The sequence below is a fragment of the Crenalkalicoccus roseus genome, from assembly GCF_004761865.1.
GTDB lineage: Bacteria > Pseudomonadota > Alphaproteobacteria > Acetobacterales > Acetobacteraceae > Crenalkalicoccus > Crenalkalicoccus roseus.
On the sequence record NZ_SJDM01000026.1, the window covers coordinates 1 to 41,927 of the forward strand.

Below are 41,927 nucleotides of genomic sequence, written 5' to 3' on the forward strand. Positions count from 1 at the left end.
GCGCGGCGCAGGTCGGGGCTGGCGAGCGGCGCCCCGGCCAGCCACCAGGCGGCGGCGAGCAGCGCCAGCACCGCCCCCGCGCCCGCCACCCGGCCGCGCCCCCCGCCCGGCAGCGCCAGCAGCAGCCCCGCCCCGGCGGCGGCCAGGGCGAGCAGGGGCAGGCGCTCCGGCAATTGCCGGGGGGAGGCGGTGATCAGGCCGAGCGTCAGCACCCAGCCCGCCGCGAGCCCTACCCCGGCGCCGAGCGCCGCGAGGTCCGGCCGCCGCAGCGCCCGCCCCGCGCCGGCCCAGAGCAGCGCCGCCGCCAGCGCCAGCAGGGCGCCGCGCCACGCCCAGAGCGAATCGAGATCCATGGCGCGATGCTGCCGCAAGCCGTTCGCCGGCGCACCGGCGGCCTGTATCCTGGCGCGCCGGAACGGCCGGGGGAGCGGGGGCATGGACGCGCGGGGGCTGCGGACGGTCAGGGTCTGGGACGGCTGGGTGCGGCTGGTCCACTGGGCGATCGTGGTCCTGCTCGGCCTCTCCTACGCCAGCGCCCAGGCGGGGAACCTGCGGCTGCACTTCCTCTCGGGCTATGCGGTGCTGGCGCTGCTGCTGTTCCGCATCGCCTGGGGCTTCGTCGGGTCGGAGACCGCCCGCTTCCGCTGCTTCCTGCGCTCGCCCCTGGCGGCGCTGCGCCACCTCGCCGCCTTCCCGCGCCGCGGGCCGGACCGCGAGGTGGGCCACAACGCCGCCGGGGGGTGGATGGTGCTGGTGCTGCTCGGCCTGCTGCTGGCCCAGGCCGTCACCGGCCTGTTCGCCGACACCGGCTACGGCGATTTCGGGCCGCTCGCCAAGAGCGTCTCCGCCGCGGCCAGCGACCGCCTGACCGGGCTGCACCACCGGATCTTCTACTACGGTATCCTGCCCGCGGCGGCGCTGCACATCCTGGCGGTCGCCGCCTATGCCTTGGTCAAGCGCCACGACCTGGTGCGGCCGATGATCACCGGACGCAAGCGCCTGCCGGCGGGGGTGGCGCCGCCGCGCATGGGCTCGCCCTGGCTGGCCGCGGCGCTGCTGGGCGCCGCCGCGCTCTCCGTCTACGGGCTCAGTCGGCTGGGCTGAACCCGGCGCGGCCGCCCGCTTCGCCCGGCGTCAGCGGCCCCGGAAGGGACGGTGGCAGCCGCCGCAGAATTGCGGCCCGGTCGCGGCGTAGGCGGAAGCGAAGGCGCCGCCGTCGCCCGCGGCGGCGGCGTCGCGCAGCACCGCGAGCTGGCCCATCATCCGGGCATGCGCCTCCTCGAAACCGGCGCGGTTGGTCCAGACCGCCGGCAGGGCGCGGGTGTCGCCGCGGTCGGAGCCGGGGGGGAAGCGGTCCGGCAGGTCGCGGAAGAAGACGATCATCTCCTCGATCCGCGGCAGCAGGGGGCGGGGGTCGCCGCGCGCATCCGCCACCGGCTTCATCGCCTCCATATGGGCGCCCATGCGCTTCAGGCCCTCGCGCCGCTCCGCGATCACCTCGCTCTGCGCGAGCGCCGCGCCGGCCATGGCGAGCAGGCCGAGCGCCGCCATCCAGAGACAATTTTTCATGCCGCTCCGCCCCCTTTTCGGCTCACCTTGCGATCATGGCACGACCCACCCGTTGCCTGGCAAGCGCGCCACCGCCATGCCCTTCCGCGCGTTAGGCCAAACCCCTTCCGGAGCAGTCCATGCCGAACCACATCCGTTCCGTCGCCGTCTTCTGCGGCACCCGCCCCGGCAACGACCCCGCGCACCGGGCGGCGGCGCAGGCGCTCGGCCGGGGGATCGCGGAGGCGGGGCTGACCCTCGTCTATGGCGGGGGCGGCATCGGGCTGATGGGCGCGGTGGCGGAGGCCGCGCTCGGCGCCGGCGGCCGGGTGCGGGGCGTGATCCCGGAATTCCTCACCCGGATCGAGCGTCCCTATGCCGAGCTGACCGAACTCGAGATCACCACCAGCATGCACACGCGCAAAACGCGCATGTTCGAGCTGGCGGACGCCTTCATCACCCTCTCGGGCGGCCTCGGCACCATGGACGAGACGGTGGAGATCCTCACCTGGCGCCAGCTCGGCCTGCACGACAAGCCGGTGATCCTCCTCGACATCGCCGGCTGGGCGAAGCCGGTGGTGGCGCTGATCGAGGCGCTGATCGCCCAGGGCTTCGTGGACCCGGTGCACCGCCGGCTCTACCAGGTGGCGCCGGACGTGCCGACCGCGCTCGAGCTGCTGCGCACCGCGCCGAGCCCCGAGCCCGCCGCCCCGCCGGAGCGGCTGTAGGCGCCCGGACCCGGCTTGCCGCGCCGGCGGTGCGCACCCTACCCTGCGCCGGCGCCGGGGCGGCCGGGAAGGGCCCGGCGGCGCGCGGCGGCGCAGGCAAGGAGCGCAGAGGGCCATGCACCCCTTCACCATCCCGCCGTCCATCGCCGCCCGGGTCGCCGCGCGCTGCGGCACGCCGCACCCCTTCGCGCGGCTCGATGCGGCGCGCACCGCCCTCGTCGTCATCGACATGCAGAACGGCTTCCTGCGCGAGGACCTCTCCCACGCCTGGTGCCCGATGGCGGTACGCATCGTCCCCGCCGTCAACCGTCTGGCTGCGGCGGTGCGGGTGGCGGGAGGCGCGGTGTTCTGGATCCAGAACACCTTCGACCCCGCCCGCGCCGAGGAGTGGTCGGTGATGCAGGAGATGGCCACCCCCGAGGCCCGCGCCCGCCGCGCCGCGGCGATGAGCGAGGGCACGGAGGGCCACCGCCTCTGGCCCGGCCTCGATCTCCGGCCGGAGGACGAGGTGGTGCGCAAGCACCGCTACAGCGCCTTCATCCAGGGCTCCTCCGACCTGCCGGAGCGGCTGCGCGCGCGCGGCCTCGACACGGTGCTGATCGCCGGCACCGTCACCAGCGTCTGCTGCGAGAGCAGCGCGCGCGACGCGATGATGCTGAACTTCAGGGTGGTCATGGTCAGCGACGCCTGCGCCGCCATGACCGACGAGGAGCACGCCGCCTCGCTGATCGCCTTCCACCTGCAGTTCGGCGACGTGCTGACGGTGGCGGAGTGCATCGCCGGCCTCGGCGGCGGCGCGGCGCGGGCGGCGGCGGAATGAGCGGCGCCGCGCGGCCCCGCATCGCCTTCATCGGCACCGGCGGCACCATCGCCTCGGTCGGGCGCGGGCCGCTCGACCTCCAGGACTACGGCGCGACCGGCCTGGTGCTGGAGGCGGACGCGCTGCTCGCCCGCTTCCCCGAGGTGCAGGAGGTGGCCGAGGTGGTGCCGGTGCGCTTCCGCGCCGTGCCCTCCACCCGGATCGGCTGGCCGGAATGGCGCGGCCTCGCCGCGCTCTGCGCCCGGCTGGCGGCGGAGACGCCGGCGCCTTCCGGCATCGTCATCGGCCACGGCACCGCGACGCTGGAGGAGACGGCCTATTTCCTCTCCCTCACCCTGAAGGTGGCGGTGCCGGTGGTGCTGGTCGGGGCGCAGCGCCCGGCCTCGGCCCTGTCCACCGACGCCGGGATGAACCTGGTCAACGCCGTGCGCGTGGCGGCGAGCGCGGAGGCGCGCGGCCTCGGCGTGCTCGTCGTGCTGAACGACGAGATCCACGCCGCGCGGGAGGTGACCAAGACCTCCACCGGAAGGCTGCAGACCTTCCGCAGCCCGGATCTCGGCTGCCTCGGCCACGCCGATGGCGACCGCATCGCCCTCTACCGCCGCCCGCTGCGCCGCACCGCGCCGGACACCGAGTTCGACCTCGGCGGGCTGGAGGCGCTGCCGCGGGTGGACATCGCCTACAGCCACGCCGGGTCGGACGGCACGGCGGTGCGCGCCTTCCTCGCCGCCGGGGCGCGCGGCATCGTCTCGGCCGGCTTCGCGCCGGGCTACGTCACGCCGGAGGAGGCGGAGGCGCTCGGGGAGGCGGTGCGGGCGGGCGTGGTGGTGGTGCAGGCGAGCCGCGCCGGCTCCGGCCGCGTCTTCCCGGCCACGCGCACGCTGGAGGCGGGGTTCCTGCCGGCCGACAACCTCAACCCGCAGAAGGCGCGGATCCTGCTCTCCCTGGCGCTCACCCGCAGCCGGGACCCCCGGGAGATCGCGCGGATCTTCGCGGAATACTGATGCGCCCCCGGCCGAGGAACCGCCGCCGCGGCCTGGTGTTCGGACCGTATCGCTCAACGGCAGGTGATGCGGCGTGGCGCGGTCCGGACTGATCGCCATCGGGGTGGCCGTGGCGGTCGCGGCGGCGGCCGCCCTGCTCTGGCTGCGCGCCGAGGAGGGCGCGGGGGAGGAGGCGCGGCAGCGCCCGCCGGCGCGGGTGGTGCTGGCCGAGGCCGAGGCGGCGCGGCTGGTGCGCACGGTGGACGCCATCGGCACCCTGGTCGCCACCGATTCCGTGATGCTGACGGCGCGCATCCCCGGGCGCATCGCCGAGATCCTGTTCGAGCAGGGGCAGCGCGTGGAGGCGGGGCAGGTGCTGATCCGCCTCGAACCCGAGGAGGCCTGGGCCGAGCTGCTCGCCGCCGAGGCCGAGGCGGCGGAGATCCGCCAGCAGCTCGCCCGCGCCGAGCGCCTGGCCGGGGAAGGGTTCGGGCCGCGGGCGGAGATGGAGGACCTGCGCCATCGGCTGGAGGCGGCGCGCGCCCGCATCGCCCTGGCCCGGCTGCGCTACAACGAGACGGCGATCCTCGCCCCCTTCGCCGGGCGGGTCGGGCTGCACCGGGTCAGCCCCGGCGCGCTGGTGCAGCCGGGGACGGAGCTGGTGGCGCTCGATGCCGTCGACCCGATCGCGCTGCGCTTCGCCGTGCCGGAGCAGCAGGCGCCGCGGATCGGCGAGGGGGCCACGGTCTGGGCCCGCTCCCCCGCCCTGCCGGGGGGGGAGGTGAAGGCGCGCCTCTCCGCCATCGACACGCGGGTGGACCCGCGGCTGCGCACGGTGATGATGGAGGCGCGCCTGCCGAACCCCGAGGGCAGGCTGCGCCCGGGGATGCTGCTCAACGTCCGCATCGCCGCCGAGGTGGTGGAGGACGCCGTGGTGGTGCCGCCCATGGCGGTGCTGATGACCGGTCCGGTGCACTTCGTCTTCCGCGTCCCGCCCGGCGCGGAGCGGGCCGAGCGGGTGGAGGTGCGCATCGGCGAGCGCCGGCCGGAGCGCGTGGAGGTGCTGGCCGGCCTCGCCCCCGGCGACCGCGTGGTGGTGGAGGGCCACCAGGCGCTGTCGGACGGCGACCCGGTGGTCGAGCTGCGCCGCGACCCGGACGGGCGTGACGCCATGGCCCGCGCCGGCTCATGAACGCCGGCCTCTTCCGGCTGCCGGTGGTGCGGCCGGTGCTCGCCGCCGCGCTCAACCTGCTGCTGATCGCGATCGGCCTCGGCGCCGCCCTGACGCTGCCGGTGCGCGAATACCCGGCGGTGGATCCCCCGGTCGTCACCGTGCGCACCTTCTACCTCGGCGCCTCGGCCGAGGTGGTGGAGCGCGAGGTGACGCGGGTGATCGAGGACAACCTCTCGGGCATCTCGGGCATCCGCGTCATCCGCTCCAACAGCCGCGACGAGGCCTCCTTCATCACCGTTGAGTTCCGCGCCGGCGTGGACATCGACGCTGCCGCGGCCGACCTGCGCGACCGGGTGGCCGGCGCGCGCCGCAACCTGCCCGCCGGCATCGAGGAGCCGGTGGTGGAGAAGCAGGAGGCGGACGACCTGCCGGTGATCTTCCTCACCCTGACCTCGGAACGGCTGGGCACGGCGGAGCTGACCGATCTCGCCGAGCGGCTGATGGTGGACCAGCTCGGCACCGTCACCGGGGTCGCCGGCGTGCAGGTGGCGGGCGGGTCGCGCTACGCCATGCGCATCTGGCTCGACCGCCGGGCGATGGCGGCGCGCGGCATCACCGCCGGTGAGGTGGCGGCGCGGCTGCGCGCCGAGAACCTGGAACTGCCCGCCGGCCGGCTGGAGACGCGCGATCAGGAGATCGCGCTGCGCGCCACCACCCGCTTCGCCTCGCCGGACGAGTTCGCCGCCCTGGTGCTGCGCGAGGAGGGGGAGGCCGGGCGGGTCCTGCTCGGGGACGTCGCCACGGTGGAGATCGGCGCCGAGGACTACCGCCGCGGCTTCCGCCTCGACGGGCGGGAGGCGATCGCGCTCGGCATCATCCGCCAGTCGGAGGCGAACGCGCTCGAGCTCTCGGCCGGCATCCGGCGGGAGGTCGAGCAGCTCCGCCGCCGCCTGCCGCCCGACGTGCGCGTCGAGATCGGCTTCGACGAGGCGGTGTTCATCCGCGAGACGCTGTGGAACGTGGCGACCACCCTCGCCCAGACGCTCGCCATCGTGGTGGTGGTGATCTTCCTCTTCCTCGGCTCGGCGCGGGCGACGCTGGTGCCGGCGGCGGTGATCCCGGCCTCGGTCATCCCCGCCGTCGCGGTCGCCGCCGCGCTCGGCTTCTCGATCAACGTGCTGACGGTGCTGGCGGCGATCCTGGCGATCGGCCTGGTCGTGGACGACGCGGTGGTGATCCTCGAGAACATCCGCCGCCGCCAGCAGCAGGAGGGGGAGCCGCTGCTGGTCGCGGCGGTGCGCGGGACGCGGCAGGTGGGCTTCGCGGTGCTCGCCACCTCGGCGACGCTGCTCGCGGTGATCCTGCCGCTGGCCTTCCTGGAGGGGAATGTCGGTCGGCTGTTCCGCGAATTCGCGGTGCTGCTCGGGGCGATGGTGGCCTTCTCCACCCTTGCGGCGCTGACCCTCGGGCCGATGCTCTGCTCGCGCCTGTTCCGCGGCGCGGGGGAGGGGGAGGGGCGGGTCGCCCGCGCCACGCGCGCGGCGCAGGAATGGCTCGGCGCGCGCTACCGCGCGGCGCTGCGCCCGCTCCTCGCCCGCCCCTGGGCGGCGCTGCTCGGCGGGGCGCTGTTCGCCGGGCTCGGCGCGCTCGCCTTCCTCGCCGTGCCGGACGAGCTGGCCCCGGACGAGGACCGCGGCGCCATCCGGGTGGTGTTCGAGGCCCCCGACGGCGCCGCCTTCCCCTACACGCTGGAGCAGGCGCGGCGGATCGAGGAGGCGCTGGCGCCGCTGCTCGGCGAGGGACGGCCGGCCACCCAGGTGCTCACCATCGTCGGCCTCGGCAACCCGCCGCAGCCGAGCCGGGGGCTGATGATCCTGCGCCTGCGCCCCTGGGGCGAGCGCGAGGAAAGCCAGGCCGAGGCGATCGAGGCGGCGCGCCGGCTGCTCGCCGAGGTGCCCGGGGTGCGCGCCTTCGCCGCCGCGCCGCGCCAGCTCGGCCAGCGGCGCGGCGGGCGGGCGCTGCAATTCGTCGTCGCCGGCACCGACCGAGCGCAGGTGCGCGAATGGGCGGCGGCGGTGCACGAGCGGGCGCGGGACATCCCGGGCCTCGTCGCCCTCGACACCACCGACCGCCAGACGCGGCCGCAGATCGAGATCCGCCTCGACCGCGCCCGCGCCGCCGCCCTCGGCGTGGAGGCGGCGGCGGTGGGCGAGGCGCTGAGCATCCTGTTCGGCGGCCAGGAGGTCACCCGCTACACCGAGCGTGGCGAGGAGTACGAGGTGATCCTGCAGGCACGGCCCGAGGACCGCCAGTCGCCCGCCGACCTGCGCGACGTCTTCGTGCGCGCCCGCGGCGGCGACCTCGTGCCGCTGTCGAGCGTCGTCACGCTGACCGAGGCGGGCGCGGCGCGCCAGCTCCTGCGCGTGGACCGGCTGGCGGCGGTGGAGATCTCGGCCAACCTGATCCCCGGCGTCGCCACCATCGGCCAGGCGGTGGCGGCGATGGAGGCGGCGGCGCGGGAGGTGCTGCCGCCCGAGGCGCGCATCCGCTACCTCGGCCAGGCGCTCGACTACGTGGAGACGGGGGCGGCGATCTACGCCATCCTGCTGATGGTGCTGCTGCTCACCTACCTGGTGCTCGCCGGGCAGTTCGAGAGCTTCGTCCACCCCGCCATCGTCATGACCGCGGCGCCGCTCGCCATCGCCGGCGGGCTGGTGAGCGCCTGGCTGTTCGGGCTGACCGTCAACATCTACAGCCAGATCGGCATGGTGCTGCTGCTCGGGCTGGTGGCGAAGAACGGCATCCTGCTGGTGGAGTTCGCCAACCAGCTCCGCGACGATGGGCGCGAGCCGCCCGAGGCCGCGGAGGAGGCGGCGGCGCTGCGGCTGCGGCCGATCCTGATGACCACCTTCTCCACCGTGCTCGGGGCGCTGCCGCTCGCGCTCGCCACCGGGGCGGGCGGGGAGGCGCGCAGCACCATCGGCCTGATCATCGCCGGCGGCGTGCTGCTCGGCACGCTGCTGACGCTGTTCGTGGTGCCCGCGCTCTACGTGCTGCTGGCCCGCCACACCACGGCGCCGGGCGCGATCGCGCGCGAGCTGGAGCGGCTGGAGGCGGCGCGGCGCGCGCCCGCGGCGCGCCCGGCGGAGTAGGCGCGGGGTTGCCGGCGGCCGGAATATTCCGCTTCATGTGTCGGCGTTCTTGACAGGCACGCGCTCGCGAGCGGGCGCGGCGCTTGGCGGTCGCGGAAAACCGCACCTTTCCAGACATGGCATGAAACCTGCTTCCGGCCCTGCGCAGCCTGCAACAACTACGCTCACGAAAGGAGGAGAATTTGACGCTGCTCAGGACAGCCACCGCGTTCGCGGGCGCGCTGCTGCTCGCCGGGGCGCTGAACGCCGCCGCGGCGGCGACGGTGAGCTTCACCCAGCTCAGCGGCTTCGCCGGCGGCGGGCTCTCGCCGCAGACCGTGGTCTTCCGCGCCGACCTCTCCAGCCTCGCCGGGGACGCGATCACCTCCGTCACCATCACCGACGCCAACGTCATCGCCGGCTCCACCGGGCGCTTCAGCGGCTTCGACGTGGACGCGGTGGTGCTCTCCACCGTGCTCATCACCAGCGGCACGCAGGTGGGCAGCCTGACCCCCGCCGCCACCTTCGATTTCGCGGGCGCCGTCCTCGTCCCCGGCACCCGCACCCCGCCGGAGGAGGCGGGCCTGCCGCTGTTCGGCCACAACCCCGATGGCAGCCTGAACAACGCCATCGCCACGCTCGGCGTGTTCGACGGCGTGGCCACCAACGTCATCCCGGGCGCCTTCGGCTTCGTCAGCCTCGGCTTCGGCGGCAGCCTGACCCTGAACCTGACCGCGCCCCTGCCGCTCGACGGCACCCCCCTCTACCTCTACATCGGCGAGGTCGGCGGCGGGGAGCAGGCGATCGGCAGCGTCACCGTCACCGCCACGGCGGTGCCCGAGCCGATGTCGCTCGCGCTGTTCGGCGCGGCGCTCGCCGGGCTTGGCCTCGTCCGCGCGCGGCGGCGGGCCTGATCCGGGGGCCGGGGCGGGCGCCCGCCCCGGCCGCCCCCGTCCGCGATCCCGCCCTATCGCGCCGCGCCTTCGGCCGGCTCGCCGCCGGCGCCGGCGCGGCTGCGCTCGATCTGCCGCCAGCGGGCCACGTTGCGGTTGTGCTCCTCGAGTGTGCGGGCGAAGGCGTGCCCGCCCGTGCCGTCGGCGACGAAGTAGAGGTCGTCCGTCCGCGCCGGCCGCGCCACCGCGCGCAACGCCTCCCGCCCTGGCGCGGCGATCGGCCCCGGCGGCAGGCCGCGGATGCGGTAGGTGTTGAAGGGATGGTCGCGGGCCAGGTCGGCGCGGCTGATCGGCCGGTCCATCGCCGCCTGCCCGTCGGTCGCGGCGTAGATCACCGTCGGGTCGGACTGCAGCGGCATGCCGCGGCGCAGGCGGTTGAGGAACACCGCGGCGACGCGGGGGCGCTCCTCCGCGAGCCCGGTCTCGCGCTCCACGATCGAGGCGAGGATCACCATCTCCCGCGGCGAGGCAAGCGGCAGCCCCTCCTCCCGCGCCGCCCAGGCCTCGGCCAGCGCCTGCGCCATCGCCTGCTCGGCGCGGCGGACCAGGGCGGCGCGGCTGTCGCCCCACTGCCAGGCATAGGTCTCGGGCAGCAGCGCCCCCTCGGCGATCGGCGGCACCTCGCCGGTCAGCCCCTCGGTGCGCTCGAGCAGCGCGGCGATCTGGCGCGCCGTCAGCCCCTCGGGGATGGTGAGCAGGCGCTGCACCGGCCGCGCCTCGCGCAGGATGCGCAGCACCTCGGCGAGCGGGGCATGGGCGGGGAAAGCGAATTCGGCGGCACGCAGCGGCCCCTCCCGCTGCGTGAGCCGGGCGGCGAGGGCGAAGGCGCGCGGATCGGCGATCACCCCGGCCTCGTGCAGCGCCGCGGCGACGTCGCCCACGCCGCCGCGCGGCACGACGACGGCGCGCGCCTCGGCCAGCGGTCCCGGCCGGGTGTAGAGGCGCCAGCCCTGGAAGGCGGCGGCGCCGGCGGCGAGGGCGAGCAGCAGCAGCGCCCCGGCGAGCCAGCGCAGAAGGCGCCGGCGCGGCCTGGCCGCCCGCGCCGCGCCGTCGCTGTCCGCCCCCCCGCTCAGGGCGCGGCGCGGAAGACGATGCTGGCGTTGGTGCCGCCGAAGCCGAAGCTGTTCGACAGCGCCACCCGGATCCTCCGCTCCTGCGCCACCTTGGCCACGCGGTCGATCGGGCTCTCGCGCGAGGGCTTCTCCAGGTTCAGGGTCGGCGGCGCCACCCCGTCGCGGATCGCCAGGATGGAGAAGATGCCCTCCACCGCGCCGGCGGCGCCGAGCAGGTGGCCGATCGCGCTCTTGGTCGAGGACATGGCGAGGCCCTTCGCCGCGTCGCCCCAGAGCCGCTCCACCGCGCCGAGTTCCAGGTCGTCGCCGAGCGGGGTCGAGGTGCCGTGCGCGTTCACGTACTGCACCTCCTCCGGCGCGACGCGCGCGCTGCGCAGCGCCGCGCGCATGGAGCGGTAGGCGCCGTCGCCGTCCTCCGAGGGGGCGGTGATGTGGTGCGCGTCCCCGGACATGCCGTAGCCGATGACCTCGGCGTAGATCTTCGCCCCGCGGCGCCTCGCGTGCTCCAGCTCCTCGAGCACCAGGATGCCGGCGCCCTCGCCCATGACGAAGCCGTCCCGCCCCTCGTCCCAGGGGCGGGAGGCGAGCTGGGGCCGGTCGTTGTAGCCGGTGGACAGCGCCCGCGCGGCGCAGAAGCCGGCCATGCCGATCTCGCTGATCGCCGCCTCCGCCCCGCCGGCCACCATCACCTCGGCATCGCCCGAGGCGATCAGCCGCGCCGCGTCGCCGAGGGCGTGCACGCCGGTGGCGCAGGCGGTGACGACCGAGTGGTTCGGCCCCTTGAAGCCGTACCTGATGGAGACGTGGCCGGAGGCGAGGTTGATCAGCGCGCTCGGGATGAAGAAGGGCGAGAGGCGGCGGGCCTTGCCGGCGGCGACGGTCAGCGACGCCTCGTAGATGGTCTGCAGCCCGCCGATGCCCGAGCCGATCATCACGCCGGTGGCGCAGCGGCCCTCCTCGTCCTCCGGCTGCCAGCCGGAATCCGCCACCGCCTCCTGCGCCGCGACCAGGGCGAGATGGATGAAGCGGTCCATCTTCTTCTGGTCCTTGACCGGCACCCACTCGTTCAGGTCGAGCTTGCCCTCCTCCCTCGACCCGGCGGGCACTTGGCCCGCGATCTTCGCCGGCAGGTCCTTCACGTCGAAGGACTGGATGGCGGAGATGCCGCTCTCGCCCGCGACCAGGCGGCGCCAGACATGCTCCACGCCGATCCCGAGCGGGCAGGCGATCCCCATGCCGGTGACGACGACGCGCCGCGGCGCGGCCCCTTGCGCGAACACCCTCAGCCTCCCCGTCCGACCCGGCGCGCCGTCAGGCGGCCTTCTGCTTCTCGATGTAGTCGATGGCGTCCTGCACGGTGGTGATCTTCTCCGCCGCGTCGTCCGGGATCTCCACGCCGAAGGCCTCCTCGAAGGCCATCACCAGCTCCACCGTGTCCAGGCTGTCGGCGCCGAGGTCGTCGATGAAGGACGCCTCCGGGGTCACCTTCGCCTCGTCCACGCCGAGGTGTTCGACGACGATCTTCTTCACCTTCTCGGCGGTCTCGCTCATGGCCTGGCTCTCTCCTGAATTCCGGCGCATGCGGGCGGCCCCGGCCGGGGCCACGGGGCCGGGGCGGGGGGATTAGCACGCTTGTCGGGCCGGGCCTACCCCAAGGGGCGCCCGGCCGCAAGGCGGCGCGAGCGGCCGCGAGGGGCCTTGCCAGGCCGCCCGCCGCCCACGATCCTTCGCCGCAACGAGGATCGGGGAGACCACACCCATGCCCAGCCGCCGCCACCTGCTGCTCGGGGGCGCCGCCGCCACCCTCGCGCCGCGTCTCGCCGCCCCGGCGCTGGCGCAGGGCGCCGCCGCGCGCACCCTGCGCTTCATCCCCCATTCCAACCTCGGGACGATAGACCCGATCGGCACCACCGGCTACGTGGTCCGCAACCACGGCTACCTGGTCTACGACACGCTCTTCGCCACCGACGCCGAGTTCCGCATCCGCCCGCAGATGGTGGAGGCCTGGGAGGGCGCGGGCACCGACACCACCTGGACCTTCCGCCTGCGCGAGGGCCTGCGCTTCCACGACGGCGAGCCGGTGCGGGCGCAGGACTGCGTGCCCTCGCTCCGCCGCTGGGGCGCGCGCGACGCCTTCGGCCAGACGCTGATGGAGGCGGTGGGCGACATCGAGGTGGTGGACGACCGCACCTTCCGCATCCGCCTGACGCGCCCCTTCCCGCTGCTGCTCGAGGCGATCGGCAAGCTCTCCTCCCAGGTGCCGTTCATCATGCCGGAGCGGTTCGCCCGGCTCGATCCGAACCAGGCGGTGCCGGAGGCGATCGGCTCCGGCCCCTACCGCTTCCGCCGCGAGGAGTGGGTGCCCGGCAGCCTCGCCGTCTATGAGCGCTTCGACGGCTACGTGCCGCGGCAGGAGCCGCCCTCCTGGGCCGCGGGCGGCAAGGTGGCGCGGATGGAGCGCGTCGAGTGGCGCATCCTGCCCGACCCCTCGACCGCCGCCGCGGCGCTGCAGACCGGTGAGGTGGACTGGTACGAGCAGCCGGCCTTCGACCTGCTGCCGCTGCTGCAGCGCAGCCGGGAGATCCGCATCGAGCAGATCGATCCGGTGGGCAGCATCCTGATGCTGCGCTTCAACCACCTGCACCCGCCCTTCGACAATCCGGGCGTGCGCCGCGCCGTGCAGATGGCGGTGAACCAGGCCGACTACCTGCAGGCCGTGGTCGGCAACCCCCGCCACTTCCGGGAGTGCAAGTCCTTCTTCACCTGCGGCACGCCGCTCGCCTCCGACGCCGGGGCCGAGGCGATGGGGGCGGATCTCGAGCGGGCGCGGCGGATGCTGCGCGAGGCCGGCTACGGCAACGAGCCGGTGGTGATCATCTCGCCCACCGACATCCCGGCCAACCACCAGCAGGGCGTGGTAACGCAGGACCTGCTGCAGCGCCTCGGCATGCGCGTCGAGTTCGTGGCCACCGACTGGGGCACGGTGCTGGCCCGCCGCGCCAGCCGCAACCCGCCCGGCCAGGGCGGGTGGAGCATCTTCCACACCTGGTGGGTGGGGCCGGACCTCGCCAACCCGGCGCTGCACGCGCCGCTGCGCGCCCATGGCGCCAACGCCTGGCCGGGCTGGCCGACCGACGAGCGGCTGGAGGCGCTGCGCACGGAGTTCCTCAACGCCCCCTCGCCGGAGGCGCAGAAGGAGGTGGCGCGGCGCATCCAGCTCCGCGCCTTCGAGGTGGTGCCCTACGTCACCATCGGCCAGATGTGGCAGCCCACCGCCTTCCGCCGCAACGTGCAGGACATCATCGGCGGGCCGATCCCGTTCTTCTGGAACGTGCGCAAGGCGTGAGGCGACCGGGGGGCGGCATCAGCCGTCCCCCGCCGCCGCGCGCGGCGGCAGGCAGTGCGCGGCGAGCGCGGCGAAGGCGCGGGCGCGGTGGCTGATGGCGTGCTTCAGCGCCGGGTCCATCTCGCCGAAGGTCTGCGCATGACCCTCCGGCACGAACATCGGGTCGTAGCCGAAGCCCCGCTCCCCGCGCGGCGGGTGGACCCAGCTGCCGTGCACCTCGCCCTCGAACCCCTCCCAATGCCCGTCCGGCCAGGCGAGGACGAGAGCACAGGTGAACCAGGCGCGGCGGTCCGCGGCGGCGCCGGCGCGGCGCGCCACCTCCGCCATCGCCATGGCATAGTCGCGCGTCCCGTCCGGGCGTGTCGCCCAGTCGGCGGTGCGCACGCCGGGCGCGCCGCCGAGGACGGCGACGGAGAAGCCGGAATCGTCGGCGATCGCCGGCAGCCCCGCGGCGCGGGCGGCGGCCAGCGCCTTGATGCGGGCGTTGCCGAGGAAGCTCTCCTCGGTCTCCGCCGGCTCGGGCAGGCCGAGCGCGCCGGCGGAGACCACCTCCAGCCCGTGCGGGGCGAGAAGCGCCGCCACCTCCCGCACCTTGCCCGCGTTGTGGCTGGCGAGCACCACCCGGCCGGGGGCGAGGCGCCGGTGCGCCGCCATCAGCCGATGCCCACGGCGTCGCGCTGGAGGCGGAACAGCGCCTCCGTCCCCTGGCGGGCGAGGCGGAGCAGGCCGAGGAGGTCGGCCTCGGCGAAGGGCGTGCCCTCGGCGGTGGCCTGCACCTCGACCAGGCGGCCCTGGCCGGTGAGGACGAAATTGGCGTCGGCCTGCGCCTTGCTGTCCTCCTCGTAGTCGAGGTCGAGCACCGGCGAGCCGTTCCACAGGCCGCAGGAGACCGCCGCCACCTGGTCGCGCAGCGGCATGGTGGCGAGGATGTTCATGCGCAGGCAGTGGCGGAAGGCGAGGTGCAGCGCCACCCAGGCACCGGTGATGGCGGCGCAGCGCGTGCCCCCATCGGCGGTGATCACGTCGCAGTCCAGCGTGACCGTCATCTCGCCCATGGCGGCGCGGTCCACCACGGCGCGCAAGCTGCGGCCGATCAGGCGCTGGATCTCCTGCGTGCGGCCGGACTGGCGGCCGCGCGCCGCCTCGCGCTCGCCACGGGTGTGGGTGGCGCGCGGCAGCATGCCGTATTCGGCGGTGACCCAGCCCTGGCCGGAGTTGCGCAGGAAGGCGGGCACCCGGCCCTCGACCGAGGCGGTGCAGAGCACCTCGGTATGGCCCATGCGGATGAGGCAGGAGCCTTCGGCATGGCGGGCGATGCCGGGCTCGAGGGTGACGGGGCGCAGCGCCTCGGGGGCGCGGCCGGAGGGGCGGGGGCTCATGGCGCGCGCCCTATCACGCCGGACGGGCGGTGTTGAGGGGCCGGGGACCGGCAAGCTCGAACCGCCCCGGGGGGGCGCGGAGAGCAGAGTCATGCTGGTTCCAGCCGGCTCCGATCCGATCTACAGCGTGATCGGTTTTGGCGGATCACGCTTCCGCCCTTCGTGGGGCGGCCGAGTCACCGCGCCGGCGCTCCCGCCTCCGCGGATCAGGCGCTAGCGCTCCGCCGGCGGATGCATCGCCCGCGTGGCGGCGACACCAACAACCTGCATGACCGCGAGATCCACCGCGATTCGCCGGCCGGGAGCAGGCTCCCGTGCATCGGGACTGCGCATCTCCCTCAGCCTGCGGGCCGCCTCTTCGAGCATGCGCCGCGTGGCGTCCACCAGATCACGCACCGGGATCGGGCGCCCTGGGACGCGGTGCGCCGCTTCACCGGGCACGCCCTCCCGCAGCAGGACGCCTCCCAGGGCCTCCCGCACGTCGAGCGCTGCCCTCATGCCCCGCTGCTCGGGTTCGTCGAAGGCTGCGAGGCGGTCGGGCGTGGCATGCTGCAGCAGATGACGGTACCGCTCGGCAGCGGCTTCGAAGGCGTCGGCGGCGTCACGAACCCTGCCCGATGCGTCTCCGTCCGATCGTGCCGGAGATTCGTAGATCAGCAGGAGGTCCAGGCCCTTTGCGATCGCACGGGTAAAGGCCGCTCCCGCCTGCCGCGTCGCAACCGCCGCCTCCTCGGTCAGGGGAACGATGTTGGTGAAGATGGGCATGTCCGTTTCCTCCCCGCCTTGCACACGACATGACCGCAGCCCGGCGCCGCGCCTCACCCCTGATCCCGTTCGAGCAGCGATGCCAGATAGGTGCGGAACCTCGGGTCGAAATTGCTGGCCGGTGGGAAGTCGCGCGGCGGCGCTTCTCCGCTCGCTCCCAGCCATGCCGCGAACCACGCCCTTCGCGCGTGCAGGATCTGCTTCAGATCCTGTTCGAAGGGGTACCAGGCCTGCCGGTCCATCAGCCCCAGATCGTGAAAGGGGAAGATGGAGGAGTAGAAGCCGATCACGCGGGCCGTGTTCTTCTCCGTCCACCCCTCGCGGAGCAGGGTCGTCGCGCGCTCCTCGGCCTCCTTCTGGATCTGGAACAGCCAGGTGGCACGGTTCAGCCTCTGGGTCCGCACGAAGGCCAGGGCCGCGACCACCACCCCCGCCGCGCCGGCAAGCTGCGCCAAGGCCCCGATCTCGTCCTTGTTCCGGCCGAGCCATTGCCAGCACTGGCCAAGGAGGCTTGCCGGAGGGGCGGGAAGTCTCCTTTCCCAACCGGGATCCGCGTCCCACCCAGGAAGAGGTGGCACCAGCGCGAGCAGCAGCACGGCCAAGGCGGCCAGGAACAGCGTGGCGTAAAGCCCCGGAAAGCGACGCTCATAGCCGCCTGCGTGATCTTCGCCCACGGCACCTGCCCTTCGGCCGCCGCGAAACGATGACAGAGGCCCCCAATGCCGGCAATGCGCCTGCCACCGCAAGGAGGGGTTCATTCGCTCCGTTGACGTTCGCACCCCCCCTCCCTACCCTATTCTCAAGGAATTCCAGGGGGTTGGTGCCGATGACGACGCATGCGCCGCGGAAGCCCCCGCCGGGGATGGCGGCGGCGAGCGCCGCGGGGCTCGACGGCCGCAGCGCGGCGGTGCTGCGCGAGCTGGTGGAACTCTACGTCCAGACCGGGGAGCCGGTGGGCAGCCGCACCCTCTCGCGCCGCCTGCCGCTCGGCCTCTCCCCCGCCTCGATCCGCAATGTGATGGCGGATCTGGAGGAGGCGGGGATGCTCTACGCCCCCCACACCTCGGCCGGACGGCTGCCGACCGAGCGGGGGTTGCGCCTGTTCGTGGACGGGCTGCTGGAGTTCGGCGACCTCGGGGAGGAGGAGCGGGCGGAGATCGCCGCGCGCTGCGCCGCCTCCGGCCGCTCGCTGCAGGAGACGCTGGCGGAGGCGGGGCAGATGCTCTCCGGCCTCGCCGGCGCCGCCGGGCTGGTGGTGGCGCCGAAGAGCGAGGCGCCGGTCCGCCACATCGAGTTCGTCGCCCTCGGCCCGGGGCGGGCGCTGGTGGTGCTGGTCACCGCCGACGGGCAGGTGGAGAACCGGGTGATCGAGGTGCCGCCCGGCCTGCCGCCCTCGGCGCTGATGCAGGCGGCGAACTACCTCAACGCCCGCCTCTCCGGCCGCACGCTCGAGGAGACGCGGGCGCTGGTGGCGGAGGAGATCGCGGCCAACCGCACCGCCCTGGATGCGCTGACCAGCCAGGTGGTGCAGTCGGGCCTCGCCACCTGGAGCGGCGGGCCGGGCGGCAGCCTGATCGTGCGCGGCCAGGCGCGGCTGCTCGCGAATCTTGACCAGCTCGCGCGGGTGCAGGAGATCCAGGCGCTGTTCGAGCGGCTGGAGGCGCAGGAGACGGTGCTGCGCCTGCTCGAACTCGCGCAGCGCGGCGAGGGGGTGCAGATCTTCATCGGCGCGGAGAGCGGGCTGTTCGACAGCGCCGGCCTGTCCATGGTGGTGGCGCCCTTCCGCAACGCGCGCGAGCGGATCGTCGGCGCGATCGGGGTGATCGGGCCGACGCGCATCAACTACGGCCGCGTCATCCCGGTGGTGGACTACACGGCGCGGGTGATCGGGCGGCTGCTGGGCTGAGCGGATCGCGGGGGCCGGAACCGGCCGGGAGCATGAGACCGCCTCGGCCTGGAGGGACGGAGCCCCTGCCGCCGCTCACCACCAGCGCCGGTCCTCCGCCATCACCACGCCGACCGGGCGCAGCCGCGGCGGGCGGGAGCGCCAGGGCCAGATCGAGCTGCGGGCGGGCTGCCCTTCCGGGTAGTAGTAGGCGGGCAGCTCGCCGCGCCGCTTCTCCGCCGCCCGCCGCCCGTCCGGATAGACATAGGTGGTGCGCGCGGTCAGCCGGCCGACGAGGTAGCCGAGCACGGCGGCGGAGGCCACCGCGACCAGGGGGTGTTCGCGCACCACATCCAGCGCCTCGTCCAGGCGCTGGCCGTACTCCTCGGCGGTGGCGGCGGCGGCATCGAGGCCGGGCGTCGCGGGCTGGTGGGACAGTTCCTCGATCTCCTGGCGGAGATGGGTGATCTCGGCCTTCGCGTCCTTGGCCATGCTGCGAGCGTCTCCCTGCAGGCTGCCGGCCGCCTCCTCCATCCGGCCCTCGGCGTAGAGGCGGGCATCGCCCGTGCGCGCGCCGGCCACCATCTTCGCCCGGCCGGCCGCCTGGCGTGTGGTCGGGATGCGCTCTCCTGCCATGGCCTCTCCCCTCGGCTGCCGGTGCGGCCCGCGGCGGCGCCGCGCGGATGCAGCGCCGGAACGCCCCGGCGCGGGGCGGGTTGCGCGAGCGATCCGAGCCGGGCGGGGGCGGGGCGCTCCGCGGCCCGCCTACTCCGCCGCCATGCCCGGCCGCCAGGCGCCGCGCCCGGCGCGCGGCAGGCCGAGATGGTCGCGCAGGGTGGGGCCGGTGTAGTCCTTGCGGAAGATGCCGCGGCGCTGCAGCTCCGGCACCACGTGGCGCACGAAGTCGGCGTAGCTGCCGGGCACCACGGTGGCGGCGACGACGAAGCCGTCGCAGGCCGGCGCGGCGAACCACTCCTCCATCCGGTCGGCGATCTCCTTCGGCCCGCCCACCATGTCCATGCGCGGCCGGCCGCGGCCGGAGGCGGTGATGAAGTCGCGCACGGTGGGATTCGTCTTGCCGCTGCGCCGGATCACCTGGTCGCGGATGGTCTGCAGGCCCTGGATGCCGGCCAGCTCCGCGTCGGTGAAGGGCTCGTCCATGCCCTTCGAGGCGAAGTCGAAGTTCAGCGCCTCGGACAGCAGCGAGAGGGCGTCGATCTCGAGCGGCAGCCTCTCGATCAGCGCCGCCTTGTCCTCGGCCTCGGCCTTCGTCGCGGCGCAGATCGGGTTGCACAGCGTCGCCACCTTCACCTGGCCGGGGTCGCGCCCGGCGGCGGCGACCATCTCCTTGAAGGCGGCGTAGTCGCGCTTCCCGCCCTCGATGTCGTGGTAGGCGACGAAGACCAGCTCCGCCCAGCGCGCCGAGAAGCGCTTGCCGCGGCCGGAGGCGCCGGCCTGGATCAGCACCGGCCGCCCCTGGGCCGAGCGCGGCACGGTGAAGGGCCCGCGGCTCTTCAGGAAGCGGCCCTGGTGGTCGAGGCGGTGCACCTTCCGCCCGTCGCCGAAGCGCCCCGTGGCCTTGTCCACGATCAGCGCGTCGTCCTCCCAGGAATCCCAGTGGCCGAGCACGACCTCGACGAACTCGTCGGCGCGGTCGTAGCGCGTGTCGTGCTCCATCATCTCGTCGCGGCCCATGTTCGCCGCCTCGCCGTCGTTCAGCGAGGTGACGATGTTCCACGCCGCGCGCCCGCCGCTCATGTGGTCGAGGGTCTGGAAGGCGCGGGCGACGTGGAAGGGCTCGTAGTAGGTGGTGGAGGCGGTGGCGCCGAGGCCGAGGCGGGTGGTCGCCGCCGCCATCATGGTCAGCACCACCAGCGGGTCGAGCTTCACGCAGCGGATGCCGTGCTCGATCGTGTGCACGTGGTCCGAGCCGTAGCGGTCCGGCATGGAGAGGCGGTCGTCGAAGAAGCCAAGGTCGAACTTCCCCGCCTCCAGGATGCGGCCGATCTCCTGGTAGTAGTCGGCCGANGGAAGGCGCGGGCGACGTGGAAGGGCTCGTAGTAGGTGGTGGAGGCGGTGGCGCCGAGGCCGAGGCGGGTGGTCGCCGCCGCCATCATGGTCAGCACCACCAGCGGGTCGAGCTTCACGCAGCGGATGCCGTGCTCGATCGTGTGCACGTGGTCCGAGCCGTAGCGGTCCGGCATGGAGAGGCGGTCGTCGAAGAAGCCAAGGTCGAACTTCCCCGCCTCCAGGATGCGGCCGATCTCCTGGTAGTAGTCGGCCGAGAGGAAGTCCGTGCGGCTGTCCGGATGGCGCCAGGAGCTGGCGAAATTGGTGCAGTTCTGCGCCTGCAGGAAGCCGATGAGGGCCATCTGCCGCATGGCGTTCCCCCCCTGGTACGTGAGAGTGCGGAAGGGATGTTCCCGCCGCCGCGGGGCGGGGTCAATCCGCCCGGCGCGGCGCGGCGGGGACCGCCGCCTCGCGCCGCGCCCCGCCCGCGAGCCTGGCGCGCAGCGCGATGGCAAGGGCGGCGGCGAGCGAGAGGATGACGAGCTCGCCCCCATCCTCGATGAAGCCGAACAGGCGGTCGAGCCGCCGCGAGCCGCTGAGCGCCGCGTGCAGCAGGTCCACCCCGATGCCGAAGCCGCCGAGCCCGAGGAGCAGCAGCAGGAAGGCGAGGCCGAGGCGGCGGTGGCGGAGGCCGCTGCGACGAAAGGCGAGGGCGAACAGCGCGAGCGCGGCAAGCCCCGCCGCGGCGAATACCGCCACCTCCCCGAGCGCCTGCGCCGCCCCCTCGAAGACCGCCTCGCCCGCCCCGAGATGGGCCGCGGCGCGGTGGCCGACGCTCTCGTGGATCTGCAGCGCGTTGTCCATCAGCACGAAGGTGAAGATCGCGGCGAGGGCGACGTAGAGCGGCTGGCGCGTCGCCGCCCAGCAGCCGCCGAGGGCGAGGACGCAGCAGGCGGTCTTCACGTATTCGTACCGCTCGCCGTAGCCCTCATCGTTCTCGATGCTGAAGCGCGGATCGGCCACCCAGACGGAGAGGCCTTGGTACTCGGCCAGCACATGCGCCGCATGTATCAGCAGGACGCCGAGGTCGAGGGCAAGGAAGAGGGCGAGCGCCGCCAGCATCGGGCGGGAGGACAGCACCGGCCGCAGCTCCATCACCATTCCGGCCGCCATCCCCATGCCATGCCCCTGTCACGATTCGGTAGTATGGTTGTCACAACATCGGACGGCGCGGTGCCGGCGCAACCCTGAGGGATCGCGCCCTCGCGAAAAAGAAGCCGTCTCCATGAAGGAGACGGCCGAGTGCTGTTCCACAGGGTCGGAGCCAGGGCGCCGGGATGGCAACCTTGGCGTGCATATCTTAAACAATGACACGCATTGCGCGAATCACGCGAAGGCGAGGACAGGCCCTCAGGCCATGCGGGCATCGCGCATGGCGTCATAGGCCTCGCGCACCGGGGCGGCGCCGTAGGCCCTCTCCAGCCGCCGCACGGTGAAATGCGCCTCCGCGACGGCGCGGAAATGCTCGAGGAAGGCGAGGTTGACCGCCGCCCCGGTGGCCGCGCCGACCAGCGGCGCCATCTGCGCCGAGACCTTCACCGCCACCGGCACGCCGAAGCGCGCCGCGACGGCCGAGAGGAAGCCCGGCAGCATCATGCCGAAGCCGCGCCCGACCGCGGCCTGCAGCGCGTCGGCCAGCGCCAGGCGGAGCGCGAAATAGCCCGATTCGGCCGCGTCATCCGCCGGGTCGCGCCCGCCGAGGGCGAAGACCTTCAGGCATTCCGCCTGCACCGCGGGATCCGAGAGGTCCTCGCCGTGCTCGGCGGCGACGGCACCGATCTGGCGCAGCAGCAGCGCGGTGGAGACCGGCAGCTCCACCAGCGTGCCGGCCACCCCGAAGGCGCCGCCCGCGACGCCGGAGGCGGCGATCAGCCCGCGATGCGCCCATTGCTGCGGCAGCCGGCCGAACGGCCGGTCGGGGCGGGAGCGCATCGCCGCGCGCAGCGCCGCCTCCAGCGCCCGGCGCACCGCCTCGTCGAGGCCGCGCTGCACGGGGCCGGGCAGGCTGCGCTTCAGCGCCTCGACCGAGCTGCCGACCATGGCGGCGAGGCGGATGGGGAGCGAGCTGCCCTCGAGCACGGCGACCGCCCGGGCGAGTTCGTCCCGGGCGCCGGGGGGCAGGCCAGCGGGGGTGGGAAGGGGAGTGTCGGTCATGCGCGGCGAACGCGCAACGGCGCCCTGCCGTTCAGCGCCGCCGCGCCGTGTCGCGGAGCCGGGCGGCAAGGCCGGCGCCGGGCCGGGTGCCCGTTGCCGCCCACGAAGGAGGATGCGCGTGGTCCCCGCGGCGAGACGGGGCAGGTGGTGACGCCCTCATCGGCGAAGGGGCTCGCCGGCCGGGCGAGCGCGCCCTCCGGTGGCGCAGGCCCTCCGCGTGCAGGCCCCGCGCCCGCCGCCCTCACAGGATGTAGCGGCTGAGGTCGGCGCTGGCGGCGAGCGGCGCCACCTTCTCCCGCACATAGGCGGCGTCCACCGCCACCGTCTCCCCGGCACGGTCGGAAGCGGTGAAGCTGATCTCCTCGAGCAGCCGCTCCATCACCGTGGCGAGGCGGCGGGCGCCGATGTTCTCCACCCGGGCGTTGATGTCGGCGGCGAGGTCGGCGATCGCGTCCACCGCGTCCTCCCCGATCTCGAGCCGCACGCCCTCGGTGCCGAGCAGGGCCACGTACTGCTTGATCAGGCTGTGCTCCGGCTCGGTCAGGATGCGGCGGAAGTCGTCGCGCGTCAGCGCCGCGAGCTCGACGCGGATCGGCAGCCGCCCCTGCAGCTCCGGCAGCAGGTCCGAGGGCTTGGAGAGGTGGAAGGCGCCGGAGGCGATGAACAGGATGTGGTCGGTCTTCACCGGCCCGTGCTTGGTGGTGACGGTGGTGCCCTCGATCAGCGGCAGCAGGTCGCGCTGCACACCCTCGCGGCTGACATCGCCGCCGCGGAAGGTGCCGCCCTCCGCCGTGCCGCGCGCGATCTTGTCGATCTCGTCGAGGAAGACGATGCCGTTGTTCTCGGCGTTCGCCACTGCGTCGCGCGTGAGCTGCTCCTGGTCGAGCAGCTTGTCCGCCTCGTCGCGCACCAGCGCCTCGCGCGCCGCGGCCACGGTCATGCGCCGCGGTCGGGTGCGGCCGCCGAACATCTTCGAAAGCATCTCCTGCATGTTCTGCATCTGGATGCCCTGGGCGCCCGGCAGGTCGATCATGCCGATCGGCAGGCCGCCGCCCTGGTCGGCCACCTGCACCTCGACCTCCTTCTCCTCCAGCATGCCTTCGCGCAGCATGCGGCGGAACTTCAGGCGCGTCTCGCCCGAGGCGCCCTCGCCGACCAGGGCGGTGACCAGCCGCTCCTCCGCGGCGAGCTCGGCCTTGGCCTGCACCCCGCGCCGCGCCTGCTCGCGCGTCTGGGTGATCGAGACCTCGACCAGGTCGCGCACGATGCTCTCCACGTCGCGGCCGACATAGCCGACCTCGGTGAACTTGGTCGCCTCCACCTTCAGGAAGGGGGCGTTGGCAAGGCGGGCGAGGCGGCGCGCGATCTCGGTCTTGCCGCATCCGGTCGGGCCGATCATCAGGATGTTCTTCGGCACCACCTCCTCGCGCAGCCCCTCCGGGAGCTGCTGGCGGCGCCAGCGGTTGCGCAGCGCGATCGCGACCGCGCGCTTGGCGTCCGCCTGGCCGACGATGTAGCGGTCGAGCTCGGAGACGATCTCGCGCGGGGAGAGGTTCACGGTCTCGGTGGCCATGGGCTACTTCCTGCTCTCCAGCGTCTCGAGCACGATGCGGTCGTTGGTGTAGACGCAGATCCCGGCGGCGATGCGCATGGCGCGGCGGCAGACCTCCTCCGCCGAGAGACCCTCCACCTCGGCCAGCGCGCGCGCCGCGGCCAGCGCGTAATTGCCGCCCGAGCCGATGCCGATGATCTGGTCCTCCGGCTCCAGCACGTCGCCCTGGCCGGTGAGGAGGAAGGAGCGCTCGGCGTCGGCCACCGCCATCAGCGCCTCGAGGCGGCGCAGGTAGCGGTCGCTGCGCCAATCCTTGGCGAGCTCGACGCAGGCACGCTCGAGCTGGTCGGGGAAGCGCTCGAGCTTGGCCTCCAGCCGTTCGAGCAGGGTGAAGGCGTCGGCGGTGGCGCCGGCGAAGCCGGCGAGCACGCGCCCCTGGGCGATGCGGCGCACCTTGCGGGCGTTGCCCTTCACCACCGTCTGGCCGAGCGAGACCTGGCCGTCGCCCGCCATGGCGACGAGGCCGCCCCGGCGGACGGAGAGGATGGTGGTGCCGTGCCAGGCGGCGGGGTCGTTCTGCGGAGGGGACATGGCGCCGAAGATGGGGAATGCCGCCGCGGCTGGCGAGGGGGGTGGCGGCGCCGTTCACCCTGCGGAAAGCTCCGCCGTGCTCCCCTGCCGCCCTCCGTGTGACCTCACCCTCAGCACCAGGGGCAGCGATGACCGCATCCGATCAGGCCGCAACCGCAGGCGGCGGACGTCTCCGCCGGCTCAACCCCGCCCATTGGCGCATCGGCGCTAAGCTCGCGGCCGCCTTCCTCTCCCTCCTCCTCCTCGCCGCCGGCATCGGCGGCGTTCTCTGGACCAAGCTCGGCAGCATCGAGGAGACCGAAGCCTGGAACAGCCATACCCGCAAGGTGTTGGCGGAGGCCGATGCCACTCTCAAGGCGCTGCTCGACCAGGAGACCGGGCTGCGCGGCTACCTGCTCTCCGAGGGGGACCGCGCCTTCCTCGGCCCGTTCCGGGAGGGCGCGGCGGCCTATGGGCGGCACCTCGCCGAGCTGCGGCGGCTGACCGCCGACAACCCCGCCCAGCAGGCCCGCGTCGCGGAGCTCGACCGGCTGGCGCGCGCCTGGCGGCAGGAGCATGCCGAGCGGGCCATCGGCCTGATGGCCGAGGCCGCGACCCGCCCGCAGGCCCGCGCCCTCGAGCTTTCGGGCGGCGGCCGGGCGGCGATGGACGGCATCCGCCGCCTCCTCGCCGACATCGAGCGGGCGGAGCAGGAACTGCTCGCCGCCCGCGCCGCCGCCCTCGAGGGCGCCTTTCGGCTGAGCCGCGCCGCCGTCCTCGGCGGCGGGGCGGCGCTGCTCCTGCTGGCGCTGGCGCTGGCGCTGCTGCTGGCGCGTAACATCATCGCGCCCGTGGCCACCATCACCACGCTGATGGAGCGTCTGGCGCGCGGCGAGGCGACCGGGGAGGTCCCCGGCACCGGGCGGGGGGACGAGCTCGGCCGCATGGCGCGGGCGGCGCAGGTGTTCCGCGACGCCATGGCCGAGCGCGAGCGGCTGCGCGCCGGGCAGGAGGCCGAGCGGGCGGCGGCGGAGGCGGCCAGGGTCGCGGCGCTGAACGAGATGGCGGCGCGGGTGGAACGCACCGCGCGCGAGGCGGTGGCGCAGATCGGCGCGCGCATGGCCGGCGTCACCGGCGAGGCGCGGGAGGTGGCGGGCGCCGCGCAGCGCGTGGCGCAGAGCGCGGAGGCGGTGGCCGCGGCCTCGCGCCAGGCGCTCGGCAACTCCGAGACGGTGGCCGCCGCGACCGAGCAGCTTTCCTCCAGCATCCGCGAGATCTCCTCGCGCGTGACCGAGAGCGCGACGATCACCCGCCGCGCGGTGGAGAGCAGCGCGGCGAGCCAGCAGGCGATCGGCGGCCTCGCCGCCGCGGTGGAGCGGATCGGCCAGGTGGCGAAGCTGATCGCCGACATCGCCGGGCGGACCAACCTGCTCGCGCTCAACGCCACCATCGAGGCGGCGCGCGCCGGGGAGGCGGGCAAGGGCTTCGCCGTGGTGGCCTCCGAGGTCAAGCAGCTCGCCTCCCAGACCGCGAAGGCGACCGAGGAGATCGGCGCCCAGATCGCCGAGGTCAGCGCCGCCACCGGCGGCGCGGTGGCGGTGGTGCGCGAGATCGCCGCCGCCATCCAGGACATCGACCGCACCAGCACGGCGATCGCGGCGGCGGTGGAGGAGCAGGCCGCGGCGACGCAGGAGATCGTCCGCTCCATCACCCAGACCGCCGAGGCGAGCCGCGACGTCGCCACGCGCATCGGCGAGGTCTCGGCCGAGACCGACCGCATCGGCGGCCGCGCCGGGGCGGTGCTCTCCGGCGCGGCGGAGGCGACGCAGGCGCTGGAGGCGCTGGGCCGCCGCCTGAGCCAGGGCGCCGCTGGCGCGGCCGAGGACGGGGCGGGCGCCGCGGCGGCCCCGCCCGCCCGGCAGGCGGCCTGAGGCGGCGGCCGGCATGCGCCGGCGGCGCGGCTCCGTCCCGCCGGCGCGCGGGTGTTCCCAGCCGGGGCGGTGGCGGGCTAGAGACCATGCCCATGACCACCGCCCCACGCCGGGCCATGATCGCCCGCACCACGGCCGAGACCGAGATCCGCGCCGAGCTCTCCCTCGACGGCACCGGCCGGGCCGAGGTGGAGACCGGCATCGGCTTCCTCGACCACATGCTGACCGCGCTGGCGCGCCACGCGCTGCTCGACCTGCGGCTGCAGGCGAAGGGCGATCTGCACGTGGACTTCCACCACACCACCGAGGATGTCGGCATCGTGCTCGGCCAGGCAATCCGCCAGGCGCTCGGGGAGAAGCGCGGCATCCGCCGCTACGGCCACGCCCTGGTGCCGATGGACGAGGCGCTGGCCGAGGCGGCGGTGGACATCTCGGGCCGCCCCTTCCTCGCCTGGTCGGTGCCCTTCGCGCGCGACAAGGTGGGGGCGATGGACACCGAGCTGTTCGAGGAGTTCTTCCGCGCGTTCGCTTACAATGCCGGCATCACGCTGCACCTCACCTTGAAGGCCGGCGGCAACGCGCACCATGTCGCGGAAGCCTGCTTCAAGGCGCTGGCCCGGGCGCTGCGCATGGCGGTGGAGGCCGACCCGCGCGCGCCGGACCAGGTGCCCTCGACCAAGGGCGTTCTGGAGGCCTGATGCGCATCTGGACCGTGCACATCCCGCAGGAGGCCACGGGCCGCCCGCGGGTGGGATCGGTGCCGGCCGTCGGCGCGGCGCCGCCTGCCCCCGACCATCCGCCGACGGTGCCGGAGGGCGCGGAGCAGGCGGCGCCGCCCGCCCCCGACCGCCTGCCGGAGCCGCCGGCCGCGCCGGCACGGCCGGTGGTGCTGGTGCCCGAAGGCTTCTCCTGGCCGGCCTTCCTGTTCAACGTGCTGTGGCTGCTCTGGCACCGCCTCTGGCTGGCGGCGCTCGGCTACCTCGCGCTCGCGGTGGCGATCGGGGCGCTGCTGCCGGCCGGGGCGGACTTCGCCGCCGGGCTGGCGCTGCAATTCCTGCTCGGCGCCCACGCCCACGACCTGCGGCGCCGCGCCCTGGCGCGGCGCGGCTACGCGGAAGCGCATGTGGTCGCGGCGCCGGACCGCGACTCGGCGCTGGCGCGGCTGCTGCAGCTTCGCCCCGAGCTCGCGGGGCCGCTGGCGCGGACGGTGCTGGCATGAGCGCGGCGGGGGGCGGGCTGCGGGTGGCGGTGGTGGACCCCGGCTCGGGCAACCTCGCCTCGGTCACTCGCGCGCTCGACCGCGCGGCGGGCATGGCGGGGGTGGCGATCCGCGCCGCCATCACCCGCGACCCGGAGGAGGTGCTGCGCGCCGAGCGCGTCATCCTGCCCGGCCAGGGCGCCTTCGCCGCCTGCATGCGCGGCCTGCGCGCCCTGCCCGGCATGGTGGCGGCGCTGGAGGAGCGGGTGCACGGGCAGGGCGTGCCGCTGCTCGGCATCTGCGTCGGCATGCAGGTGCTGGCCGGGCGCGGACTGGAGCACGGGGCAACGCCCGGCCTCGGCTGGATCGCGGGCGAGATCGCGCCGATGGCGCCCCGCGGCCCCGACGGCGCGCCCCTGCCGCTGCCGCAGATGGGGTGGAACACCCTCGACTTCGCGCCGGGCGGCCATGCGCTGCTCGCGGGGCTCGCGCCCGGCTGCCACGCCTATTTCGTGCACTCCTTCGCGCTCGCCGGCGGCGCGGCGGAGGAGGTCGTCGCCACCACCGACTATGGCGGGCCGGTGCCCGCCCTGGTGGCGCGCGGCAACGTCGCCGGCACGCAGTTCCATGTCGAGAAGAGCCAGGTCGTGGGTCTGACCATCCTCGCCAACTTCCTGAGGTGGACGCCGTGAGCGGCGCCGCCACCCGGACCGCGCGCCACCAGCTCTCGGTCGAGCGCGTGGAGAGCCTCTCCGACCACGACATGGCGGAGCTGTGCGAGGCGACCGACGCCGCCATCATCGAGGGCGGCGGCTTCGGCTGGGTGGAGCCGCAGGGCCGCACCGCGCTCGAGCGCCATTTCCGCGGCGTGCTGCTGGTGCCCGAGCGCGAGCTGTTCGTCGCCCGCCTCGACGGCATGGTGGTGGGGAGCTGCCAGCTCGTCCGTCCGCCGCGCAACAACGAGGCGCAGGCCTTCGCCGCGCAGCTCACCCACGCCTACATCGCCCCCTACGCGCGCGGCCACGGCCTGGCGCGGCTGATGGTGCAGCGGGTGGAGGAGCGCGCCGCCTCGCTCGGCCACCGGGTGCTGAACCTCGACGTGCGCGAGACGCAGAAGACCGCGATCGCGCTGTTCGAATCGCTCGGCTACACGCGCTGGGGCACGCATCCGCTCTACGCGCGGGTGCGCGGGCAGACCGTGGCCGGGCATTTCTACTGCAAGCTGCTCGAGCCCGGGCGCGGCCGCAGCACCCTCGCCCTGCTCGGCGAGCGGGCGGAGGAGGGCTGAGATGGCGGAGCAGGCGCGGCGCCCCCGGCTCACCCTCTACCCGGCGATAGACCTCAAGGGCGGGCAGGTGGTGCGGCTGAAGCGCGGCGACATGGCGGAGGCCACCGTCTATTCCGCCGCGCCGGAGCGCCAGGCGCGGCGCTTCGCCGCCGCCGGCTTCCCCTGGATCCACGTGGTGGACCTCGACGGCGCCTTCGCCGGGCGCCCGGCCAATGCGGCGGCGGTGGAGGCGATCCTCGCCGCCGTGCCGGGCGTGCCGGTGCAGCTCGGCGGCGGCATCCGCAGCATGGGCACGGTCGAGGCCTGGATCTCCCGCGGCGTCGCGCGCGTCATCCTCGGCTCGGCGGCGGTGAAGGACCCGGACTTCGCCCGCGCCGCCTGCCGCGCCTTCCCCGGGCGGGTGGCGCTCGGCATGGACGCGCGCAAGGGGCTGGTGGCGACCGAAGGCTGGGCGGAGACCACCACCCTTTCCGCCCTCGACCTCGCGCGGCGCTTCGAGGATGCGGGCGCGGCCGCGATCATCTACACCGACATAGACCGCGACGGGATGCTCGGCGGCGTGAACCTGGAGGCGACGCTGGCGCTGGCCCGCGCCGTGGCCGTGCCGGTGATCGCCTCGGGCGGCGTCGCCTCCCTCGACGACCTCGCCGCGCTGGCCGCGGTGGCGGAGGAGGGGATCGAGGGCGTCATCATCGGCCGCGCCCTCTATGACGGGCGGATCGACCCGGCGCGGGCGCTGGCGGTGGCGGAGGGCTGAGGGGTGGCCGCGCGCATTCCGTTACGCGCCGCCGCTTGACCCGCGCGCGCTCCGGCCGCAAGCGATGTCGCCGCGGCCTGGCGCGGCCTAGACAACCTCTTGACTTGGTGGTGATCCGTGCTGGCGCTGCGCGTCATACCCTGCCTGGACGTGAAGGACGGGCGCGTCGTCAAGGGCGTGAACTTCGTCGCGCTGCGCGACGCCGGGGACCCGGTGGAGCAGGCGCGCACCTACGACCGGGAGGGGGCGGACGAGATCGCCTTCCTCGACATCGCCGCCTCCCACGAGAACCGGGACACCATGCTGGACGTGGTGGCCCGCACCGCGGCTGAGGTGTTCATCCCGCTCACCGTCGGGGGCGGGGTGCGCTCGGTGGAGGACATCCGCCGCCTGCTGCTGGCCGGGGCCGACAAGGCCTCGATCAACAGCGCCGCGGTGGCCGAGCCCGCGCTGGTCTCCCGCGCCGCCGAGGCCTTCGGCAGCCAGTGCATCGTCGTCGCCGTGGACGCGCGCGCGACCGGGCCCGGACGGTGGGAGGTCTTCACCCATGGCGGGCGACGCCCGACCGGGCTCGACGCCGTGGCCTGGGCGCGGCGCATGGCCGAGGCGGGGGCGGGGGAGATCCTGCTCACCTCCATGGACCGGGACGGCACCGGGGCCGGCTTCGACCTCGACCTGCTGCGCGCGGTGCGCGCCGCCGTGGGCGTGCCGATCATCGCCTCGGGCGGCGTCGGCAGCGTGGCGCATTTCGTCGAGGGCGCGCGGGCCGGGGCGAGCGGGCTGCTCGCCGCCAGCGTGTTCCACTACGGCACCTTCCGCATCGCCGAGGCCAAGGCGGCGCTCGCCGCCGCCGGGCTGCCGGTGCGCCCGGTGCCCGGCGTGGCGGAGGCGGCCTGAGCATGGGCAAGGACACCAAGGCGAAGGCCAAGCCCAAGGCCAAGAAGAAGAAGAACGGCAGGCCCTCGGCGGTGCCGCCGCTGCCGGCCGACGCCCCGCCGGTGAAGGCGCGGGTGCCGCGGCGGGTGCGCGAGGCGGAGAGCCGCCACCTCGCCCCCCTCTCGGTGCCCGTGGAGGGCGCCGATGCCGGGGTGCTCGACCGGCTGTGGCAGGTGGTGGAGGCGCGCCGCCTCGCCGGCGACGTGGAGCACTCGCACTCCGCCCGGCTGCTGGCGCGCGGCACCGCCAAGGTGGCGCAGAAGCTCGGCGAGGAGGCGGTGGAGTGCGTCATCGAGGCGGCGCAGGGCCACCGCGACGCCACGGTGATGGAATCGGCCGATCTGCTCTACCACCTGGTCGTGGTCTGGGTGGATGCCGGCATCCGGCCGGAGGAGGTCTGGGCGGAGCTGAAGCGGCGCGAGGGCATCAGCGGCATCGCCGAGAAGGCGGCGCGGCCGAAGGGCATCGCCCGCGCGGCGGGGACGACCAAGCTCGCCTGAGGGGGCGCCCCGGCAGGGCCTCGTGGCGCCGCCTCCGAGGGGCGGCTTTCCTCCGCCGCGCGGCGTGGCATTCTGCCGCCCCCTCCGACCATCCAGGATGTTCCCGCATGTCCGTCTCCGGCCTGCCGCCCTACGACGACCAGAACGTCTTCGCCCGCATCCTGCGCGGCGAGATCCCCTGCCGGAAGGTGCACGAGGACCCGCACGCGCTGGCCTTCCACGACATCAACCCGCAGGCGCCGGTGCATGTGCTGGTGATCCCGAAGGGGCGCTGGGTCAGCGCCGCCGATTTCCACGCCAACGCGCCGGAGGCGGAGGTCGCGGGCTTCTGGCGCGCGGTGGGGCTGGTGGCGCGCCAGCTCGGCCTGGAGCAGGGCGGCTACCGGATCCTGTCGAACATGGGGCCGGATGCGGGGCAGGAGGTGCCGCATTTCCACGTGCACATCTTCGGCGGCCGCCGCCTCGGGCGCATGATCCCGCCGCCCGCGGCGTGAGGGCCTTTTGCCCCGAAGCCTTTCCGAGCGTCCGCGACCCGTTCTACTGCAGCAGCAGGCGGATGATCTGGATGACGGCGGACAGCACCAGCAGCAGGAGCACGATGCGCCCGAGGGTGCCGTGCGAGGGCAGCCGCACCGTCGCCTCAGCGCCGCCTTGGCCGCTGGTGGCGGGCCATGAGGGAGCGGAGCAGCGGCTTCAGCGCCGTCGCCTCCGCCTCCGGGTGCCGGGCCAGCACCTCCATCTCGTGCTGCTTGGCGGCCCGGACCAGCTCCATTGCCAGCCCCTCCCCCTGCGGGGTCAGCGCCACCCGCACCACGCGCCGGTCCCGCCGGTCCGGGGCGCGGCGCACCAGCCCGTCGCGCGCCATGCGGTCGAGCAGCTTGGTCATGGTCGGCTGCTGCAGCAGGCAGGTCTCGGCGAGGCCGGTGACGGTCTCCCCCTGCGGGCTGCCGACCAGGCTTGCCAGCACCCGCCAGACCGGCACGCTGATGCCGCGGCGGCGGACCTGTTCGTGGAACTCGCTCGAGATCACGTGGGAGGCGCGCGCCAGGAGGTAGAGCAGGTAGTCGTCGACAAAGCGCGCAGCCTCGCTGGAGGATGGGGCGGGGGGCGGGCTGTGCAGCATGGTCGGGGGGCCGTTCGTTGCCGAGATTTCCGCAACGATAACAACCTTTTCGCGACGCCCCCGCAAGAAAATATACGGACGGTAAAAATGAACGAATTTTCATACTCGTCCCGGCCGCTCACCCGCCACCATGGGAGACACCCGTGCTGACCGACCGGCTGGAGGCGCCCTGGCTCTCGGCATTCGAGACGGTTCTCGGTCTTTGCGGCGCCGGCGCCGGCCTGCCGGTCTGCCTGCTGGCGGAGAGCCAGTCGCGCCCGCTGAACCTCGAGCTGGCGGAACTCGCCGCGCTGCGCCTCGGCGCCCGGCCCTTCCGCTGCGTGGTGCCGACCCCGCCGCAGACGGCGCCCGTGCCGGTGCGCTCCACCGGCGCCTCGCGGGCGCTGCGGGGCCATCCCGGCGCGCTGGCGGCGCTCAAGGCCTCGCCGCTGGTCGTGGACCTGACGGTGGAGGGGCTGCTGCACGCGCCGGAGCTGAAGGAGATCCTCGCCGCCGGCAGCCGCGTGCTGATGGTGAGCAACGAGCATCCGGAGGCGCTGGAGCGCCTGGTGCCGCGTCCGGATGACGAGGCGCGGGTGAAGGCCGCAGTGCGGCGGGCGCGGGCGGCAAGGCGCATGCGCGTCACCTCCGCCGCCGGCACCGACCTCGACATTGCGCTCGAGGGCGCGGCGGTGGCGGGGGTGTGGGGCTGGACCGACCGCCCGGGCACGGTGGCGCACTGGCCGGGCGGCATCGTCGTCTGCTTCCCGCGCGCGGGCGGCGTGAACGGCACGCTGGTGCTGGATGCGGGCGACGTGAACCTCACCTTCAAGCGCTACCTGGAAAGCCCGGTGCGGCTGACGCTCCGCGACGACCACATCGAGGCGATCGAGGGCGCGGGCACGGAGGCGGAGCTGATGCGCCGCTACCTCGCCGCCTGGGGGGACTGCGCCGCCTACGCCGTCTCGCATGTCGGCTGGGGGCTGAACGAGCGGGCGCGCTACGAGGCGCTGGCGATGTACGACCGGCGCGACACCAACGGCACCGAACTCCGCGCCTTCGCCGGCAATTTCCTGTTCTCCACCGGCGCCAACGAATTCGCCGGCCGCTTCACCGAGGGGCATTTCGACATCCCCGTGCGCAACTGCACCATCGCGCTGGATGGCGAACCGGTGGTGATCGAAGGGAGGCTCGCCGCATGACCACCGTCGTCCTGCTGCACGGCATCGGCGGCGCCGCCTGGGGGCCGACCCTGCCGGCCCTCGCCCCCGCCCCGGTGCTCGACTGGGCGCTGCCCGGCTACGGCGGCACCCCCCTCGGGGAGGAGACGAGCTTCGCCGCCTGGGCGCGGGCGCTGCGCGACCGGCTCGACGCCGAGGGCGTGGCGCGCGCCGACATCCTCGGCCATTCCATCGGGGGGATGCTGGCGCAGGAATTCGCGCTCGCCTTCCCCGAGCGGGTGCGCGCCCTGGTGCTCTACGCCACCACCCCGGCCTTCGGCGGGCGCGACCCCGCCTTCGCCGAGCAGTTCCTGGCCGAGCGCCTGGCGCCGCTCGACCAGGGGAAGGACATGGCCGGCCTCGCGCGGGAGACGATGCCCGCCATGCTCGGCCCCGAGGCGCCGCCGGGCGCGGTGGAGGCGGCGGTCGCGGCCATGGCGGCGGTGCCGGAGGCGGCCTACCGCGCCACGGTGCGCTGCCTCACCACCTTCAACCGCCGCGACGCGATCGGCCGCATCGCCGCGCCGACGCTGCTGCTGGCCGGGGAGTGCGACCCGCTCGCGCCCCCGCGCACCATGGAGCGGATGCGCGACGCCATCCGCGGCGCGCGCCTCGTGGTGCTGCCGGGCGCCGGGCACCTCGCGCACCTGGAACAGCCGCAGGCGTTCAACGCCGCGGTGTCGGACTTCCTCCGCTCGGTGCGGGAAGGCTGAGCCGTGCAGCCGGACGCGCCGATCTTCGACCCCGAGGCCTTCCGCCTGACGGCGCAGGAGGCCGCGCTTGCCGCCCGCGCGCGCGAGTTCGGCCAGGCGGTGCTGGCCCCGCGCGCCGCGCGCTGGGACCGCGAGGCCAGCTTCCCGACCGAGAACTACCGCGACATGCACGCCAACGGGCTGCTCGGCATCTGCATCCCGGAGGAGGAGGGCGGGCTCGGCGCCGGCTACCGCGCCTACTGCCTCGCCGCCGCCGAGATGGGGCGCTACTGCGGCGCCACCGCGCTCACCTGGAACATGCATGTGTGCAGCACGCTCTGGACCGGCGCGCTGACCGAGGACCTGGAGATGGACGCCGCGACACGCGCGGCGCACCGGCGGCGGCGGCGCCTCCACTACGGCCGCATCCTGCGCGACGGCGCGGTCTATGCGCAGCCCTTCAGCGAGGGCGGCGCCGCGGCGGCGGGCACGGCGGCCTTCGGCACCACGGCGCGGCGCGTGCCCGGCGGCTACGTGGTGAACGGGAAGAAGATCTTCGCCAGCCTCGCCGGGCACGCCGACTTCTACGGCGTCCTCTGCACCGAGACCCGCGAAGGGGAGGAGCGCCTGTCGCGCCGCGACACGCTCTACCTCGCCATTCCCCGCGACGCGCCGGGCGTGGCGGTGGAGGGGGAGTGGGACCCCTTGGGGATGCGCGGCACCGTCTCGCGCAACCTGGTGTTCCGCGACGTCTTCGTGGAGGAGGACGCGGCGCTGATGCCGCCCGGGCTCTACTTCCAGGCGGCGGGGCGCTGGCCGCACATGTTCCTGACGCTCTCCCCCACCTACATGGGCCTCGCGCAGGCGGCCTACGACTTCACCGTGCGCTACCTGCGCGGGGAGTGGCCGGGCACGCCGCCCGTCAAGCGGCGCATGTACCCGACCAAGCAGATCGCGGTCGCCGAGATGCGCATCATGCTCGAGCAGACCAGGACGCTGTGGTTCCAAGCCATCACCGAGGCGGGGCCCGACCCCACCAAGGAGCAGGTGCTGCGCGCCTGGGCCGCCCAGCACACGGTGATGGAGAACGCCGCAGCCCTCGCCGCCAAGGCGGTGCGCACCTGCGGCGGCCAGGCGATGCTGAAGTCGCTGCCGCTCGAGCGCATCTATCGCGACGCGCGCTGCGGCTCGCTGATGCTGCCCTGGACGGCGGAGCTCTGCCTCGACCGCATCGGCCGCGAGGCCCTGTACGAGAAGGGCGAGACCGACTGATGCGGGGCGCGCGGCCGTGATCTGGCGCTGGATCGAGGGCCATGCCCGCCACGCGCCCGGGGCGCCGGCGCTGCGCTTCGAGGGGCGGCGCATCGCCTATGCCGAGCTGGCGCGCGAGGCGGGGCGGGCGGCGGCGGCGCTGGCGGCGCGCGGCATCGGGCATGGCGACCGCGTCGGCTTCCTCGGCGCCAACCACCCCTCGCAGCTCGTGCTGCTCGCCGCCTGCGCGCGGCTCGGCGCGGTGCAGGTGCCGCTGAACTGGCGCCTCGCCCCGCCCGAGCTCGCCTTCATGCTGCGGGACTGCGCCGCCGCGGCCCTGTTCGCGACGCGTGAGATGGCCGCACTCGCCCGCGAGGCGGCGCCGCCCGGCTGCGCGGTGCTGGAGGCCGAGGCGGCCTGGCCCGAGGCGCCCGCGCCCGCCCCGCGGGGCGGGGAGGCGGATCCGCTGCTGCTCGTCTACACCTCCGGCACCACGGGGCGGCCGAAGGGCGCGGTGCTCGACCAGCGGGCGCTGCTGTTCAACGCGCTGAACGCGCTGCACCTGTTCGGGCTGACGGCGGCGGACCGGGTGCTGACGGTGCTGCCGATGTTCCATGTCGGCGGGCTCAACATCCAGACCACGCCGGCGCTGCTGGCCGGCGCCGAGGTGGTGCTGCACCCGCGCTTCGAGGCCGGCGCCTTCCTCGCCGCCTGCGCGGCGGAGCGGCCGACGCTGTCGCTGCTGGTGCCGGCGGTGATGGCGGCGCTGGTCGCGCATCCCGGCTGGGCGGAGGCGGACCTTTCCTCGCTGCGCGCGGTCGGCGCCGGCTCCTCGGAGGTGCCGCTGCCGCTGATCGAGGCCTTCCACGCGCGGGGGGTGCCGGTGCAGCAGGTCTATGGCGCGACCGAGACCGGCCCCATCGCCATCGGCCAGACGCGGGAGGAGGCACTGGCCGCGCCCGGCTCCATCGGCCGCGCCGCGCTGCACGGGGAGGCGCGCCTCCTCGGCCCCGACGGGGCGGAGCCGCCGCCCGGCGCGGAGGGGGAGATCGCGCTGCGCGGCCCGCACCTCGCGCGCCGCTACTGGGGCGGGCCGGAGGCGCTGGACGCGGAAGGCTGGTTCCGCAGCGGCGATGTCGGCCGCATGGACGCCGAGGGGCGGTTCTGGTTCACCGACCGGCTGAAGCACGTGATCATCTCCGGCGGCGAGAACATCTACCCCGCCGAGGTGGAGCGGGTGCTGCGCGAGGCGCCGGGCGTTGCCGAATGCGCCGTCTGCGGCCGCCCCGACCCGCGCTGGGGGGAGGTGCCGGTGGCCGTGATCGTCCCCGGCCCCGGCTTCGACGCGGCGGCGGCGCTGCGCCACTGCGAGGGGCGGATCGCCCGCTTCAAGCACCCGCGCGCGGTGGTGACGGTGGAGGCGCTGCCGCGCACCGCGCTCGGCAAGGTGCGGCTGGAGGCGCTCAGGGCGCTGGCGGCGGGGGCTCGGAGCGGATCCCGTTCAGGCGGGCCTGCCTGAACGGGTGAGGAGGCTCCCGCACCGGAAGGCCGGGGCCCTCGCCGCGGGCCGGGCGAAAGGGGAATGCCCGAGGGCGCGCCGCCCCGCGCCCCGCCGGCGCTCAGCGCGGGGGCACCTCCGGCGCCAGCGCCGCCGGGTCGAGCGCCCAGGCCGTCCCGCCCTCCGCCGGGGGCGTGCAGCGGATCGGCAGGGCGTTCGGGGTGCGCACGTTCGGCTCGTGCCCGAAGGCGCGGCGCAGCGCGCGGAACAGCGCGCCATGCGCCACCACCAGCACCGGGCCCGGCCGTGCGGTGCAGCGGTTGATCGCGGCCACCCCGCGGGCGAGCAGGGCGGCGAAGGTCTCCCCGCCCGGGGGCGTGAAGGCGCCGCGGATCCAGTCGTCGTACCAGTCGCCCATCGGCTGGCCTTCCTGCTCGCCGAAGGCGACCTCGCGCAGATCCTCCTCGATCGCCACCGGCAGGCCGAGCGTCTCGGCGACGATCTCGGCCGTCACCCGCGCGCGGGAGAGGGGCGAGGCGACGATGGTGGCGATGCCGGCGCCGCGCAGGGTGCGCGCCGCACGCTCCGCCTGCGCGAAGCCCACCTGGTTCAGCGGGATGTCCACATTGCCCTGGGAGAGGCCCTGTGCGTTCCAGTCGGTCTCGCCATGGCGGAGGAACCAGAAGGGGATGGGGCGCAGGCGGGGCGCCGCCGCGGCGATGCTGTCCATCGTCAGGCCGGCAGCCCTTCCCGCTGCAGCGCCCGCTGCACCGCCGGCCGCGCCAGCATGGCCTTGAGGTGCGCGTCGAGGTGCGGCGGCAGGCTCATGCCGGAGCGGCGCGTCGCCCAGTACTCCACGAAGAACAGCGCCGCGTCGGCCACCGAGTAGCCGGAGGGCAGCACCCAGGTGCCGTCGTGCGTCCAGCCCTTCTCCAGCGTGTCGAAGTAGCGGGCGGCGAGCTGCTTGCCCTGCTCGACCACCTTCGGGTGGTCCTCCTCCCGCGGCGTGAAGTTGGCGGTGCGGAACTGGCGGGTGAAGCCCTGCGGGTGGATGGTGCCGCAGACATAGTCCATCATCTCGAGGCAGCGGATCTCGCCCTCGAGGTCGGTCGGGATCAGCCTCGCCTCCGGGTTGGTCTTGGCCAGCCAGGTGGCGATCACCGGCCATTCCGTCAGCACCGAGCCGTCGTCGCGCTGCAGGGCCGGCACCTTCGACTTCGGGTTGATGGCCACGTAGTCCGGCTTGTACTGGGCGCCTTCCTTCAGCGGCACCAGCGCCAGCTCGTAGGGCTTGCCGATCTCCTCCATCACCACATGGATGCCGAGGGAACAGGCGCCGGGCGAGTAGTAGAGCTTCACGGGTCGGTCTCCCCTCCAGGTCGGGTCCGCCGCAGCGTGCAGGGGCCGCCCCGGCGCCGCAAGGGGGCGCGGCTCAGTTGAAGAGGGAGGAGACCGAGCTCTCCTCCGAGATCCGCCGCACCGCCTCGGCCAGCAGCGGGGCGATGGTGACCTGGCGGATGTTCTTGGAGACGCGCACCGCCTCGGTGGCGAGGATGCTGTCCGTCACCGTCATCATCTCGATCGGCGAGGCGCCGACGCGGGCCACCGCCCCCCCCGAGAACACGCCGTGGGTGACGTAGACCGAGACGCCGTTGGCGCCGTTCCTGATCAGCGCGTCGGCGGCGTTGCACAGCGTGCCGCCGGAATCGACGATGTCGTCCACGAGGATGCAGTGGCGCCCCTCGACCTCGCCGATCACGTTCATCACCTCGGAGACGCCGGCGCGGGGCCGGCGCTTGTCGATGATGGCGAGGTCGGTGTGCAGCCGCGCCGCCAGGGCGCGGGCGCGCACCACGCCGCCGACATCGGGGCTCACCACCATCAGGTCGCGGCCCGAGTAGCGCTCCTGGATGTCGCGGGAGAAGAGGGGGGCGGCGAACAGGTTGTCCACGGGGATGTCGAAGAAGCCCTGGATCTGCGCCGCGTGCAGATCCATGGTGAGCACGCGGTTGGCGCCCGCGGCGGTGATCAGGTTGGCCACCAGCTTGGCCGAGATCGGCGTGCGGGGGCCGGACTTCCGGTCCTGCCGCGCGTAGCCGAAATAGGGGATCACCGCCGTCACCCGCCGCGCCGAGCCGCGGCGCAGCGCGTCGAGCGTGATCAGGAGCTCCATCAGGTTGTCGTTCGCCGGGTAGCTCGTGGACTGCACCACGAACACGTCCTCGCCGCGGACGTTCTCGTGGATCTCCACGAACACCTCCATGTCGGCGAAGCGGCGGATGGAGGCGCTGGTCAGCGGCAGCCCGAGCGAGGCGGCCATCGCCTCGGCGAGGGGACGGTTGCTGTTGCAGGCGACGATCTTCATCCAGGTCGGGCCCTTTGCGCGCTGGCCGCGGCGGGGGTCAGGCGTCCCGCGCAGCAGGCGGCGGGCGGGGCGCGCATCGGGGCAGGCGCCTGACGGGCGCGGGCATATCAGGACGCCACCCCCCTGGCAATCGGCGCCGCCCCGCCCCGGCCGTTAACCCGGTGGCAAGGCGGGGGCGGCAGTTTCTGCCGCACCGGCACGGGGCCGGGGGAGGCGGGACACGCAGCCATGCTTGCTGCCAGGGCGGAAGGCTCCTTGGGCGGGGTGGTGGCCGGGCTGAGGGCGCTCGGGCCGCGCCGGCTCGCCGCGCTCGGCGGGGTCGGCCTCGCGGTGCTCGGCCTGCTCGCCCTGCTCGCGCTGCGTGCCGGCCAGGTGCCGATGGCCCCCCTCTACGGGGAACTCGAGGCGCGCGACGCCGCGGCGGTGGTGGCCGCGCTCGAGCGCGCGCGGGTGCCCCACCGCCTGGCCGCGGGCGGGTCCCAGGTGCTGGTCCCGGCCGAGGAGGTGCCGCGGCTGCGCCTGATGCTGGCGCGGGAGGGGCTGCCGGCCGGCGGCGGCGTCGGCTGGGAGATCTTCGACCGTGGCGAGTCCCTGACCACCACCCCCTTCCAGCAGGACGTGAACCGCCTGCGCGCGCTCGAGGGGGAGCTCGCGCGCACCATCCGCGGCCTTGCCGGCGTGCGCTCCGCCCGCGTCCACCTGGTGCTGCCGCGGCGCGAGGCCTTCTCGCGCGAGCGCGGCGAGGCGCAGGCCTCCGTCGTGCTCTCCATGCAGGGCGGCCAGAGGCTGGACCGCGAGGGGGTGCAGGCGGTGCTGCACCTGGTCGCCACCGCCGTTCCCGGCCTGAAGCCGCAGAACGTCTCCATCGTGGACAGCCGGGGCGAGCTGCTGGCGCGCGGCGGCCAGGCCCTCTCCGGCCCCGCCGCCGCGCAGACGCAGGAGGAGCTGCGCCGCGCCCAGGAGATCCGCGTCGCCCGGGCGGTCGAGGAGCTGCTCGAGCGCACCCTCGGCCCCGGCCGGGTGCGCGCCGAGGCGACGGTCGAGATGGATTTCGACCGCGTCCAGACCACCGAGGAGCGCTTCGATCCCGACAACCAGGTGCCGCGCAGCCAGCAGAGCGTCACCGAGAGCAGCCGCAACACCGAGCCGCAGCCGACCAGCGTCGCCACCAACATCCCCGGCGCCGAGCCCCAGCCCGTCGGCGGCAGCCAGGAGAGCCGGCAGGAGGAGACGACGAATTTCGAGATCGGCCGCTCCACCCGCAGCACGCTGCGCGAGCACCCGGTGGTGCGGCGCATCTCGGTCGCCGTGCTGGTGGACGGCGTGGCCGAGCCCCAGCCCGACGGGCCGCCGCGCTTCCGCGAGCGCACGCCGGAGGAGCTCGCGCGCATCGCCGCCCTGGTGCGCGCCGCCGCCGGGCTCGACGAACGCCGCGGCGACCGGGTGGAGGTGGTCTCCATGCGCTTCGCCGCTCCCGAGGCCGAGGCGCCGGAGCCGGCCGGGCTGCTCGGCCTCGCCCTGCCGCCGGCGCTGCTCGCGCGGCTTGCCGAAACGGCGCTGCTCGCCCTGGTCGCGCTCGCCGCCATCCTGCTGCTCGGCCGCCCCGTGGTGAGCCGGCTCTCCGCCGCCCTCTCCGCCCCGCCCGCGCTCGCCGCTCCGGCGACGGCGGCGGCGGGCGACGCCCCGGCCGTCGCCGCCGGGGAGGGGAGCGGCGCGGCCGCCCTGCCGCCGGCCGAGGACATGGTCACGCTCGCCCATGTGCAGGGCCAGATGCGCGCCTCCTCGATCCAGGGCCTGGAGCGGCTGGTGCAGGACAAGCCCGACGAGGCGCTGATGGTGCTGCGCCGCTGGCTGTCGCCGGAGGAGGACGCGTGAGCGAGGCGCGCAGGCTGACCGGGCCGCAGAAGGCCGCCGCGGTGATGCTCGCGCTCGGCGAGGAGCAGGCGGCGGCGCTGTTCGCCCGCATGCACGAGGACGAGATCCGCGACCTCTCCGCCGCCATGGCGCAGCTCGGCACCGTGCCGGCGGCGGTGGTGGAGGGGCTGTGCCGGGAGTTCGCCGAGCAGCTCGGCCAGGCCGGCCACCTGGTCGGCACCTACGAGAGCACCGAGCGGCTGCTGATGAGGACGCTGCCGCGCGAGCGCGTGGCGCAGATCATGGAGGAGATCCGCGGGCCGGCCGGGCGGACCATGTGGGACAAGCTCGGCAACGTCAACGAATCGGTGCTCGCGAACTACCTGAAGAACGAGTATCCGCAGACCGTCGCCGTGGTGCTGACCAAGGTGCGCCCCGAGCATGCCGCCCGCGTCCTCTCCCTGCTGCCGGAGAGCTTCGCGATGGAAGTGGTGATGCGCATGCTGCGCATGGAGACGGTGCAGAAGGAGGCGCTGGAGGGGGTGGAGCGCACCCTCAAGGCCGAGTTCATGTCCAACCTGGCGCGCAGCCAGCGCCGCGACGCGCATGAGATGATGGCGGAGATCTTCAACAACCTCGACCGCCAGGCCGAGTCCCGCATCATGTCCGCGCTCGAGGAGCGCAACCGCGACGCGGCGGAGCGCATCCGCAGCCTGATGTTCACCTTCGAGGACCTGCAGCGCCTCGACGGCGCCGGGATGCAGGCGCTGCTGCGCGCGGTGGAGAAGGACAAGCTGGCGCTGGCGCTCAAGGGCGCCTCCGAGCAGATGCGGGAGCTGTTCATGCGCAACATGACCGAGCGCGCCGCGCGGCTGCTGCGCGACGACATCGCCGCGCTCGGCCCGGTGCGGCTGCGCGACGTGGACGAGGCGCAGGCGACGATCGTCGCCCTGGCCAAGGACCTCGCCGCGCAGGGGGCGATCGAGCTGCACAGCGGCCCGGACGAGGAGATGGTGCCGTGAGCGCCGCCGCCTTCTCCCCGCTTCCCGTGCCGCCCCGGCCCGCACCCGCCGCGGCGGCGCGGCGGGTGCTGCCGATCCCGGATTTCGACGCCCCGCCGCCCGCCGCAGCGGCGCCCGACCCGGCGCTCGAGGCGGCGGCAGCGCTCGAGGCCGCCTGCGCCGCGGCGCGGGCGGCGGGCTAC

At 74.6% G+C, this 41,927-nt stretch carries 45 protein-coding genes; 25 read left to right on the top strand and 20 right to left on the bottom strand.

What is annotated here, in order from left to right; all coding sequences use genetic code 11:
• Positions 1–353: hypothetical protein (locus ET526_RS14855; RefSeq protein WP_240048411.1), on the bottom strand; the 353-nt coding region annotated here is incomplete at its 3' end.
• 82 nt (positions 354–435) lie between these two features.
• Here ET526_RS14855 and ET526_RS14860 point away from each other — a divergent pair.
• Positions 436–1,104 (top strand): cytochrome b/b6 domain-containing protein, encoded by a 669-nt coding sequence (locus ET526_RS14860; RefSeq protein WP_135468486.1) that lies wholly within the window; start codon positions 436–438, stop codon positions 1,102–1,104.
• Positions 1,105–1,134: 30 nt separating this feature from the next.
• On the opposite strand, the gene ET526_RS14865 is transcribed toward ET526_RS14860, so the two are convergent.
• On the bottom strand, positions 1,135–1,569 hold the full coding sequence (locus ET526_RS14865) for a cytochrome c (protein WP_135468487.1): 435 nt from the start codon (positions 1,567–1,569) through the stop codon (positions 1,135–1,137).
• 119 nt (positions 1,570–1,688) lie between these two features.
• On the opposite strand from ET526_RS14865, the gene ET526_RS14870 reads away from it, so the two are divergent.
• From ET526_RS14870 to ET526_RS14895, 6 genes are all read left to right on the top strand, one after another.
• Positions 1,689–2,276, top strand: coding sequence for an LOG family protein (locus ET526_RS14870; protein WP_135468488.1), 588 nt, complete (start codon positions 1,689–1,691; stop codon positions 2,274–2,276).
• 115 nt (positions 2,277–2,391) lie between these two features.
• Complete coding sequence (locus ET526_RS14875) at positions 2,392–3,096, top strand: isochorismatase family cysteine hydrolase (RefSeq protein WP_135468489.1); 705 nt, start codon at positions 2,392–2,394, stop codon at positions 3,094–3,096.
• Complete coding sequence (locus tag ET526_RS14880; protein WP_135468490.1) at positions 3,093–4,100, top strand: asparaginase; 1,008 nt, start codon at positions 3,093–3,095, stop codon at positions 4,098–4,100. Before ET526_RS14875 ends, ET526_RS14880 begins: the two co-directional genes overlap by 4 nt.
• A 73-nt stretch (positions 4,101–4,173) precedes the next feature.
• On the top strand, positions 4,174–5,271 hold the full coding sequence (locus ET526_RS14885; protein ID WP_135468491.1) for an efflux RND transporter periplasmic adaptor subunit: 1,098 nt from the start codon (positions 4,174–4,176) through the stop codon (positions 5,269–5,271).
• Positions 5,268–8,405 (top strand): efflux RND transporter permease subunit, encoded by a 3,138-nt coding sequence (locus ET526_RS14890; RefSeq protein WP_135468492.1) that lies wholly within the window; start codon positions 5,268–5,270, stop codon positions 8,403–8,405. The genes ET526_RS14885 and ET526_RS14890 overlap by 4 nt, the downstream gene beginning before the upstream one ends.
• Before the next feature lie 182 nt (positions 8,406–8,587).
• Complete coding sequence (locus tag ET526_RS14895) at positions 8,588–9,298, top strand: PEP-CTERM sorting domain-containing protein (RefSeq protein ID WP_135468493.1); 711 nt, start codon at positions 8,588–8,590, stop codon at positions 9,296–9,298.
• A 53-nt stretch (positions 9,299–9,351) separates the two neighbouring features.
• Here the strand turns inward: ET526_RS14895 and mltG are convergent, their stop codons facing one another.
• From mltG to ET526_RS14910, 3 genes are all read right to left on the bottom strand, one after another.
• The gene (mltG, locus tag ET526_RS14900) at positions 9,352–10,233 is read right to left on the bottom strand and encodes an endolytic transglycosylase MltG (RefSeq protein WP_338025367.1); all 882 of its coding nucleotides are present in this window, start codon (positions 10,231–10,233) and stop codon (positions 9,352–9,354) included.
• A gap of 173 nt (positions 10,234–10,406) precedes the next feature.
• Positions 10,407–11,690, bottom strand: a complete 1,284-nt coding sequence (gene fabF, locus ET526_RS14905) for a beta-ketoacyl-ACP synthase II (protein WP_275668644.1) — start codon at positions 11,688–11,690, stop codon at positions 10,407–10,409.
• A 31-nt stretch (positions 11,691–11,721) separates the two neighbouring features.
• Complete coding sequence (locus ET526_RS14910; protein ID WP_135468494.1) at positions 11,722–11,961, bottom strand: acyl carrier protein; 240 nt, start codon at positions 11,959–11,961, stop codon at positions 11,722–11,724.
• A gap of 208 nt (positions 11,962–12,169) precedes the next feature.
• On the opposite strand from ET526_RS14910, the gene ET526_RS14915 reads away from it, so the two are divergent.
• A complete protein-coding gene (locus ET526_RS14915; protein WP_135468495.1) occupies positions 12,170–13,756 on the top strand; it encodes an ABC transporter substrate-binding protein in 1,587 nt (528 codons plus the stop codon).
• Positions 13,757–13,774: 18 nt separating this feature from the next.
• Here the strand turns inward: ET526_RS14915 and ET526_RS14920 are convergent, their stop codons facing one another.
• The 4 genes from ET526_RS14920 to ET526_RS14935 form a co-directional block, all read right to left on the bottom strand.
• Positions 13,775–14,410, bottom strand: a complete 636-nt coding sequence (locus tag ET526_RS14920) for a non-canonical purine NTP pyrophosphatase (RefSeq protein WP_135468496.1) — start codon at positions 14,408–14,410, stop codon at positions 13,775–13,777.
• Entirely contained in the window at positions 14,410–15,135 is a 726-nt protein-coding gene (rph, locus tag ET526_RS14925) for a ribonuclease PH (protein WP_135468497.1), read from the bottom strand. Before rph ends, ET526_RS14920 begins: the two co-directional genes overlap by 1 nt.
• 213 nt (positions 15,136–15,348) lie before the next feature.
• Positions 15,349–15,900, bottom strand: coding sequence for a hypothetical protein (locus tag ET526_RS14930; protein ID WP_135468498.1), 552 nt, complete (start codon positions 15,898–15,900; stop codon positions 15,349–15,351).
• A gap of 53 nt (positions 15,901–15,953) precedes the next feature.
• Positions 15,954–16,574, bottom strand: coding sequence for a hypothetical protein (locus tag ET526_RS14935; RefSeq protein WP_135468499.1), 621 nt, complete (start codon positions 16,572–16,574; stop codon positions 15,954–15,956).
• A 152-nt stretch (positions 16,575–16,726) separates the two neighbouring features.
• Between ET526_RS14935 and hrcA the strand changes: the two genes are divergently transcribed.
• Entirely contained in the window at positions 16,727–17,806 is a 1,080-nt protein-coding gene (hrcA, locus tag ET526_RS14940) for a heat-inducible transcriptional repressor HrcA (protein ID WP_135468500.1), read from the top strand.
• A 75-nt stretch (positions 17,807–17,881) separates the two neighbouring features.
• Here the strand turns inward: hrcA and ET526_RS14945 are convergent, their stop codons facing one another.
• From ET526_RS14945 to hslV, 7 genes are all read right to left on the bottom strand, one after another.
• A complete protein-coding gene (locus ET526_RS14945) occupies positions 17,882–18,421 on the bottom strand; it encodes a CsbD family protein (protein ID WP_135468501.1) in 540 nt (179 codons plus the stop codon).
• 129 nt (positions 18,422–18,550) lie between these two features.
• Entirely contained in the window at positions 18,551–19,783 is a 1,233-nt protein-coding gene (locus ET526_RS14950; RefSeq protein WP_338025368.1) for an LLM class flavin-dependent oxidoreductase, read from the bottom strand.
• Positions 19,672–20,166, bottom strand: a complete 495-nt coding sequence (locus tag ET526_RS22110) for an LLM class flavin-dependent oxidoreductase (RefSeq protein WP_158295598.1) — start codon at positions 20,164–20,166, stop codon at positions 19,672–19,674. Before ET526_RS22110 ends, ET526_RS14950 begins: the two co-directional genes overlap by 112 nt.
• A 61-nt stretch (positions 20,167–20,227) precedes the next feature.
• On the bottom strand, positions 20,228–20,968 hold the full coding sequence (locus ET526_RS21285; RefSeq protein ID WP_158295599.1) for a hypothetical protein: 741 nt from the start codon (positions 20,966–20,968) through the stop codon (positions 20,228–20,230).
• A 237-nt stretch (positions 20,969–21,205) separates the two neighbouring features.
• Positions 21,206–22,009 carry an EcsC family protein gene (locus ET526_RS14960; protein ID WP_135468504.1) on the bottom strand — a complete coding sequence of 268 codons (804 nt, stop codon included), beginning with the start codon at positions 22,007–22,009 and terminating at the stop codon, positions 21,206–21,208.
• Between the two features lie 241 nt (positions 22,010–22,250).
• A complete protein-coding gene (gene hslU, locus ET526_RS14965; protein WP_135468505.1) occupies positions 22,251–23,582 on the bottom strand; it encodes an ATP-dependent protease ATPase subunit HslU in 1,332 nt (443 codons plus the stop codon).
• A gap of 3 nt (positions 23,583–23,585) precedes the next feature.
• Positions 23,586–24,152, bottom strand: a complete 567-nt coding sequence (gene hslV, locus ET526_RS14970; protein WP_135468506.1) for an ATP-dependent protease subunit HslV — start codon at positions 24,150–24,152, stop codon at positions 23,586–23,588.
• A gap of 128 nt (positions 24,153–24,280) precedes the next feature.
• Here hslV and ET526_RS14975 point away from each other — a divergent pair, with 128 nt between their 5' ends.
• The 9 genes from ET526_RS14975 to ET526_RS15015 all read left to right on the top strand — a co-directional run bounded on the left by ET526_RS14975 (position 24,281) and on the right by ET526_RS15015 (position 31,235).
• A complete protein-coding gene (locus ET526_RS14975) occupies positions 24,281–26,062 on the top strand; it encodes a methyl-accepting chemotaxis protein (protein WP_158295600.1) in 1,782 nt (593 codons plus the stop codon).
• A 92-nt stretch (positions 26,063–26,154) separates the two neighbouring features.
• Complete coding sequence (gene hisB / locus ET526_RS14980) at positions 26,155–26,760, top strand: imidazoleglycerol-phosphate dehydratase HisB (protein WP_135468508.1); 606 nt, start codon at positions 26,155–26,157, stop codon at positions 26,758–26,760.
• A complete protein-coding gene (locus ET526_RS14985) occupies positions 26,760–27,281 on the top strand; it encodes a DUF2628 domain-containing protein (RefSeq protein ID WP_135468509.1) in 522 nt (173 codons plus the stop codon). The genes hisB and ET526_RS14985 overlap by 1 nt, the downstream gene beginning before the upstream one ends.
• Positions 27,278–27,952, top strand: a complete 675-nt coding sequence (gene hisH / locus ET526_RS14990) for an imidazole glycerol phosphate synthase subunit HisH (RefSeq protein WP_135468510.1) — start codon at positions 27,278–27,280, stop codon at positions 27,950–27,952. The genes ET526_RS14985 and hisH overlap by 4 nt, the downstream gene beginning before the upstream one ends.
• A 71-nt stretch (positions 27,953–28,023) precedes the next feature.
• Positions 28,024–28,548 carry a GNAT family N-acetyltransferase gene (locus ET526_RS14995; RefSeq protein WP_135468525.1) on the top strand — a complete coding sequence of 175 codons (525 nt, stop codon included), beginning with the start codon at positions 28,024–28,026 and terminating at the stop codon, positions 28,546–28,548.
• 1 nt (position 28,549) lies between these two features.
• Complete coding sequence (gene hisA / locus ET526_RS15000; RefSeq protein WP_135468511.1) at positions 28,550–29,305, top strand: 1-(5-phosphoribosyl)-5-[(5-phosphoribosylamino)methylideneamino]imidazole-4-carboxamide isomerase; 756 nt, start codon at positions 28,550–28,552, stop codon at positions 29,303–29,305.
• Positions 29,306–29,422: 117 nt separating this feature from the next.
• Positions 29,423–30,202, top strand: a complete 780-nt coding sequence (gene hisF / locus ET526_RS15005) for an imidazole glycerol phosphate synthase subunit HisF (RefSeq protein ID WP_135468512.1) — start codon at positions 29,423–29,425, stop codon at positions 30,200–30,202.
• Between the two features lie 2 nt (positions 30,203–30,204).
• The gene (locus ET526_RS15010; protein WP_135468513.1) at positions 30,205–30,741 is read left to right on the top strand and encodes a phosphoribosyl-ATP diphosphatase; all 537 of its coding nucleotides are present in this window, start codon (positions 30,205–30,207) and stop codon (positions 30,739–30,741) included.
• 107 nt (positions 30,742–30,848) lie between these two features.
• Positions 30,849–31,235 carry a histidine triad nucleotide-binding protein gene (locus ET526_RS15015; protein ID WP_135468514.1) on the top strand — a complete coding sequence of 129 codons (387 nt, stop codon included), beginning with the start codon at positions 30,849–30,851 and terminating at the stop codon, positions 31,233–31,235.
• Positions 31,236–31,381: 146 nt separating this feature from the next.
• On the opposite strand, the gene ET526_RS15020 is transcribed toward ET526_RS15015, so the two are convergent.
• A complete protein-coding gene (locus tag ET526_RS15020; RefSeq protein WP_135468515.1) occupies positions 31,382–31,864 on the bottom strand; it encodes a MarR family winged helix-turn-helix transcriptional regulator in 483 nt (160 codons plus the stop codon).
• A gap of 143 nt (positions 31,865–32,007) precedes the next feature.
• Here ET526_RS15020 and ET526_RS15025 point away from each other — a divergent pair, with 143 nt between their 5' ends.
• Genes ET526_RS15025 through ET526_RS15040 form a run of 4 tightly spaced genes read left to right on the top strand, consistent with a single transcriptional unit; the run spans position 32,008 to position 36,525 of the window.
• Positions 32,008–33,045 carry a M29 family metallopeptidase gene (locus ET526_RS15025; protein ID WP_135468516.1) on the top strand — a complete coding sequence of 346 codons (1,038 nt, stop codon included), beginning with the start codon at positions 32,008–32,010 and terminating at the stop codon, positions 33,043–33,045.
• The gene (locus ET526_RS15030) at positions 33,042–33,776 is read left to right on the top strand and encodes an alpha/beta fold hydrolase (protein ID WP_135468517.1); all 735 of its coding nucleotides are present in this window, start codon (positions 33,042–33,044) and stop codon (positions 33,774–33,776) included. The genes ET526_RS15025 and ET526_RS15030 overlap by 4 nt, the downstream gene beginning before the upstream one ends.
• A gap of 3 nt (positions 33,777–33,779) precedes the next feature.
• Complete coding sequence (locus tag ET526_RS15035) at positions 33,780–35,027, top strand: acyl-CoA dehydrogenase family protein (protein WP_204623654.1); 1,248 nt, start codon at positions 33,780–33,782, stop codon at positions 35,025–35,027.
• Positions 35,028–35,043: 16 nt separating this feature from the next.
• The gene (locus tag ET526_RS15040; protein ID WP_135468518.1) at positions 35,044–36,525 is read left to right on the top strand and encodes an AMP-binding protein; all 1,482 of its coding nucleotides are present in this window, start codon (positions 35,044–35,046) and stop codon (positions 36,523–36,525) included.
• A 100-nt stretch (positions 36,526–36,625) separates the two neighbouring features.
• Here ET526_RS15040 and ET526_RS15045 read toward each other — a convergent pair whose 3' ends face one another.
• The 3 genes from ET526_RS15045 to ET526_RS15055 all read right to left on the bottom strand — a co-directional run bounded on the left by ET526_RS15045 (position 36,626) and on the right by ET526_RS15055 (position 38,869).
• A complete protein-coding gene (locus ET526_RS15045; RefSeq protein ID WP_135468519.1) occupies positions 36,626–37,234 on the bottom strand; it encodes a histidine phosphatase family protein in 609 nt (202 codons plus the stop codon).
• 2 nt (positions 37,235–37,236) lie between these two features.
• Positions 37,237–37,863, bottom strand: a complete 627-nt coding sequence (locus ET526_RS15050) for a glutathione S-transferase family protein (RefSeq protein WP_135468520.1) — start codon at positions 37,861–37,863, stop codon at positions 37,237–37,239.
• 73 nt (positions 37,864–37,936) lie between these two features.
• Complete coding sequence (locus tag ET526_RS15055) at positions 37,937–38,869, bottom strand: ribose-phosphate pyrophosphokinase (protein ID WP_135468521.1); 933 nt, start codon at positions 38,867–38,869, stop codon at positions 37,937–37,939.
• Between the two features lie 228 nt (positions 38,870–39,097).
• Between ET526_RS15055 and fliF the strand changes: the two genes are divergently transcribed.
• The 3 genes from fliF to ET526_RS15070 all read left to right on the top strand — a co-directional run.
• Positions 39,098–40,744, top strand: coding sequence for a flagellar basal-body MS-ring/collar protein FliF (gene fliF / locus ET526_RS15060; protein WP_135468522.1), 1,647 nt, complete (start codon positions 39,098–39,100; stop codon positions 40,742–40,744).
• The gene (gene fliG / locus ET526_RS15065) at positions 40,741–41,745 is read left to right on the top strand and encodes a flagellar motor switch protein FliG (RefSeq protein ID WP_275668645.1); all 1,005 of its coding nucleotides are present in this window, start codon (positions 40,741–40,743) and stop codon (positions 41,743–41,745) included. The genes fliF and fliG overlap by 4 nt, the downstream gene beginning before the upstream one ends.
• Positions 41,742–41,927, top strand: a 186-nt coding sequence (locus ET526_RS15070; RefSeq protein WP_408869767.1) for a hypothetical protein, incomplete at its 3' end; no start/stop codon positions are given. The genes fliG and ET526_RS15070, both read left to right, overlap by 4 nt.

Excerpts from the sequence above, each read along its gene's own strand:
- ET526_RS14910 (WP_135468494.1), bottom strand. The coding sequence starts at position 11,961 with ATGAGCGAGACCGCCGAGAAGGTGAAGAAGATCGTCGTCGAACACCTC.
- ET526_RS14875 (WP_135468489.1), top strand. The coding sequence starts at position 2,392 with ATGCACCCCTTCACCATCCCGCCGTCCATCGCCGCCCGGGTCGCCGCG.
- ET526_RS14880 (WP_135468490.1), top strand. The coding sequence starts at position 3,093 with ATGAGCGGCGCCGCGCGGCCCCGCATCGCCTTCATCGGCACCGGCGGC.
- ET526_RS14920 (WP_135468496.1), bottom strand. The coding sequence starts at position 14,410 with ATGGCGGCGCACCGGCGCCTCGCCCCCGGCCGGGTGGTGCTCGCCAGC.
- ET526_RS15055 (WP_135468521.1), bottom strand. The coding sequence starts at position 38,869 with ATGAAGATCGTCGCCTGCAACAGCAACCGTCCCCTCGCCGAGGCGATG.
- hslU (WP_135468505.1), bottom strand. The coding sequence starts at position 23,582 with ATGGCCACCGAGACCGTGAACCTCTCCCCGCGCGAGATCGTCTCCGAG.
- ET526_RS14960 (WP_135468504.1), bottom strand. The coding sequence starts at position 22,009 with ATGACCGACACTCCCCTTCCCACCCCCGCTGGCCTGCCCCCCGGCGCC.
- ET526_RS14890 (WP_135468492.1), top strand. The coding sequence starts at position 5,268 with ATGAACGCCGGCCTCTTCCGGCTGCCGGTGGTGCGGCCGGTGCTCGCC.
- hisH (WP_135468510.1), top strand. The coding sequence starts at position 27,278 with ATGAGCGCGGCGGGGGGCGGGCTGCGGGTGGCGGTGGTGGACCCCGGC.
- fliF (WP_135468522.1), top strand. The coding sequence starts at position 39,098 with ATGCTTGCTGCCAGGGCGGAAGGCTCCTTGGGCGGGGTGGTGGCCGGG.
- ET526_RS14975 (WP_158295600.1), top strand. The coding sequence starts at position 24,281 with ATGACCGCATCCGATCAGGCCGCAACCGCAGGCGGCGGACGTCTCCGC.
- hrcA (WP_135468500.1), top strand. The coding sequence starts at position 16,727 with ATGACGACGCATGCGCCGCGGAAGCCCCCGCCGGGGATGGCGGCGGCG.
- ET526_RS14985 (WP_135468509.1), top strand. The coding sequence starts at position 26,760 with ATGCGCATCTGGACCGTGCACATCCCGCAGGAGGCCACGGGCCGCCCG.
- rph (WP_135468497.1), bottom strand. The coding sequence starts at position 15,135 with ATGAGCCCCCGCCCCTCCGGCCGCGCCCCCGAGGCGCTGCGCCCCGTC.
- ET526_RS14995 (WP_135468525.1), top strand. The coding sequence starts at position 28,024 with ATGGCGGAGCTGTGCGAGGCGACCGACGCCGCCATCATCGAGGGCGGC.
- ET526_RS15030 (WP_135468517.1), top strand. The coding sequence starts at position 33,042 with ATGACCACCGTCGTCCTGCTGCACGGCATCGGCGGCGCCGCCTGGGGG.
- ET526_RS14865 (WP_135468487.1), bottom strand. The coding sequence starts at position 1,569 with ATGAAAAATTGTCTCTGGATGGCGGCGCTCGGCCTGCTCGCCATGGCC.
- ET526_RS14930 (WP_135468498.1), bottom strand. The coding sequence starts at position 15,900 with ATGCCCATCTTCACCAACATCGTTCCCCTGACCGAGGAGGCGGCGGTT.
- ET526_RS15045 (WP_135468519.1), bottom strand. The coding sequence starts at position 37,234 with ATGGACAGCATCGCCGCGGCGGCGCCCCGCCTGCGCCCCATCCCCTTC.
- ET526_RS14870 (WP_135468488.1), top strand. The coding sequence starts at position 1,689 with ATGCCGAACCACATCCGTTCCGTCGCCGTCTTCTGCGGCACCCGCCCC.
- hisB (WP_135468508.1), top strand. The coding sequence starts at position 26,155 with ATGACCACCGCCCCACGCCGGGCCATGATCGCCCGCACCACGGCCGAG.
- hslV (WP_135468506.1), bottom strand. The coding sequence starts at position 24,152 with ATGTCCCCTCCGCAGAACGACCCCGCCGCCTGGCACGGCACCACCATC.
- ET526_RS15020 (WP_135468515.1), bottom strand. The coding sequence starts at position 31,864 with ATGCTGCACAGCCCGCCCCCCGCCCCATCCTCCAGCGAGGCTGCGCGC.
- ET526_RS14945 (WP_135468501.1), bottom strand. The coding sequence starts at position 18,421 with ATGGCAGGAGAGCGCATCCCGACCACACGCCAGGCGGCCGGCCGGGCG.
- ET526_RS21285 (WP_158295599.1), bottom strand. The coding sequence starts at position 20,968 with ATGGCGGCCGGAATGGTGATGGAGCTGCGGCCGGTGCTGTCCTCCCGC.
- hisA (WP_135468511.1), top strand. The coding sequence starts at position 28,550 with ATGGCGGAGCAGGCGCGGCGCCCCCGGCTCACCCTCTACCCGGCGATA.
- ET526_RS15015 (WP_135468514.1), top strand. The coding sequence starts at position 30,849 with ATGTCCGTCTCCGGCCTGCCGCCCTACGACGACCAGAACGTCTTCGCC.
- ET526_RS14915 (WP_135468495.1), top strand. The coding sequence starts at position 12,170 with ATGCCCAGCCGCCGCCACCTGCTGCTCGGGGGCGCCGCCGCCACCCTC.
- ET526_RS14860 (WP_135468486.1), top strand. The coding sequence starts at position 436 with ATGGACGCGCGGGGGCTGCGGACGGTCAGGGTCTGGGACGGCTGGGTG.
- ET526_RS15010 (WP_135468513.1), top strand. The coding sequence starts at position 30,205 with ATGGGCAAGGACACCAAGGCGAAGGCCAAGCCCAAGGCCAAGAAGAAG.